Below are 57,671 nucleotides of genomic sequence, written 5' to 3' on the forward strand. Positions count from 1 at the left end.
AAATTAAATTGCAACAACCAATTTTCGAATTCGGTTTCTTGAGCCAACTCTTTGCCTTTGGCAATAAAATCATGCACTGGGAGTTGGTCTTGAGCGTGCAAAGCTAAATAATGTAAAAAATGGGCTTTGGCATCAATATCGGAGCTGTTTTTTAGGTATTTCAACAAATGAATAATAAAACGGACTTCGGTCGCATTTTGAATCATCAAGGTTTCAGACGACAAAAGAGGAACTCCTTGTTCTGTTAAATAATTAGCTACCGCAATTCCTTGTCCGCGTTTGCGAGTCAAGATGACAATATCTTTGTATTCAAAGCCTTTTTCGAGCACTGTATTGATGGTGTCCAAAGTAGCTTGTACATACATTTCGGTTTTGTCCAAAGCTTCACCTTCCGATTCGCCCGTTTCAGGAAGAAATGAAATATTGACATAGCCTCCCGTTTTAGTATTCACTTTTTGGTGACTGTGATTTTCATACAAATCTTTGTAATCAGGATGCTGAAATTCATTGGCCAATAACTTAAAGAAGCTATTATTGAATTCAATAATTTGGGAATGCGAACGGTAATTGTACTCCAGTTGGGTCAATTTCTTATCCGGATTATTGAACGGATTTTGATCTTTACTCAACTCAATAAATTGTTCGGCTTTTCCACCGCGCCAACGATAAATAGACTGTTTGGGGTCGCCCACAATCATCAAAGTACCTTTGTCTCCGTATTCATCTTGACCCGAAAGGGCATTATCAATAAGCGGAATCAAATTTTGCCATTGCATCTCCGAGGTATCTTGAAACTCGTCAATAAAAAAATGACGGTAGCGTTCGCCCAAACGCTCATAAATAAAAGGAGCAGGTTGGTTTTGAATTTCTCGATGAATTAAAGCATTGAATTCGGTAATGGATAAGATATTTTGTTCTTGTTGGATTTTAGCCAATTCATTGCTGACTGTATTCAACAACGACAAAGGCGTAATATTTTTTAAGAACGCTTTATAAAAATAAATCTTTTCAAATAAGGCGTACACTTTTGACAAAACGGCTAACAAATCAGGAATAATACTTTCAATTACTGCGCGGTCAGTTGCCGTTTTATTGATGGCAATATCATCCACTTCCTTGAACATTTTGTTCTTTGAGTTGAAACGTCCTTCTTGAATACTTATGATATGATTCGGAAAAGTGCCTCGCGAAAATGACTTTACATCAATGCCGTTTTGCGCAATTAAAGTTGCGGCTTCATTTCCTAAAACAATCGTTTCTTTTTCTAATTCGTCACAAACATCTGCGAGTTTTTTCTTGATTTCGAGAAATTCAGTAATGGATTTGTCTTGAAAATGAGTGATTTCATTTCGGTTGTTTTCATTCAGAACTAATTTTCCAGTTTCTAGAATTTCGCGCGAAATATCCCAAGATTTATCATCATCTGTTTTTTCCATGGTGAAATCGACCAACAAATTAGTCAGAATCTCATCTTCGCCAGCCTGAGCAATGATGGCATCTACAGCTTCAATCAATAAATTTTCGGTATCCAAAGACACTTCAAATGTCATGGGTAAATTTAAATCGTGTGCAAAAGCACGAATCACTTTGTGTGTAAATTTATCGATGGTCGAAATGTCAAAAGCCGCATAATTATGAATAATATGCTTGATGATTTGTTGCGACTTGGTTTTAATTTGGATAATGGAAAGTCCCGTATCCACCGACAAGTCTTGCATCAAATCTTGGTGTTTTGACGACGGATTTTCTGTAGCAAATGCTGATAAACTCCCCACAATACGGCTTTTCATTTCGTGTACCGCCTTGTTGGTAAACGTAATCGCTAAAATATTTCGATACGCATCATTTTTGGGCGAGGTCAAGATAATTTTTAAATATTCTTTGACCAAGGCGTAGGTTTTTCCAGAACCGGCTGAAGCGTCGTAAATCGAAAAGGAGTGTCTTTGCATCATTTGGGTTTATAATTCTATTCGGGTATTGAAAACGAAACTCCTAGCCCTGATTGAAGCGGCATCCTTTGCTGCCGGGGTTCGGCAGGAAAGATATAGCGTAAAGCAGGAATAGCTTCTCGAAATTTTGGTTCGATTTAAAATTTGTTCGAATAAAGTTTAAAAGTAGTATTTTTGCATCATGGAAACAAATAGACAGAAAAAAATAGGTGGGGTAATCCAAAAAGATTTGGTGGATATCCTGCAAGGTGAAGTGAGAAAAAATGGAATAACCAATTTGATTATTTCCGTATCCAAAGTCGCTGTGACTTCAGATTTATCTGTTGCAACGGTATATTTAAGCATTTTTCCTCAGGAGAAAGCGCAAGAAACTTTAGTAGCAATCAAGTCCAATTCTACTTTAATCAAACACGATTTGTCGCAACGTGTGCGTTTGCAATTGCGTAAAGTGCCTAATTTGGTTTTCTTTATTGACGATTCTTTGGATTATATTGAGAAGATTGACAAGGCCTTAGCCAACCGCGATAATCCGATTGAAAACAGAGATCTTTTAGAAAAACGCAGACAATCTTAAATTGAACTTCCCTCTTTATATAGCCAAACGATACAGCATCAGTACTAGCAAAAACAATGCTATTAACATCATTAATCGTATTGCTAGTATGGGAATTATTATTGGCGCACTGGCACTTTTTGTGGTGTTATCCGTTTTTAGTGGATTGAAAGAATTTAGTCTTTCGTTTACCAATGCGATGGACCCTGACTTGAAACTCAACTCGACTTTAGGGAAATCGCTTGTGATTACACCCGAACAAGAGCGCCAAATCAAACAAATTGACGGACTCGTTTCGTATTCCAAAATTATTGAAGAGCGGGTACTTTTTACCTTTGATGGCAAACAAGAAGTGACTTATTTAAAAGGTATTGACTCTTTGTTTACTAAAGTCAACCCCATAGAAAAAAATCTTTTTAACGGACAATGGCTCGCTCCGAATACTAACCAAGTAGTGGTGGGTTATGGCATTGCACAGAAATTCTCCATGGGGTTATTGGACTTCAACAGACCATTGCAGGTTTTTGTTCCAAAACCCGGGAAGGGTGCTATCGAAAATCCCGAACAAGCCTTCAATCAATCGGATTTATTGCCCATTGGAATTTATACCATCAACGAAGATTTGGATTCCAAATATGTTTTTGCTGATTTGGGTCTTGCCCAAGAATTGTTAGAATACCAACCCAATCAAGTGTCGGGATTGGAAATCAAAATTCAGAAAGGAATCAACGAAAAAGCCATTATCGAACACTTACAAACCATTTTCAAAAATACGATCACCGTTAAAAATAGAGCGCAACTGAACGAATCGCTTTATAAAATGCTGAATACCGAAAATATAGCAGTCTACTTAATTTTTACTTTGGTAATTGTAGTAGCACTTTTCAACTTAATTGGCGCGCTGATCATGATGATTCTAGACAAAAAGGGAAATTTGAAAACCTTGTTCAACTTGGGTGTCGAAATCAAAGATTTACGCAAAATATTCTTGCTTCAAGGTACTTTGTTAAGTGTTTTTGGTGGGGGAATCGGATTGATTTTAGGAATTGGAATTGTAGTGTTACAACAGCAGTTTCAATTGATTATGATTACACCTACACTGGCCTATCCAGTAGTGTTTACTGTAGAAAATGTTTTGATTGTGTTGGGAACAATTATCTCGCTTGGTTTTATCGCTTCGTTAATAGCGAGTAGTCGTGTGAGTAAGAAATTGTTAGAGTAAATCCGATTTTTTACAAAAATGTTAATCCGATTTTTTTGTTTAATCCAATTTCGAAAATTCTGATTAATGTTGAAAGTTGAATATTTCCTCTGCCATTTTCTATTCTAGAAATATAACTTTTTTTAGTTCCTGTTTTCTCGGCTAATTCTTCTTGAGTAATTTTAGCTTCTTTTCTTGCTTCTTTAAGCATTTCACTAATAATAAACATTTGAGATTTTTCTTCGTAACTATTTCTTGATTCAGTGCCAATTTTTCCGTGTTCAACCTCTATTAATTGGTTAAAGGTAGTGATGTTTTTATAGTCTTTCATGATCTTGATTTTTGTGTTGAAAATATTCTTTCATTAAAATTGTAGCTTTTTCCAATTCATTTTTCGGCGTCTTTTGAGTTTTTTTCTGAAAACCTTGAAAAAGAACCACTAACCTTCCTTTATCAAAACAGCAAAATATTCTAAAAATATTGGACTGATATTCAATTCTAATTTTATAAAGCCCATTAGTACCTGTAAGATGTTTTAAAAACTTTTCAGGCACTTTTTCAACTTGTTTAATTAATTCGAGAACATATTTTATTTTCTCTTTTACCTTTTCATCTTGATTTTGGTAAAATTCAATAAAATGATTTTCGTAAAATATAATCTCTCTATTCATTTAGCAAAGTTATCTCAAAAGTTAACAATAGACAAATAAAAAGACATAATAAATTACTATTCTTTTAATAATTTATTTACAAAAGAATTTGGTTATGAAGTTATTAGAGTAGAGTCTTACACAAACTCATAACCCACATACACCTCTTCGATTTCTTTCATCACACTAAACAAATCGTCTATCTCATCCGTTGTAACTAATTTTTGTTTGTAGTCTTTGAACGAATGAATGCCTTTAAAGTAATTCGTGTAATGACGGCGCATTTCTACAATTCCCAAACGTTCGCCTTTCCATTCCATCGACCAAATTAAGTGGTTTCTTGCCGCTTCTACTCGGTCAATAACCGTTGGTGTTGGCAAATGTTCGCCGGTTTTCAAGTAATGTTTGATTTCGTTAAAAATCCAAGGATACCCAATAGCAGCACGACCAATCATGATACCATCAATACCGTATTCATTTTTATAATGCAAGGCTTTTTCAGGCGAATCGATATCGCCGTTTCCAAAAATAGGCATTGTAATTCTAGGATTGTTTTTCACACGAGCAATGTGCGTCCAATCGGAATGACCCTTGTACATTTGCGCGCGTGTTCGTGCATGAATTGATAAAGCTTGTACCCCAATATCTTGTAAACGCTCGGCTACCTCATCGATATTGATAGAACTTTCATCCCAACCCAAACGGGTTTTTACCGTTACGGGTAAATTGGTACTATCAATTACCGCTTTGGTCAAACGCACCATTAAATCGACGTCTTTCAACACACCTGCTCCAGCGCCTTTGCTCACTACTTTTTTTACAGGACAACCAAAATTAATGTCAATCAAATCGGGATGGACGGTCGAAACAATTTTAGACGACAACGCCATCGCTTCTTCATCACCACCAAAAATTTGGATTCCAACAGGACGCTCGTAATCAAAAATATCCAATTTTTGACGGCTCTTGATGGCATCGCGAATTAACCCTTCTGAAGAAATAAATTCCGAATACATCATATCGGCTCCGTGTGTTTTACACAGTCTACGGAACGGCGGATCGCTCACGTCTTCCATCGGTGCGAGTAGTAAAGGAAAATCAGGTAATTCTATGTTGCCAATCTTGATCAAAGTGCTATTTTTTTGGCAAAGATAGAAAAATTAGATTTTACATTTTTTACTTCTAAACCATTAAGTTATTAAGGAACATTAAGCCTTAATTTTCTTTATAACTTAATGGTTTGAAAAAAATTAAATAGTAAAAGTTTTAACTAAAGAAAAGAGCAACTTGTATTAAGTGAACTTTTATTGATTCGTTACTAGTTTAATAAGAAGTAGTTTCCAAAGTTTTACCCTATATTTGCAGATTAATAGCGATACCTAATTGCTATTTATATTTTGAACTTGATATTGAAAGTGAATAATGAAACACATTAGAAATTTTTGCATAATTGCCCACATTGACCACGGAAAAAGTACGCTTGCTGACCGATTACTTGGCGCAACCCAAACCGTAACCGCTCGTGAAGAAAAAGCGCAATTGTTAGACAATATGGACTTGGAGCGCGAACGTGGAATTACCATTAAAAGTCATGCCATTCAGATGGAATATACCTACAAAGGCGAAGAGTACATCTTGAACTTGATTGACACTCCGGGACACGTAGATTTTTCGTATGAGGTTTCAAGAAGTATTGCTGCTTGCGAAGGCGCTTTGTTGATTGTAGATGCAGCGCAAAGTATTCAGGCGCAAACTATTTCTAATTTGTATTTGGCTTTGGAAAACGACTTGGAAATTATTCCAGTTTTGAATAAAGTAGATTTACCTAGCGCCAACCCAGAAGAGGTGAGCGACGATATTATTGATTTATTGGGTTGTAAACTAGAAGATATTATTCACGCTTCAGGAAAAACAGGTTTTGGTGTAGAAAATATTCTAGCTGCCATTATCGAAAAAATTCCGGCACCAAAAGGAAACAAAGACGAACCTTTACAGGCATTAATCTTTGACTCGGTGTACAATCCTTTCCGCGGAATTGAAGTTATTTTTCGTGTGATTAATGGCGAAATTAAAAAAGGGCAAAAAATCAAGTTCATGGCTACAGGCAGTGAATATTTTGCAGATGAAATTGGTACGCTAAAATTAAATCAAGTTCCGAAACAAGTAATTTCGGCAGGAGATGTTGGCTATTTAATTTCGGGGATTAAAGAAGCAAAAGAAGTAAAAGTGGGAGATACTTTGACAGACGCCAAAGACCCAACCAAAAATATGATTACTGGATTCGAGGATGTAAAACCAATGGTTTTTGCCGGAATTTATCCCGTTGACACCGAAGATTATGAAGACTTACGTGCTTCTATGGAAAAATTGCAGTTGAACGATGCTTCATTAGTTTTTGCAGCAGAAAGTTCAGCGGCTTTAGGATTTGGTTTCCGTTGTGGATTCTTAGGAATGTTGCACATGGAAATTATTCAAGAGCGTTTAGAACGTGAATTCGACATGACGGTTATTACTACAGTTCCTAACGTTTCGTATTTAGCTTACACCAAAAAAGATCCGGAAACCCCACTTATAGTGAATAACCCTTCTGATTTGCCTGAACCTTCCAAATTAGACCGAGTAGAAGAACCGTATATCAAAGCAACTATCATCACCAAAGCTGATTTCGTAGGAAACGTAATGAGTTTGTGTATTGAAAAACGAGGTTTAATCACCAACCAAACCTATTTAACTACTGAACGAGTAGAGTTGAATTTTGATATGCCATTGGCCGAAATTGTATTTGATTTTTACGATCGTTTGAAAACGGTTTCTAAAGGGTATGCGTCTTTCGATTATTCACCTATTGGAATGCGTACTTCTAAATTGGTAAAATTAGATGTGCTTTTGAATGCACAAACAGTAGATGCGCTTTCCGCATTGATTCATGAAGATAATGCGTATAATATTGGTAAAAAAATGACCGAAAAATTACGCGAGTTGATTCCGAGACAGCAGTTTGATATTCCAATTCAAGCAGCTATTGGAGCTAAAATCATCGCACGTGAAACCATCAAAGCCTTGCGTAAAGACGTTACGGCTAAATGTTACGGAGGAGATATTTCACGTAAACGTAAATTATTGGAAAAACAGAAAAAAGGTAAAAAACGTATGCGCCAAGTAGGAAACGTAGAGATTCCGCAAGAAGCATTTATGGCGGTATTGAAATTGAATGATTAACAATTTACGATTTACGAAGTACGATATACGAAGTTACAACCCAATAACGAAAGTTGTTGGGTTTTTTACTTTTGAAACGAATATTTTACTAAATTTGATTCATGGAAACTTTAAAAATACCTACTCCATTTAATCTGAACGAAATTCTTGAGGCAATAAAACTATTGTCTCCAAAAGATCGTTTAAAAGTAAATGATGTTATCTGGAATGAAGAAACTGAAATTCCAACTGAACATCAAAAATTGGTATTAAATCGCCTCTCAAAATCGAAAAAAAATCCCGAAAGACTTCTAAATTGGGATGATGTTTCTAAAGAATTATAGTTTTGAATTGGGTTTTAAAAATTGACATTGATGCTTTTAAAGATATTCAAGAAGCTATAGAATGGTATGAATTACAATTAAAAGGTTTAGGAAATCGCTACAAAATTCAAACTATAAAAAGCATTAATTCCTTAAAGAAAAACCCTTTTGTTTTTTCAATAAAATACAATGATATCCGTTGTAGAAAAATCGAAAAATTTCCTTTTTTAATCCATTATATTATTGATGAAAATAAAAAAATAATTACTGTATACGCTGTTTTTCACACTTCAAGAAATCCAGAAATTTGGAAGAAACGTTCAAAATAAAAATCATTTTATTTATCCTTCAGCCACTCAAACAAACGCTTCGCATCGTGTAATTGAAATAATTTAGTCCCTTCATTCATGGTTGCCGCAGAGCCACAAGCCACTCCCCAGCGAATGGCTTCTTTCAGGCTTTTATTTTGCGAAAGCGCCCAAACCATTCCACCCACCATACTATCGCCCGCACCTACTGTACTTCGCTTCACAACATTTGGAGCAGGCACAAAATCATAACTGTCTTTGGTAACCAAAACTGCTCCTTGCGGTCCTAGTGAAACCGCCACCAATTCAGCACCACCTTGAGCAATAATTTGTTTGGCTGCTTGATTAACCTCTTCCATTTCGAGTCGGTCTACCCCAATTAGTTTAGCCAATTCGCCTACATTGGGCTTAATCATATACACCCCTTCTTCCAACACATTTTTCAACGCATCTCCATAGGCATCGACCACTAATTTAATTTTTGATTGCTTGGCAATTTGAGCAATTTGTTTGTAAAAATCGGCAGGTAACCCTTCGTTCAAACTTCCACTAACCACTAAATAGTCACAATGCAATTGACGAACTATTTGAAGAATATTTTCTTTTTCTTCCAAAGTAATCGCTGCGCCTTTGAAACCAAATCGGTATTGCAAATTAGTATTGTCATCAACCGCAACAAAACTTTCGCGAGTCCAAGTCTGAATCGGAATTGTTTCAAATGCTATATTTTCTTCAGTCATCAAATTTTCAATCATTTCACCCGTAGCGCCACCCGAAGTAAAAATAGCTTTGGATTTTCCTTCTAAACGCGCAATAGCTTTAGACACATTAATTCCGCCGCCACCCGCATCAAATTGAGGATTTTCGCAACGTATTTTTTGTTCGGGAACCAACCCTCTGAAATGTGCACTTTTATCTAAGGCAGGATTTACTGTAAGCGTAACAATATTGAATTTTTCCATTTTTAACGGATTTTATATCTATAAAGATGCAAAAAAATTGGCAAATAGCCGTACAAAAACTTTGTATATTTGCCCCTTAAACTTTGCTACTCCACTATGATTGAAGATAAAAACCCACAACGCACCAGCATTTCGCAATTAGGCGAATTCGGATTGATTGATCACTTGACCAAAAATTTTACCATCGCACAACCTTCTACACTGAAAGGAATTGGAGACGATGCTGCAGTCTTGGATTTTAAAGACAAAAAAGTAGTGGTTTCAACCGATATGTTGGTGGAAGGAGTCCATTTTGATTTGGCCTATATGCCCTTGAAACATTTGGGTTACAAAGCAGTGGTTACAAATGTGTCCGATATCTGTGCTATGAATGCCAAAGCCACACAAATCACAGTTTCTATTGCGGTTTCCAATCGTTTTCCTTTGGAAGCCTTAGAAGAATTATTTGAAGGTATCACTTTGGCTGCTAATGAATATAAAGTGGATGTTATTGGTGGTGATACCACCTCATCACAAAAGGGATTAATTATTTCAATTACCGCGATTGGCGAAGCTGATGAAGCCGAATTAACGTATAGAAACGGAGCCAAATCAACCGATTTATTAGTAGTAACAGGTGACATTGGCGCAGCGTATATGGGATTGCAAGTCTTAGAAAGAGAGAAACAAGTGTTTTTGGTTAACCCCAATTCGCAACCTGATTTGGACGCTTATACCTATTTGATTGAGAGACAATTGAAACCAGAGGCCCGAAAAGACGTTCGTACTTTATTGCACGCTTTGGAAATCAAACCTACTTCCATGATTGATATTTCTGACGGATTGTCGTCTGAGATTATCCATTTGTGCAAACAATCAAAAGTAGGATGTAATTTATACGAAGACAAATTGCCTTTAGACCCTCAATTCATCAATGTGTGTGAAGAATTTGACATTGACAGCACTACGGTGGCAATTAATGGTGGCGAAGATTACGAATTATTGTTCACTATTGCAATGGAGGATTTTGACAAAATAAAAGGAAATCCTAACTTCTCTATTATTGGTCACATGACCCAAGAAAGTGAAGGTATTCATTTAGTGACCCGTGCCAATACTAAAATTCCATTAAAAGCCAGAGGCTGGAATGCTATAGCAGAATAATTCTATCTAGAATAGACGATAGCAAATACAAAATAACGAAGTAATTTCTGATAATTAAAAATATTTATATATTTTTAACCCATTATTATTCATCAAACCCAATCATACATGAGAAAAATTTTAATTATTCTTTGTCTATCTTCCTCTTTAATTGGTTTTACTCAGGACGAAAAAAAACCCATTTTTAAACAATACGAACTAAAAGGAAATGCAATTTTACTTCTTGTTGGTGCTTTAGACTTTACTTACGAAGAGTATATTAATCATGATACTAGTTATGGTATTAGTGCTTTTATAGCCTATGATAAAGATATTGACAGGAAATTCAGCGTAACTCCTTACTACCGTATTTATTTTGGAAAAAAAAGAGCAGCAGGTTTTTTTATAGAAGGATTTGGAATGGTAAATAATTACAAAACGATTGCTTATACACTTGAAAGTATGAGTTATGTTGCATTACGAGAAGCAAAAGTTACCGATTTAGCATTAGGATTTAGCTTAGGCGGTAAATGGGTAACTAAATCTGGGGTGTTATTTGAGATTAGCACTGGAATTGGTAGAAATCTATTTTACAAAGAAGACAATGTCAATCGAATGGAATTTGTTGGACGCGGCGGTATCGGTATCGGTTACCAATTTTAAAAATAAAAAAAGTCCCAAACTCAATTGAATTTGGAACTTTTTTATATGGTATTTCGACTATCCGAAATCGTGTTTTAGTCGTTCATTTTCATCAACCAATTTTTCATCGATACTTCGTTTTCGATAATAGCTTTCAAATCGGCAATTTTAACACGATCTTGTTTCATGCTATCTCTATGACGAATAGTCACCGTTTGGTCTTCGATAGTTTGATGATCCACAGTAATACAGAAAGGAGTTCCTAAGGCATCTTGTCTTCTATAACGTCTTCCTACTGCATCTTTTTCATCATAAGTCACATTGAAATCCCATTTCAAATCGGCAATAATTTGATGCGCAATTTCTGGCAATCCATCTTTTTTAACCAATGGCAAAATAGCTGCTTTGGTTGGTGCTAATACCGCTGGCAAACTCAATACTGTTCGTGTAGAACCGTCTTCTAAAGTTTCTTCTTTTAATGAAGTAGCAAAAACCGCCAAGAACATTCTGTCTAATCCCACCGAAGTTTCTACTACATACGGCACATAATTTTGGTTCAATTCAGCATCAAAATACTGTAATTTTCTACCTGAATAGTGTTCGTGTGCTTTCAAATCGAAATCGGTACGCGAGTGAATTCCTTCTAATTCTTTCAATCCAAAAGGAAAATCAAATTCGATATCGGCAGCTGCATTGGCGTAATGCGCTAATTTTTCGTGATCGTGAAAACGGTATCTTTCTTTTCCTAATCCTAAAGACAAATGCCATTTTAAACGGGTAGCTTTCCAATGTTCGTACCATTTCATTTCTTCGCCTGGACGTACAAAAAATTGCATTTCCATTTGTTCAAACTCACGCATACGGAAGATAAATTGTCTTGCTACAATTTCGTTTCTAAAGGCTTTTCCAGTTTGTGCAATTCCAAAAGGCACTTTCATTCTTCCTGATTTTTGAACGTTCAAGAAATTAACGAAAATTCCTTGTGCGGTTTCTGGACGTAAGTACAAATCCATAGCCGAATCTGCAGAAGCGCCTAGTTTAGTCCCAAACATCAAGTTGAATTGACGTACTTCAGTCCAGTTTCTTGATCCTGACTCTGGACAAGCAATTTCTAACTCCTCGATTAAAGCTTTTACATCCTCTAAATCTTCATTCCCTAAAGAACGAGCCATTCTTTCCAGAATTTCTCTTTCCTTCGCTTTGTATTCCATCACACGGGCATTGGTGGTCACAAACTCTTGTTCGTTAAACGCATCCCCAAAACGCACACGTGCTTTTTCGATTTCTTTGATGGCTTTTTGATTGAGCTTTTCAGCATAATCTTCAATCAAAACATCGGCTCTATATCTTCTTTTTGAATCTTTGTTATCAATCAATGGATCATTAAAAGCGTCAACATGACCTGATGCTTTCCAAGTGGTAGGGTGCATCAAAATGGCCGCGTCCAATCCAACGATATTTTCGTTCATCTGAACCATTGATTTCCACCAATATTCGCGAATATTTTTCTTTAATTCAACTCCGTTTTGTGCATAATCATATACTGCACTCAATCCATCGTATATTTCGCTTGACGGAAAAATAAATCCGTACTCTTTTGCATGCGAAACGACATTCTTAAATAAATCTTCTTGTTTTGCCATAGTACTGCAAAAATATAAAAAGTGTCCTTAAAAAAAAGAAAATAGTTAAAGTTTGAATCGCTGATTTTCTTATTTTTATGTTTCCTAACCCAAATCGTATGTTCAAAAGCCTCCTTTATTTATTTTTCCCGCCTATTTGCGCGGGTTGCAAAACTGTTTTGATTGCCAACGAAAACGTAATTTGCACAAAATGCCGACACGAAATTCCGCTTACCCAACACCATTTGAATTCTGAAAACGAAGCGTTTAAGAAATTTTATGGGCGAATCCCTGTCGAACACGTTTCTGCTTTATTGTATTTTCATAAAAAAGGGATCGTACAAGAATTGATTCATAGTTTAAAATACCGCGGACAAGAAGCCATTGGAACCGCTTTAGGCGAATGGTATGCTGAAGAATTAAAAAGCCACCAACAACTTCAAAATGTGGATTCTATTATTCCTGTTCCTTTACATCCCAAAAAGTTACGTGAAAGAGGATACAATCAAGTCAGTCAATTTGGAAATGCACTAGCTAAATCATTACAGATTCCAATCAATAATGAGATTTTATTTCGCCAAGTGTATTCCAAAACCCAATCTCAAAAAAATCGTTTGGGCAGAACCGAAGGAATTGATACTATTTTTGATGTTAAATTCACCGAAAGCGACCATAACAAACACTTCCTTTTGATTGATGATGTCATTACCACTGGAGCTACGTTAGAAGTTTGTGCCAAAGCTCTGTTGAAAATTCCTGGGGCGAAAATTAGTATTGTTTGCATGGCAATGGCAGATTCTTAGAAATAAAAAATTATATTTAAATTTATTAATTACCCAAATCCCAATGAAAACTAAAACCTTATTCGCTATCATATTATTCGCTGGAACCTCAGCGATTTTTGCCCAACAAACACAACCCAAAGTAGGAGGCGACAAAGATGCCCACGGCTGCATCGCCTCAGCAGGATATACTTATTCTGAACTGAAAAAAGAATGCATTCGCACGTTTGAACAAAAAATCCAACTGAAAGAAATTGCTACAAAAGGCAATTACACAGCCGCAATCCTTTTTAACAAAGACCAATCGAAAGCTGAAATTTTTTTAAAAGACGAAAAACAGGGTGTAATCTTGATTCGCATGTCAAAAAATATTTGGAAAAATACTACTTACACTTTAATACAAAACAAAGGATTTGTGCTATCTCAAAACAAAAAGTCAATTTATAAATTGTAGTTTTTAATGCCATTCCGTACACTCCAAAAGACCTTTTAATAAAATTATAACACAATTGCGTTTTCTATTTGAAGTTAAATGCCTAATTTTGAAGTCACTTTTTAATTTTCACTTAAAACAATTATATCATGGCTTTTGAATTAGCACCATTACCTTACGCTTACGATGCGTTAGAACCGCACATTGATGCACGCACTATGGAAATTCACCATACAAAACACCACAATGCGTATACTACTAACTTGAATGCAGCTATTGCAGGAACTGATTTAGAAGGAAAAACAATCGAAAATATTTTGATTAATTTAGACAAAACCAATGCAGCTGTTCGTAACAACGGTGGTGGTTTTTACAATCACAATTTGTTTTGGTCAGTAATGACTCCAAACGGTGGTGGTTTACCAACTGGCGAATTATTAGAGGCTATCGAAGCTTCTTTTGGAACTTTTGAAGAATTCAAAGCTAAATTTGCTAAAGCAGGCGCAACTCAATTTGGTTCAGGATGGGCTTGGTTGTGTGTACACAAAGGAGGCAAATTAGACATCTGTGGAACACCAAATCAAGATAATCCATTAATGCCAGAAGTAGGTTGTGGTGGAACACCAATCCTTGGAATGGATGTGTGGGAACACGCTTACTATTTACACTACCAAAACAGAAGACCTGATTATATCGAAGCTTTCTTTAATGTAATCAATTGGACGGAAGTAACAAGACGTTTTGTTTTAGACAAATAATCTTTCAAATAAAAATTAAAAATCCGCTGATAACCTCAGCGGATTTTTTTATGCCTTCCATTGCGAGGAGGAACGACGAGGCAATCTTATTTTGTAACTTTTTACCGCAGATTCGAGGATTGATCTTTTCCTAAAGATTTTTGGATTCGTATTCGAGTTCAAGAACAGCTTATTTTGAAAGGGTACAAAAATAAAAGAGGAGGAATTGCTTCCTCCTCTTTTGCCCCAAATCTACCATAAACTCAACCTACTAATGTAAATGGTAGTGTAAATGTATACCTGTAATTCCCGCAAATCAATTTATTTAGACAAACAACCTAAATACTCGATAAAAGTACTTTCTTATTTTTTTAATACGCCCTAGCGTCTTTTCCTTCGTAGAAATTCATAAAAGCACGATTTACTACTCGGTTACCTCCTGGTGTTGGATAATCTCCTGTAAAATACCAATCCCCTAAATTTTTAGGACAAGCAATATGCAAATCCTCTACGGTTTGGAAAATAATTTTTACTTCAGCATTAATTTCTGGAGAACTCAACATCTCTGCAATTTTATCTGAGATTTCTTCTGGAGTAAACGGTGCATAAATAGCCGTAACATAATTAACCACCTCAGCATCTATGAAATTTTCTTGTGCTTTACACTTGGCATACACTTCGTCAACAACATGGTATAAATTACGCTCTTTCAGTAATTCTAGAGCAGCTCTAAAGGCAACTAACCCTTCTAGTTTTGCCATATCAATTCCGTAACAATCTGGATAACGAATTTGTGGTGCCGAAGATACAATCACAATACGTTTTGGTTTCAAACGATCCATCATTTTGATTATACTCATTTTCAAAGTAGTCCCTCGAACAATACTATCGTCAATAATAACCAAATTATCCGTTGGTTTTATCACTCCATACGTCACATCATAGACGTGAGCCACTAAATCGTCACGACTGCTATCTTCGGTAATAAACGTTCTGAGTTTAGCATCTTTAATAGCTACTTTCTCTGTACGAATTTTGACTTTTAAAAGCTCTTGTAAGGTTTGCTCTGTTAAGGTATTTCTGTTCTTAAGAATATAATCATTTTTTCTTTGGTTCAAGAAATCCTGAGCCGCCTCAACCAATCCGTAAAAGGAAGTTTCGGCTGTATTCGGAATATACGAAAACACGGTATTATCTGTATCTTGATCAATGGCTTTTAAAACCGATGGCAAAATTAATTTTCCTAAATTTTTTCTTTCCTGATAAATCTCTGCATCACTTCCTCTTGAGAAATAAATACGTTCAAATGAACATGCTTTTTTGGTTATTGGTGTCAAGATTTGCTTCATCGCAATGCCTCCGCCTTTTTTAATAATTAAGGCACTTCCTGGATCAATTTCTTGAACACTTTCAAAAGGAACATTGAAAACAGTTTGAATAACTGGTCGTTCAGAAGCTACCACCACTACCTCATCATCTTGGTAATAATAAGCCGGTCTAATTCCTGCTGGATCTCTAAATACAAAGGCATCTCCATGTCCTAAAAGTCCTGCCATAGCATACCCTCCATCTAAATTTTTAGACGAACGAGTCAAAATTTTGGCTATATCTAAACGGTCTGCAATTACTGGAGAAGCTTCTCTTTTATTCAAGCCCATTTCTTTGCATTCTTGGTACAATTGCATTACTTCCTTATCCAAAAAATGGCCTATTTTTTCCATCACCGTAACGGTATCTGCCATTTCTTTGGGATGCTGACCCAATTCAATTAGATTTTGAAATAATTCTTTAACATTAGTCATGTTAAAATTTCCTGCCAAAATCAAGTTTCGATGCATCCAATTACTTTGACGTAAGAAAGGATGAACACTTTCGATACTATTTTTACCAAATGTTCCATAACGAACGTGACCTAAAAACAATTCACCCAAATACGGAATATTCTCTTTTTGTAAAGCTACATCATCAGCATATTCTGGATGATTCGTCATCTCTTCATTAATTCGCTCATTGATTTGAGCAAACACATCCTGAATGGGTTGTGAAGCATTAGAACGTACACGACTAATGTATCGCTGACCTGGTTCTACATCAAACTTAATACTAGCAAAACCAGCTCCGTCTTGTCCGCGGTTGTGCTGCTTTTCCATCATAAGGTACATTTTTTGTATCCCGTAAAAAGCCGTTCCGTATTTTTCTTTGTAGTATTCAAGCGGTTTCAAAAGCCTCACTAAGGCTATCCCACATTCGTGTTGTAAAGCGTCGCTCATTGTGTTATTATAATTGGAGTATTGTTACTGTTATTTTTTAAACAATTTAAATTGTTTTATTTTAACCATTAAGAAATTAAGTATCATTAAGTTCTGAATGGTTCATTATATTTTTATAAAAAATGCCCCGAAAATTTCGAGGCATAGGTTATTATAATTCGATATCAAATTGTGTCAATGATTTGAATTGTTGCAATCTAGACACCACTTCTTTTTTGTCTAACGCAAGCATTCTTTCTGTTCCAAATTTCTCCACGCAGAACGAAGCCAAATTGGAACCATAGATTACTGCGTTTTTCATATTTTCAAACGATACGTTTTCGCTTTGTGCAATAAATCCTGTGAACCCACCTGCAAAAGTATCTCCCGCTCCTGTTGGGTCAAAAACTTCTTCTAAAGGCAACGCCGGTGCAAAAAACACATTCTCATTGTGAAATAATAATGCGCCGTGTTCTCCTTTTTTGATTACCACATATTTAGGTCCCATCGTATGGATTTTAGCCGCTGCTTTCACTAATGAATATTCTCCCGAAAGTTGTCTCGCTTCCTCATCATTAATTGTGATTACGTCGATACGTTTCATCACGTCCAATAATTCTGGTAAGGCACAGTCCATCCAAAAGTTCATTGTGTCTAAAACAACTAACTTAGGTTTTACTTCCATTTGGTCCAAAACACTGCTTTGCACCAATGGATGTAGGTTACCCAACATCACCACATCAGCATCCTTGAAGTTTTGAGGTACTTTAGGTTGGAAATCAGCCAAAACATTTAGTTCTGTAGCCAAAGTGTCTCTTGAGTTCAAATCGTTGTGGTACAAACCACTCCAAAAGAAGGTTTTACCTCCTTTTACCACTTCAAGACCTGAAATGTCAATATTTCGAGCAGTCAATAAATCCAAATATTCTTGTGGAAAATCGTCTCCAACTACTGAAACAATAGCCGATTGCAAATTGAAAAAAGAAGCCGAAAGACCAATATAAGTTCCAGCACCACCTAAAATTTTATCTGTTTTACCAAACGGAGTTTCAATAGCGTCGAAAGCAACCGTTCCAACAATCAATAATTTGTTCATTATTTTAGTTTCGAAATTAAGGGGCAAAGATAGTTTATAAGTTTTAGAGTTGCAAAGGTTCAAAGAGGCAAAGTGAAGAGAATTTTACATCCTCTAAATTGTACTATTACAACAGCTTTTGGTCTTCTTTTTCGTAGAATTCATCCACCGAAAGTTGTTTTTGAGTTGAAGCCATAACTGCTAATGCATCGCAACGCTCGTTTTGAGGATGGTTATTATGGCCTTTGATCCATTTAAAATCGACTTGATGCTTTTTGTAAATCAATAAAAATCGTTTCCACAAATCGGGATTTTTTTTACCCACAAAACCTTTTTTTTCCCAACCAAAAACCCATTTTTTTTCTACTGAATCCACCACATATTTAGAATCAGAAACTACAAGAACTTTGGTGTTAGGATTTTTTAATTTTTCGAGACCGACAATTACTGCCAATAATTCCATTCTGTTATTAGTAGTATGTCGAAAACCTTCGTAGAATTCTTTTTTGTACGGTTGCCCCACCCATTCCATAACTACACCATAGCCTCCAGGTCCTGGATTGCCCTTGGCAGCACCATCGGTATAAATATGTACTTGATGTAACATTGTAAGGTTATGGGGTTATTGGTTTAGAAAGTTATAAGTGATAGGACTCAGATCGTTACTGACTATCCGTTAGTTATCAATTTTTCAATCACTACTGGAAAATGGTCTTGTTCCAATTCATGAATTTTAGCAGCAACTACTTCTGGAGTATCGCTAATTAAAACCGTTACTTCTTTTTGAAAAATAACATTTCCTTCATCGTAATTTTCATTGACATAATGAATGGTAATTCCTGTTTTAGACTCTTTATTTTCAACTACAGCACGGTGTACATGCATTCCATACATGCCTTTACCTCCGTATTTAGGCAATAAAGCAGGATGAATATTAATTATTTTATCAGGATAAGCGGCCACGATTGTTTCTGGGAATTTTAATAAAAACCCGGCGAGCACAATTAAATCGGGTTGAATTGTATTAATTTCTTGTAGTACTTTTCCTGTTTCTAAATCGTTTTTGGAAAAAACTTGAGATGGGACTTGGTACTTTTCAGCGCGCTGTATCACTTGAGCATCAGCTTTATTAGTAAATACTGCTTCTACCGAAGCTGTTTTCGTTGCCTTAAAATAGCGAATAATATTTTCCGCATTAGTACCCGAACCAGAAGCAAAAATTACAATTTTTATCATGTTTTCAACCTATTTAGTATGCAAAAAAAGGGATAAAAAACGGAAAAAAATAGCATTCTTAAACCTTTGTTAAAATAAATTTTATATTTTCGTTCGCACATTTATTAACTAAATAGTTGTTTTAAAATAAAGTTTTTTATTTTTGCCAACAAATTAAATTCTAAAATTAAAGATTATGTCAGACATTGCATCAAGAGTAAAAGCGATTATCGTAGACAAATTAGGTGTTGACGAAAACGAAGTTGTAACAGAAGCAAGCTTCACTAACGATTTAGGAGCTGACTCCTTAGACACTGTAGAGCTTATCATGGAATTCGAAAAAGAATTTGATATTCAAATTCCAGACGATCAAGCAGAAAACATTGCTACTGTAGGTCAAGCAATCTCTTACATCGAGGAAGCTAAAAAATAATACTAAAACACCCGATACTTTTTGTACTCGGGTGTTATTATTTTTCTTAAATTTAATACATGATTGAATTTCAATCAAAAACACATATATAATTCAGCACCCACAGCTCTTTTGTAATACTAATACAAAAAAGAAATCGTGGGTTTTGTTTGTTTAAAGATAAAAATACAGAAGCTATGGAATTACGTCGCGTAGTTGTTACAGGTTTAGGAGCATTAACTCCTATTGGAAATAACATTCAAGAATATTGGGACGGACTAATTAACGGCGTTAGTGGTGCTGCTCCTATCACTTATTTTGATGCTTCAAAATTCAAAACGCAATTTGCTTGTGAATTGAAGAACTTCAACGTTGAAGATTTTATTGATCGAAAAGAAGCTCGAAAAATGGATCGCTACGCGCAATATGCAGTAGTTTCTTCAACAGAAGCAATGAACGATGCTAATTTTGATTTAGAAAAATTAGACAAAGATCGTGCAGGAGTGATCTGGGGATCAGGAATTGGCGGACTAGAAACATTTCAAATTGAAGTGTTGAATTTTGCTGCTGGCGATGGAACTCCAAAATTCAATCCATTTTTTATCCCAAAAATGATTGGTGATATTGCTTGCGGACACATTTCTATAAAATACGGTTTTAGAGGCCCTAATTTTGGAACTGTTTCAGCATGTGCATCATCAACAAATGCAATTATTGACGCATTTAATTATATTCGTTTAGGCCATGCCGATGTAATGGTAACTGGTGGTTCTGAAGCTGCAGTAACTATTGCTGGTATGGGTGGATTTAACGCCATGCACGCCCTTTCTACTAGAAATGACGATCCGAAAACTGCTTCAAGACCAATGGACAAAGACCGTGACGGATTTGTACTTGGCGAAGGAGCTGGAGCCTTAATATTAGAAGAATATGAACATGCAGTAGCTCGTGGCGCTAAAATTTATTGTGAAATTGGCGGAGGCGGAATGTCAGCTGATGCGTATCATATTACAGCACCACATCCAGAAGGATTAGGTGCAAGAAATGTAATGTTGAACTGTTTGAGAGATGCGGGTTTAAAACCTACAGATGTTGACGGTGTAAATATGCACGGAACTTCAACTCCATTAGGTGATTTAGCCGAGTCTAAAGCCATCGAACAAGTTTTTGGCGATCACGCTTACACTATGAACTTGAATTCAACTAAATCAATGACAGGTCACCTTTTAGGTGCTGCTGGAGCAATTGAAACTATTTCGTCTATTCTTTCTTTGAAATACGGAATTATTCCTCCAACAATCAATCATTTCACAGACGATGAAAGTATCGATCCAAAATTAAACTTCACTTTTAACGTAGCTCAAAAAAGAGATGTTAAAGTATTGATGAGTAATACTTTTGGTTTTGGTGGACACAATGCCTGTGTATTGGTTAAAAAATTAGACATCTAAAATAGTACTATGCGTATTATTAGAAAAATATTTTCGAAATCCCGTTCTCTTGAAGACGGGATTTTTTTTGGCGCTATCGAAAAAATCTTAGGATTTGCACCTAAAAACATTGATTTTTATAAAAAAGCATTCACGCATCGTTCCTCTAATATTTTAGACGAAGTGGGCAATCCTATTAATTACGAGCGTTTAGAATTTTTGGGTGACGCCATGTTAAGCGCGGTGATTGCTGCACACCTTTTCAATGAAGCGCCAACTGGTGACGAAGGTTACTTAACTAAAATGCGTTCCAAAATTGTCAGTAGAGAGCATTTAAACGAACTAGGTAAAGACTTAAATCTAGTTCAATTTGTTGAAAGTAAAGTACCCGTTCAACACTTTGGAGACAACATACATGGAAACATATTTGAGTCCTTAGTAGGTGCAATTTATTTGGATAAAGGATACGAATTCTGCAAAAAATTCATTCAAAAAAGAGTTATTACTCCTTATGTTGACATTGCTCGACTAGAAGGTAAAGTAATTAGCTACAAAAGCTTAGTTATCGAATGGTGTCAAAAAGAAAAAAGACAATTTCATTATGATATTTTTGAAGATAATGGCATTGACGGGGAACGACTTTTTGGCGTTAAATTAAGTATTGACGAAAAAGTAATTGCCAAAGCCAGAGCTACTTCCAAAAAGAAAGCAGAAGAAAAAGCATCTCAACGTGCCTATTTTGCATTTCAAGAAAAAATAGATAAAAAATAATACGATTTTCTCCAATCTATAACGTTTTCGTTGATAATTTAACAAAATCAACGCAGGTTTCAGGCTACAAGCTAAATTAGAAATAGTATATTTACACCTTATTTTGTGATGAAATGGCTATTCATAAATTAGATCTTGACGATTTCGACGAAATAGATTATTATCTAATTGCCATTCATACTACATTGGAAGATTACCGATTGGCTTATTTTATCAATCAACACCTTCCAATCAATTTAAGTAAAAGTAAAGAGGAAATTCACATTAGCATTAAGGAAGGTGAAACCCAATTTTCAAGATTTTACTTTAATGACGAAGATAATTTCATTTCTTGGAATCTGATTCAGAACAAAAATGAGGTTATTGGACAAAAAGAAATAATAAACCAAGATTTATTTTCAAACAGTTCTCAGGAAGTGGCCACAAAAGTGTTTTTACTTCCCGAATTGAAAAAGGTGGATTATTTTTTAAAAATTGAAAGCGATGAAGATGACGTAAAAATCACTGACATTATAAGAAAACTAAAAACCATTAAAAGTCTATCTACCGTTTATGTAGTGGACACAGAAACCATAAAATCTAAAAACAATTTAATTTTTTAATAGAAATGCTTAAAACAAACAAGAAAACAAAAATTGTAGCCACACTTGGACCTGCATGCAGCACTAGAGAGATCATCAAAGACATGATTGAGGCAGGAGTTAATGTGTTTAGAATAAATTTTTCGCATGCCGATTATAATGATGTTAAAGAACGAATTAACGCTATCCGTAGTATCAACGAAGAATACGGTTATACAACAGGAATATTAGCCGACTTACAAGGGCCTAAACTTCGTGTAGGAGTTATGGAAGAAGGTGTAGTAGTAAACGATGGTGATTTAATCACTTTTACTACAGCCGAAGATATCATTGGAACAAAAGACAGAGTTTTCATGAAATACCAAAACTTTCCAAACGATGTAAATCCGGGGGAAAGAATTTTGTTAGATGATGGAAAATTGATTTTCGAAATTGTTTCAACTGACAAAAATACTGAGGTAGTTGCTAAAGTTATCCAAGGTGGTGAATTGAAATCTAAAAAAGGAGTTAACCTTCCAAATACTAAAATTTCACTTCCGGCATTGACTGAAAAAGATATTGCAGATGCTATTTTTGCTATTGGACAACAAGTAGATTGGATTGCACTTTCATTCGTAAAAACACCAAGAGACTTACAAGACCTTCAAGAATTAATCGCTGAGCATTCCGAATTTAAAATTCCAATTGTTGCCAAAATCGAAATGCCAGAAGCATTAGAGAATATGGACAAAATTGTAGCTTATTGCGACGCTTTAATGGTAGCTCGTGGAGATTTAGGGGTTGAACTTCCTGCTCATGAAGTACCATTGGTACAAAAAGAATTAATCGTAAGAGCTAAAACAGCTCGTATCCCAGTTATTGTAGCAACACAAATGATGGAAACGATGATTACTAGTTTAACTCCAACTCGTGCTGAAGTAAACGACGTAGCTAACTCGGTTATGGATGGTGCTGATGCAGTAATGCTTTCTGGAGAAACAGCAGCAGGAAATTATCCTGTTCAGGTTATTCAAAAAATGACTCAAATCATTGAAGCAGTAGAAGATTCTCCGCTAATCAAAGTGCCTCAAAACACGCCACAAGTTAGAACGAATCGTTTTATTACTAAAACAATCTGTCAACACGCAGCACAAATGGCTAATGTGATCAAAGCAAAAGCGATTTGTACATTAACTAATAGTGGATATACTGCTTTCCAAATTTCTTCTTGGAGACCATCAGCTCATATTTTAGTTTTTACATCAAACAAACGAATCTTAACTCAATTGAACTTGTTATGGGGAGTTAAATCTTTCTACTATGCTAAATCGGTTAGTACTGATGACACGGTAACCGATGTAAATGAAATGGCAAGACAAAAGGGATATGTTGAAAAAGGTGATTTCTTAATCAACTTAGCAGCGATGCCTATTACTGACAAAGGAATGGTAAATACTTTAAGAGTTTCTGAAATAGAATAATAGAATCTATTTATAGTTAAAAAAGCCCTCTTTCGGAGGGCTTTTTTTATTGTAAAATTTTATGAATAAATAAACATTTAGTTATCAAAATATATTTTACTTTTGAACAACTAAATCTAAAGTATTATGAGTTCAAATTCAAAAAACCCGTTTTTAAACAATAAAATTTTTACTTCTGCCAAAGAAGAAGTTCACGAAGCAACAATAATTGGTCACGAACAAACAATGACTATAGCCGGAACCATGAACAAAAGTTTAATTCTGTTTTTACTTTTGACCGCAGCTGCTATGATAACTTGGTGGATGGCAGCTAATGGACAAAGTCCAATGGTTCCAATGATTGGAGGCGCTATTATGGGACTTATTCTAGTAGTAATTGCAACTTTCAAACCGCAACTTTCTGGTTATTTAGCCCCTGGATACGCTATTTTTGAAGGCTTATTCATTGGGGGAATCTCAGCAATATTTGAAATTAAATATCCCGGAATCGTAACCCAAGCCGTTGGAGCTACATTGGTAACCTTTGCCATTTGTTTGGGATTATACAAATTCAAAATTGTTCAAGTTACTGAACGTTTCAAATCCATCGTAATAGCAGCGACATTAGCCATTGCTACTTATTACTTGATTTCTTGGTTGATTTCTTTATTTACCAATTTTGTGCCTGTACACTATGGAAATTCGATGATGAGTATTGGAATTAGTGTTTTCGTTATTGTAATTGCTGCCATGAACTTATTCCTTGACTTTGACCAAATTGAAGAAGGTGCCAATAGAAAAATGCCAAAATATATGGAATGGTATGGCGCTATGGGATTGATGATTACCTTGGTTTGGTTGTATATGGAATTCTTACGATTGCTTTCAAAACTAAACAGTAGAGATTAGTTATAAACCTACCCAATAACAACAAACCCATTAAGAAATTTCTTAATGGGTTTGTTGTTTAAAAAAAGGCTTCCAGCCTTCAGAAGGCTGGAAGCCTTTAATATATTAAAAAGCAAACTGTAATTGCACCACTACCGTTTTCTTTTGTTCTGTATTCAAATTACTCAACGAAATTCCGAGTAGCCGAACAGAATCTTTCATTCGCTCTTGGTACAACAACTCTTTTACATTTTCTAAAATCAAACCTTTATCAGCAATAAAATAAGGTACCGTTTACTCCTTGTTTGTTGTGTAAAATCGCTGTATTTGATTTTCAAGGTCACTGTTTTTCCTGCAATATTGTATTTTTTTAAACGACGTTCTAAGCTGACCGCAATTTTTTCAAGTTGTTCCAACATAAAAATTTCAGAAGACAAATTGGTATCAAAAGTATGCTCTGCCGCAACTGATTTTGTGATTCGATCAGGTTTCACTTCGCTATTGTGAATGCCACGCACGACATGATAATAAAACACACCCGATTTACCAAAATGGGTTGATAAAAATTCCAATGATTTACTCTTTAATTCTAATCCAGTAAAAATCCCTAGTTGATACATTTTCTCTGTGGTAACTTTACCCACACCATAGAATTTTCGAATAGGCAATACTTCTAAAAATGAGAGAACTTCCTCTGGATTGACCGTCTTTTGTCCGTTAGGTTTGTTGTAATCACTTGCAATTTTGGCCACAAATTTATTTACTGAAATTCCTGCCGAAGCAGTCAAACCTACCTCGTTCAAAATACGCAATCTAATTTCCTGCGCTAATAAGGTGGCGCTGGGGTTTCCTTTTTTATTATGAGTGACATCCAAATAGGCTTCGTCAAGCGAAAGTGGTTCTACCAAATCCGTATACTCATGAAAAATGGTATGAATCTTTTTTGAAATTTCTTTGTAACGCTCAAAACGAGGTTTGACAAAAATAAGTTCGGGACAATTTTTTTTAGCTAAAACGCCACTAATCGCACTTCGAACACCAAATTTTCTAGCTTCATAACTTGCCGCCGCTACCACTCCTCTGTTTTCAGAACCTCCAACAGCAATGGGTTTTCCTCTCAATTCTGGATTATCCATCTGCTCCACAGAAGCATAAAATGCATCCATGTCAATGTGAATAATCTTTCTATTAGAGTTATTTTCGAGCATAGCACAAATTTATACAAAAAGGATTAGTTGAAAACACCTAACTTTGAAAACAAGAAAATCAATTGGATCGATGGTAGAAATAGAACGCAAATTTTTAGTCACTTCAAACGCATTTAAAAGCGACGCTTTGCGCGAAAATCATATTGCACAAGGCTATTTAAATTCCACCCCTGAACGTACAGTACGTGTGCGTATAAAAGGCGAAAAAGGATTTCTAACTATTAAAGGAAAAACAAACGAAGCAGGAATGTCGCGTTTTGAATGGGAAAAAGAAATTCCAGTTGCTGAAGCAAAGGAATTATTGCTATTGTGTGAAAAAGGAGTAATTGAAAAAATCCGCTATGAGATACAAGTGGGGCTACATCTATTTGAAGTAGACGAATTCTACGGAGAGAACGAAGGTTTAATTATGGCTGAAGTAGAATTACAATCAGAAGCTGAAGTTTTTGAAAAACCAATTTGGCTGGGAGAGGAAGTGACTCAAGATCATCGTTATTATAATTCTTATTTAAGTCAACGTCCATTCAAAAGTTGGTAGAATTAATTATCTACTACTTCTATTTTAACCCGCATCATTCCACTTCTTTTATTTTGAGCAATTTCCATAAAAGCACGTTTGGTAAGGTCTATTTCTTTGGAACGCACAAAAGGCCCCCTATCTGTAATTTCTACAATTACTGAACTCCCATTAGCTTCATTGGTAACTCTAACTTTTGTTCCAAAAGGCAACTTTTTATGAGCTGCGGTATAGCCACTATTACTAAATTTTTTTCCACTAGTCGTTCTCTTTCCATTAAATTTATCAGCATAGTAAGAGGCAATTACTGATTTTTTATACAGTTTCCATTGTATTGGATCTATAAAAGCACTGTCTATTTGGATTTCCTGCGGTACTAATCCTAATTTATTTTTTTTAAGAGTATCTTTTGCTGTTATTACTTTTTGTTTAACTACAGCCGCTGTCTGGCTCCAAGCCAAACCAACTATAGCAACCAAAAACAATACTACTATCCTTTTTCTCATTTATTCTGTATTAAATTGATATCTAATTGCATTACACTAGATAAAAAAAGTCCTTTTCAGGACTTCATAATTTTAGAACCACAAATTCCAAGGAATCCTGCTTAAGATTAAAACCAATCCTAAACCATAAAAAATAGCAATGGATTTGAACTTAGCTTCATTTGTAGCTGCTTTTTTATGTTTAGACCAACCAATTGTGATCAAAACAATAGCAATGATATTAATTAATGGATGTTCTAAAGATGTTAATCGGTAGGCCTCGTTTTTCATTTGTCCAAAAACAGCTAACCCTAATGGAGACACAAAATACAAAACTAAACCCACAAGCAATTGAACATGAGCTCCTATTAAAGCAAACAAAGCAATTTTTCTGTCTTTAGTTGTAAACTCTTTTTGGGATGATTTCCCAATAAAGGAATTAACCACCGCTATTACTAAAACTAAAATGGCTAAATACGCCCAACCTGAATGAAATTTTTGAATGAATTCGTACATGTTTTTTATTTTATTGAATTTCAAATATAGTAAAAAAATGGTACAAAAAAAACGGCAACTCCTTTTTATGGGAGTTGCCGTTTGTATGTAGTAACTTTCTTTACTTAGAAGTTATAACGCAACGTGAAGTTCCATGTTCTTCCAAAACCAAAGAATACTTGGTTAGCATCAGCTACTCCTTTGTATGTTCTTCTCATCATATCATAAGTTGGTCCTGAAGTTCCAGAAATATAATCACTAGCGAAAATGTTAGTTCTTGACTCAGCAATATACACTTCATCTAAAAGGTTATTGATATTCAATCTAAAATTCAATGATTTTGATTTATCAGCACCTAATAATAATTTATAAGAAACTCCTGCATCAACTAAACCATAAGAAGGCAACTCTAAAGTTCCTTTATTTGTAGCTAAAGTTTGTTTAGTAGGATCTAAACTTGCATATAATTTATCAGATAATCTATAGTTAGCATCAATATTAACTCTAGGAGCTAGTTCATATGCAGCGCCAATACTAGCTGTCATTTGAGCAACATCTCCTACTCTTGTTCCATCAACATAATATGTTGTTGTTGTTCCACCAGAGATATTATTATTGTTTACATCAAATCTTCTACCTGTAATGTTACCTTCATATACCCATTTTCCTAATGAGAACATCCCGTTTAATTTTAATTTATCACCCACTTTTGCATTCATATCAACTTCAACTCCTGAGTGAACTTGAGTAATTCCAGCAAAATCATAGTATCCTCCTGGATTATCAGTTGCAGCGTCATTTGCTCTTTGGTATCTGTCTTTCCATGAAGTATGGTATAGATTCACATTAGCGTTAAACACTGCCGAACGGAAACCATATCCTGCCTCTAATCCTAATACTTTTTCATTAGTTAAGTTTTCGTTAACTAAAGATTGATTATTTGGATACACTGCATTAAAGAAAGGTTGTTTTGAATAATACCCTGCATTCACAAATACATTATGGTTGTCATTGATGTTGTAATTAGCACCCCCTTTAACGTTACCACCTAACAAGTTTTTATAGTCTGTAGATGACAAAGGGTTAGGAGTTAAATACAAGAAATAATCATCTCTTCTAAATCCTTGATTAGAAACAGCTCCTTGGAAAAACGCTGTTAATTTTTCAGCAGAATACTCTAACTGGGTGAACGCACCGTACCAATTCACTAAACCATCATTGTTGTAGTTTATTTTAGCTGTTTGATAATCTAAACTAAAGAATGGATTTAAATTTGGTCTTGCTGCATAGGTTGCAGTTAACACTCTATTTGGATTGTTTTTGTCGTTATTATCTAAATAATTTTTCGCACCTAACAAATCAACTATGTTTTGGTAGTGAATTCCTCTATATGTTCTAGCATCAAGACCAAAATCTAAAGTGAATCTTTCAGATAATTTGGTATTCAAGTTAATTACACCTCCATACCAGTTGTGTGAATTGATAGAAGAAATTTTTGTAATACCATTTGTAGTATTGTTTGAAGTAGTAGAACTATTTTGGAAAGCACCACTAGTAAGTGTTCTAGTTGAAATGCCTGTTGAACCTGGAATAACTACACTTGATCCAGAATTCCAAGCTTGAATTAAGTCAACATTGATAATCCCATTTGGCAATCTTAAATTATCTGAGTTGAATCTATTTCCTCTTATTGCTCCAGCACCATTAGATCCTCCACCACGACCCCAAGAACCGTACACTACTGTAGATAATTTAGTTTTGTCGTTGATTTTGTAATCCCAGTTAATAGATGCAATTGGTTTGTGGTAATAATTAGTTCTAAAGTTATATTCTTGACCATTTAAAATACCCCAATCATTGTTATATCTTCTGTTTGGCTCACCATTAGTACCATATTTAATAAACTGAGCAATTGTTGGAGCTGTAGATCTTTGATTGTGCCATTGAGGTGCACCAGTGATTGTAAATTCTAAATCGTGTTTTGCATTGATTTTATAACCAATTCCGATAAAGTAGTTTCCTCCTTCGAATTTAGTTCCATCAACATAATTATCTCCTGCAGTTTGACTTAACAATACCGAAGCAGATAAACCGTTTTTCATTACTCCAGTTGAGTAAGATGCTGATTTTTTCAAGTAATTATTGTTAGCAAAACCAACAGCTACATTACCACCTTCTTTCATATCAGCAGAACGAGTTACTACGTTAATAGTTCCTCCTACAGATGAAATAGCTAGTTTAGAAGAACCTAAACCTCTTTGTACTTGCATAGCCGAAGTTACATCTGACAAACCAGCCCAGTTACTCCAGTACACAGAGCTGTTTTCCATATCATTAACAGGAACCCCGTTAATCAAAACCGCAATATTTTTTTGATCAAATCCACGGATATTGATTCTTGAATCTCCAAAACCACCACCTGATTTAGTAGCATATACTGAAGGCGTATTTGCTAAAACCTCTGGAAATTCTTGAGAACCCAATTTTTCTTGAATCTCAGCAGCTTTAATTGTAGATACAGCTACTGGAGTTTTTCTGTCTTTAGCAACGTCTACTACTGAACTTCTTACTACAATTTCTTGTAATTGATTATCATCAGCAATTAAAGCAACAGTACCAACATTAGTTGCACCATTAAACTTAACTGTTTTTGATTTGTAACCAATAAAAGAAATAACTAATTCTCCTGAATTAGTTGTTGTATTGATAGAAAATTTTCCATCAAAATCTGTTGAAACAGCAATTTTTGTTCCTTTAATAACAATATTTGCTCCAGGTAAAGAACCTTTACCATCTGTAACAGTTCCAGTTACTTTCCCTTGTGCGAAAGCTGTAGAAACTATTAAAAACATTAATCCTGTAAGTAACCAGTTTTTCATTGTTTTCATTGTTGTTTTGTTAATTTATTTTTGGCAAAATTATAACATTTTTGTCTTAATACGTTAACACAACGTTAAAAAATTCACTTTTCCCGCGTCTTTTTTGAATTAATGATGATTTTACAAGGGGTTTCAATTAAAAAAACACAATTAAAACATTTTGAATTCCTTTTTTATTGATTTTGCAATAAATAAAAGTACCCTCCAAATAATTATCTTTAAAAAGACCAAAATTCAATAAAAAAAGCGCTTTGAAATAAATCAAAGCGCTTTTTTATCTACTATTTACAATCTAAGTTCTCAACTTATTTATTTTGTAAAAAATGATTCAATAAAAACGAAGTAGAACTATCGTGGTTTTTAACTGTTTTAGTATTGATTTCATCTAGAATAGAATTGGCCAATTGTTTTCCTAATTCCACTCCCCATTGATCAAAACTAAAAATATTCCAAATTACCCCTTGAACAAAAATTTTATGTTCGTACATCGCAATCAATGAACCCAATGATTTTGGAGTTAATTTTTGAATTAATAAAGTATTCGTTGGTTTGTTTCCTGTAAACACTTTAAATGGCAACAAAGTCGCTGCTTTTTCTTTTGACAGCCCTTGTTTGTCAAATTCAGCTTGTACTTGCGATTCTGTTTTACCATGTAACAACGCTTCTGTTTGGGCGAAAAAGTTAGACATCAATTTGTCATGGTGATTATCATCTCCATATAATGGTTTCACAAATCCAATAAAATCAGCAGGAATCACTTTTGTTCCTTGATGAATCAATTGAAAAAAGGCGTGTTGCGAATTCGTGCCTGGCTCTCCCCAAATGATAGTCCCAGTTTGATAGTTGACTGGTTTTCCATCACGTCCTACACTTTTACCATTACTTTCCATTGTTCCCTGTTGTAAATAAGGGGCTAATTTTTGTAAATATTGCGTGTACGGAATCAAGGCTTCACTTTCGGCACCAAAGAAATTATTGTACCAAACGCTCAATAGAGCTAATGTTACCGGGATATTTTGGTCAAAGTCAGTGGTTTTAAAATGCTCGTCCATTTCATTGGCTCCATTCAATAAGGCATCGTAATTTTCAAATCCAATAGCTAAACTAATAGAAAGACCTACCGCACTCCACAATGAAAAACGACCTCCAACCCAATCCCACATTGGGAAAACATTATCTGGATTAATTCCAAACTCTGTTACCTTATCTAAATTAGTAGAAACTGCAACGAAATGTTTGGCTACATCTTCTTGTTTTGCTGATTTTAAAAACCATTCCTTAATAGTTTCTGAGTTTGTTAAGGTTTCTTGTGTGGTAAATGTTTTAGAAACAATCACAAACAAAGTGGTTTCTGGATTGATTTTCTTGATAATTTCATTGACATGGTCTCCATCTACATTGGAAACAAAATGAACATTCAAATGATTTTTATAAAATTGCAAGGCTTCTACCGCCATGGCTGGTCCTAAATCAGAGCCACCAATACCAATATTAACAATATCGGTAAACGTTTTACCAGTATATCCAGTTCTTTTACCAGAAACTACTTCGTTAGTAAACGCTTTAATTTTATTTTTTACCGCATACACTTCTGGCATTACGTTTTGACCTTCTACGTTAATTACCGCAGATTCTTTAGCACGTAAAGCCGTATGAAGCACTGCTCTGTTTTCTGTCTGATTGATTAATTCTCCCTCAAAATAAGACGCAATAGCTTCTTTCAAACCCACTTGATTCGCTAATTCTAACAATAAAGTTACCGTTTCTTGATTGATTCTATTTTTAGAATAATCCAAAAGAAAATCATTCCATTTTAAATTGAATTTTTCTACGCGCGACGCATCTGCTTGAAATAATTCTTGCATAGTAGTCGATGCAATTGCATTATAATGTTGTTGCAATTTTGCCCAAGTAGGAGTTTGGGTAGGATTAACTGTTTGTAAAGCCATTTTTATAATTGGTTTGTTCTATTATTTTTTAATTTCGGGCAAAAATACTGAAATTAGTTTGAATACCACTTGTACCCAAAACATATCACAATTTTAAGAAAAAGAACTGTTTTTATAAGTTGGCTACACTATCCAACTCTCTTTTTAGGGGTTCGATTTGTTGTAAGTATCGCTTTTTAGAAGCACCTGCCATTGACTCTCCTGTAGGGAGTTTTAAGCGCAAGGCATCTACCTGAACCCCGTTTTTCCAAAAACGATAACAAACATGAGGCCCTGTGGCTAATCCTGTACTTCCCACTCTACCTATAATTTGTCCTTGAGTTACATGCTGACCTCGTCTAACCAAAATTTTCGACATATGAAGGTATTGTGTCGAATAAGTACTGTTGTGTTTTACTTTCACAAAGTTCCCGTTTCCTGTAGTAAAACCCGTTTGTTCTACCACACCTGCTGCAGTAGTTGTGATTGGCGTCCCATGAGGAGCCGCATAATCAGTTCCTTTATGAGCTTTCCAAATTCCTTGAACGGGATGCAATCTATTCGAGCTGTATCGCGAAGTAATTCTACTAAATTTAATTGGAGTTTTTAAGAAGAAATTCTTCAATGTTTTTCCTTCGTCGTCATAATATTCAATCTTTCCTGAAGAATTTGACGAGTAAGGAAACGCATATACTATCTTGCCTTTGTATTCAAAAAATGCAGCTTCCAAGCTATCTACGCCATCATAAATGGAATCGTTGATATACCTTTCGGTAAACGTTAAAGCAAAACGATCTCCTTTTTTTAATTTGAAAAAGTCAATCGACCACGCATATATTTTTGTGATTTTACTTGCCAAAGCTCCTTCTACTCTAGCACTTTCCAATGTTTCAGAAAGCGAGCTTTTTAAAACCCCACCAATCGTTCTTCGTTTGAGTGTAATAGGTTTAGTTTTTTTATAAGCTACGACCGAAGTATCTCGTAAATCAACTACGTAGTAATTCACCGCATCCGGTTGATAAATAAAAACCTGTAATTTGTTCTTTCTGTCTTTTGACCTAAGTAATACATAGGGTTTGTTGTATCGCATGATACGCACATCAAAAGTGTCTTTGACTTTTTCGATAATATCATACACTTCCTTATCTCCTATATTTTGTCTTTCAATGATGCTGCCAAAAGTATCTCCCTTTTTGATTGTATCATGAATAACATTAAAATCAGCATAGGTAAAACCAAACTCACTCTTTTTAGGAGCAGATTGAATTTCCTGTTCATCCAAACTTTCTTGATTTTTAGTACAAGAAAGAACAGATAGCAGAATAATTATGATTAAGAAAAAGGGCGGTATTCTTTTTAACATTAGGCAATCATATTATTTAGTTTCTCCCCAATTGGCTAATTCCTCAGCACTCCATAATTCAGGAAAAAATATTCTTCGTTGGTATTTAGGGTGCATGTATTTTTTCCAATCACTACCTCCAGTAGCTTCTCCATCTCCCAAACCACTTTGGTCTATATATTTAATAGCGACGTTCAAATGTTGCATTACCCAAGTAATATTTACCGTATAATCCAAATGACGCATCGCTTGGATTAATGTTGTATTTTGTTGATCTTCAAGCGGCAATTGTTGGAACTTTTGCCAAATATTTATCGTATTATATTCTTGCATATGACTCAAGAAAATATTTTTGTATTTTCTTTCGAACTCTTCCAAAAGAAACGATTTTTCTCCTGTCTTATAATCTTTCCCTGCGGCTTGCCAATACAAATGTTCAAACGCATATTCAAACGAAGTATCTCTATCAATAGAAGCTCTAAATCGATGGTCTATTAGATTAATTAAATCGGTAGAGCAAAACTCAATTAGACGGTACTGTGCACTTTGGAAACCACTGGCTGGGGTTAATGTAGTTCTAAATTTCATGTACTGCTCCACTTCCATCCCGTTTTCCATGATTTCAAACGAAGTGGTCAACATATCAAAATAACGACTAATGCGCATTAAACGTTCGGTAAAAAAATCAATTTTGATGTCCTGACAATAGGAAATTTGACGCATTTCCCACAAAATCATTTTAAAAATTAATTCATTGACTTGATGATACATGATAAATACCATTTCGTCAGGAAGCGTAGTTCTTTGCGTTTGAAGACTCAACAAAGCATCTGTTTGAATGTAATCCCAATAGGTTATTGGCTTAGACCAAAGCAACCCTTCGAGTTGAGTTTCGGTTTTTTGATTGATTGCGTCGTATTTTAAATCAATTTCTTTTAAAATAGCTGCTGAACTATTGGTACTAGTCATTACTGTTTTACTTTAAATGGATTTTTCAATCCTTTGAATGCATCTAAATCTGCTTTGATGGAACCTACGGCTAAACTAGCTTGAATTCGAAGAGGAATCTTATTATCATCATCTGAAATCCAAACCGTTACACTTTCTTGCTCTTTAAAAACCCTTCCTGATTGTACTAAGGGTCTAAAAATCATCGTAGCAATAGTGCCAAATTTAGTTTTAATATCGTCCCGACCAATGAATTTTAACTTAAACTTTGTAGTTTCATCGTCAAAAAACATATCAATAGCAACAGACTCGCCTGGCTTAATTTTATTAATATTGGGAGAATTTCGAAGATAATAAAAAGCAGAAAGGATATCTTGAGTGTTTTTTGGAATCACAAAAACTTTTTCCGTTCTGTGTTTGTAATCTTTTACCACAACCTTATTTAGGTTTGTATTGAAAAAACCTTCTTGGTTTTTAGTATATCCTCCTTCGTCAATTTTTCGAACAAACTGATATGGAACAAATGTTTCTTTATTGATGTAGCTTTCATATAAATCGTCCACTTTGAAAAAAAATCGAGAAAACCCTGTCGTATACCCTTTTCCTACTAAATGGAAAACTTTTTCATTATTAACACTCGCTTCCTTTACTTCTAGAGTAGCATAACCTGCATTAACAAACCCATAATGAATGCGGAATTTAAACCATTCTCCCACATCAAAAGTAGCCTCACTTTGGGTATCAAAACCAAGTGTTGTCAGTAGGAGCAAAAAAAATAGTGCTTTTTTCATAATATAGTTGGGGTACTTCATTTATGGTTTTTACCATTTCTGTACCAAAAGTATTAAAACAAAAAAACTCAGTCAAATATTGACTGAGTTTTTGTGCTATTAACTAACCAAAAAACTATAAATTATGAAATTTATATCAAAACCGAAAGGAAACCACCCCTTTCATTTTTGTTTTACAAATTTACAGCAAGTTCAATAGTTTTTTTTCATTAAAATAGACTTTAACAGAAGATTTGTCATTTATAAATCCGAAAACACTTATTTTTTTACATAATAAAAAAATAAGTGCCTTTTTTAATGATTATTTTAATTTATTTTAAACATATTCCATCAAAATTCTCAATAAAATTCAAAAAATTAAGAGTTTTAAAAGCTAAAAACGCCTGGTTGAAGCACTAAAACCAAAAACCAACACTAAACCAAGTATAGCCTTTAGCATTTTCTGGAGACCAAGAATATTTTGCCTCTATAGGCCCAATAGCTGTTTCTAATCCATAGCCAACAGCATAACCAGAGTGTTTTGGAAAAGCAATCCAATCACCGGATTGAAAAAGATTGTCACCCAAATTCGCAAAATTTGCAGAAAAGTTCAAATGATTCTTTCTATAAAATTCATAATCAATAGTTCCTGTCGCTTTTATATAACTATTAGCCGCTACACTCAAGAAATCGTAACCGTAAAATGGTCTAAAGTTATTGATGCTATTATACCCATATCCACCTAAAACAAAATTAAAAAATGGCACGCCATCATTTCCAATAGGCAAACCCCCATCTCCTTGAAATTTTAATATTAATTTATCCCAAATCGTTACAGCCTTCTCAAAATTAGCCTTAAAAATTGAAAAGGGTTTAAAATTGTTGTTATAGTCAGACGAAAACAAATAGGATTGAAAATCAGCCGTAAAATACCATCCTTTTTTTGGAAAATATTTATTATCAAACGAATCAAATTTGACATATCCAAATCCACTCCAATAACTACTTTTATCAATTATCGGATTGGCAATCGCTAATGTTTGTGAAGAAATACGCAAGTATTTTACTTCTACCCCTGCACCAACCAAAAAGCTCTGTGCCAAGCCTTTTTGCAAATAGGCCTGAGTGGATAAATCCATAAAATCAACATTGATTTCATTTATACCAAATGATCCCAAGTTTAAATCTGTAATATTCTGCGAAACATTCTTATTAAACTGATTGAATTGTGATTTAAAACCAAAACTAAAATTGAATCCATTATCAATGTAATAATCTAAATTGTATCTAAAATTATCCCCTAAAACCAAATCTAAAGAAGCAAGATCGTTTTTAAAAAGAGTGTTTTTATTAGTCAAATTAACCAAGACACCGCTTTTAAATAAATCATCATAATGCAATCCAAATTTCAAATATGTCTTTATTGGATTTTCTACCAATTTCAGATTAAGATTCTCTCCTTTTTCTTCGTTTTCAAAAGAATAACTAATCGCATTAAAATTTTCTGTAGCATTAATTGTATTTATTCCCGATTGTAAGTGAGAATACGTTATTTTTTGGCCAGGTTTAAACCGTAATTTACCCAAAACATAATCTTCAGTAAAATTATTCAATGGGTTCGTCTTAATTTGAACCAATTGTAAACTGTCTTTTACAACATCTAATTTGGGTTTTATATATGGATTCTGAGAATCCGCAAGAGCATAAATTTTTTCGTATACAGAGAACGCAGCTTCTTCTCCCTTTCTTATTATTTCTTTGCCTTTGTCAAAAGAAATAACACCGTAATCTTTGATATCAGGATTAATATAAACATCAGTATCTTGAATTTTGCTCTTCATTTTTTCAATTGACTGGAGATTAGTAATCTGAACCAATATTTTAGTTGCATTTTTAAGCTGATTTCGATCTAACAATTCATCCTGAACATCCACACCTATAACTACATCAGCACCTAAATTTCGGACTTCTTCAATCGGATAATTATTTGCTACACCACCATCAACCAGTAATTCTCCATCAATTTCAATGGGTGAAAATAACGATGGGAAAGCAGCACTTGCCAACATGGCTTGTGCCATATTTCCTTTATTAAGCAGCACCTGTTTTCCTGTCTCAATATTGGTTCCAATGCATAAAAATGGAGTGGGCAACTGATTAAAATCTTTCACATGTCTCACATTTCTAGTCAACCTGCTCAGCAAATTAAAATTGTACAACCCTTTAGACAATGCTTCGGGAATTCCGATGCGAAATTTATTAAACGGAAGCACTAAGGCATACGACTCGTCATTGCGTTTTTCGTAAAAACTCTTGGAAGACCTTGGAATAAAGTCATTTAATAATTCGTCAAAATTTGTAGTTTGGAAAATAGAATCTATTTGAGCCGCATTGTATCCCGAAGCATACAAACCTCCAACAACAGCGCCCATACTGGTACCTCCAATGTAATCAATTTTAACTCCAGCCTCTTCAATTACTTTCAAAACTCCAATATGAGCAAATCCTTTGGCTCCACCCCCGCTTAACACCAACCCAATTTTTGGTCGTTTTTGTTCTTGTGCAAAAGTATTTTGAAAACTAGATACGAATAGCACCGTAAATAGCAAGCCCCAGATGGAAGTGGAAAGCCCCGAAAGAACAAAGCCTATTTTTTCTTGAAAAAAAAGAGCGACCACAGAAGCTCCTTTTTTTTCCTTAGAAAAAAAGGGTTTTGATAGAGGACTTGGAACGGACAGCTGGGATAGGCTCATAAAAAATTATTTGGTAGTGTAAAAGTCGGTAATTTTTTTGGCTTTTGATAGCCCCACCACCTCAGAAATTTCTTTTTCGGTGGCCAATTTCAATCTTTTAACACTTTTAAAGTGCTGAATCAGAGTCGTCATAGTCTTTTCGCCAATACCTGGAATGGATTCTATAGACGAATTGAGGGCGGCTTTGCTGCGTTTGTCACGATGATGGGTAATTCCAAAACGGTGCGCCTCGTTACGCAATTGCTGAATGACTTTGAGTGTTTCTGATTTTTTGTCGAGGTAGAGCGGAATGGAATCGCCAGGATAAAAGAGTTCTTCCAAACGTTTTGCAATACCGATAACGGTGATTTTTCCGCGAAGACCCAGATCGTCAATGCTTTTCAACGCCGAAGACAATTGTCCTTTTCCTCCGTCAATAATAATCAACTGAGGCAAGAGTTGGTTTTCGTCCAAAAGGCGCTTGTATCGTCGGTATACTACTTCTTCCATTGATGCAAAATCATTCGGTCCTTCGACCGTTTTGATATTAAAATGACGGTAGTCTTTTTTGCTCGGTTTTCCATCTTTGAAAACTACACAGGCCGAAACAGGATTTGTTCCTTGTATATTAGAGTTGTCAAAACATTCAATATGGCGTGGTTCTACGGGCAAACGTAAGTCTTTTTGCATCTGCGCCATAATTCGGTTGACGTGTCGGTCAGGATCAACAATTTGCAATTGTTTCAACTGCTCGATACGGTAAAACTTGGCGTTGCGAATGGACAAATCTAAAATTTGCTTTTTATCGCCTAATTGAGGTACGGTGATTTTGATATTTTCACCCAGATCGACTTCAAAAGGCACAATAATTTCTTTAGACAATAACTGGAAACGTTCCCGAAGTTCGATTATGGCTAATTCTAGCAGTTCTTCGTCGGTTTCTTCCAATTTTTTTTTGATTTCCATCGTATGGGAACGAATAATTGAACCGTGAAAAATTTGCAAAAAGTTGACATAAGCCGCACTTTCGTCTGAAATAATTGAGAACACGTCAATGTTCGTGATTTTCGGATTGATAATCGTAGAACGCGACTGATAATTCTCAAGAATTTCTATTTTTTCTTTGATTTTTTGGGCTTCTTCAAAACGCATTTCTTGCGCCAATTCGGTCATCAAGCGTTTGAAGTCTTTCATGCTTTCTTTAAAATTCCCTTTGAGAATTTCGCGAATAGCATCGACTTGTTTTTGATATTCAGCAACGGTTTCATAGCCTTCGCAAGGGCCTTTGCAATTACCGATATGGTATTCCAAACACACTTTGAACTTACCACTTTCAATATTATTAGCACTTAAATCAAAATTGCAGGTGCGCAACGGATACAATTCTTTAATCAAGTCCAAAATAGTATGTACCGTCTTGAAACTAGTATAGGGTCCAAAATATTCCGAACCGTCTTTGACCATTCTTCGGGTAGAGAAAATACGTGAAAAAGGTTCTTTTTTAATGCACAACCACGGATAACTTTTATCGTCTCGCAACAACACATTATAACGCGGTTGCAGGGTTTTTATTAAATTGTTTTCCAGCAAAAGGGCATCGGTTTCGGTAGGCACCACAATGTGTTTGATGGTCACAATTTTCTTGACTAAGACATTCGTTTTGGCTGTATCGTGAATTTTATTGAAATACGACGAAACTCTTTTTTTTAGATTTTTGGCTTTGCCCACATACAAAATCTTCCCGTCCTTATCGTAGTATTGGTAAACACCCGGATTGTCCGGCAGGGTTTGTATTTGTAAAGCAATGCTTGGTGGCGTCATTTTGTATTGGCTCGAATTGTTTCCAAATTTACAAATAACATCTTTGCAAATCAAAATCAGGCGTTTTCTTTTACGGCGCGAAAATTAATAGTACTTTTAGATTCTGGAACCATTAAGAAATTACCGCTCATTAAGTGATTTCCTTAATTTAACTAATTCCTTAATGGCGAAAATATTTCATAATATGATTTCTTATTTTTGCCTATTATGACAAAAAACGAACTGCGCAATCAATACAAAGCGCTCCGCACCAATCTTTCAGAAGCCGAAATCGAAGAAAAAAGTTTGGCTATTGCCAATGGCGTGTTGGCACTTGACATCTGGGACAAAACCTATTTTCATGTTTTTTTACCCATTGAAGAGCAAAAAGAAGTCAATACCGAATTCTTACTGCATTTGCTATCGGGGAAAGACAAAGAAATTGTGATTTCGAAATCCGATTTTACCACGCGAAAAATGACGCATTTTCTATTAACTGACAATACCAAAATCAAGAAAAACGACTACCAAATTCCCGAACCTGTGGACGGAATCGAAGTGCCTTCGTCCAAAATTCAAGTGGTGTTTGTGCCGCTTTTGGCTTTCGACACCCTTGGAAATCGTGTTGGTTATGGCAAGGGTTTTTACGATCAATTTTTGTCTGAATGCCAACCCGAAACCATCAAAATTGGCCTTTCTTTTTTTGAAGCCGAAAACACTATAACAGACGTTTTTGAAAAGGATGTTCGGCTGGATTTTTGCATCACTCCAAAAAAGTGCTATCGCTTTTAATTTCAACTGAAAAATTGGCTTTTTTTTACTTTCTTTACAACTTCAATAATTTGTTTTTTTTATGAGATTCAACAAGAAGAAAATAGGAATTACTCTCGGAGTTCTTTTGGTTTTATTGGCTTCTACTTTGGCAACTTTTTATTATTTCAGAGACGAAATTTTAAAAGTAACTTTAGAGAAAGTAGCGGTGAAAATGGATCGTGATTACGATAGTAAGTTTACTATAAAAACGGCCTCTTTTGACGGAATTTCAGCCGTAAACCTAACCGATGTAGTTTTGGCTCCCAAACATGCCGACACTTTATTCAAAATTCAAAAGATGAAAACCAGTATCAGCTTTTGGCATTTGCTGATTGGTGATGTGCAATTGGGTACTTTAGAAATCAAAAATGGTTTGGTGCAACTCATAAAAAAAGGGAATGTTCGCAACTTTGATGCTTTCTTAAAAAAGAACAAAAATCAAGAAGTAACGGATGAAAAAAGAGACTACGCTGCTTTAGCAAAACGCATTATATTCCGATTGTTGAATTTAGTTCCAACGGATATGGATATCCAAAATTTAGTTTTTAAATTAGACGACAACGGAAAAAAAGCTACGATTGACATTAAAAAATTAGCCTTAGACGGTGGCGATTTAGAAAGTGTAATTCACGTTAAAACCAACACGTTTGCACAACGTTGGCGCATTGCGGGAGAAGCTGATCCAAGAGACCGCACTGCTGATATTCAGTTTTTCAATATGGATGGAGGACCAATAAAAGTTCCGTATTTTGATGAACGATTTCATTTGGTTTCTAGTTTTGATTCCATTCGTTTGAATATCGAAAATATTGAAAGTGATGGTGATGAATTTCATATTGATGGCTACTCGTCCATTGCCAATTTAAAAGTCAATCACTCCAAAATTGCGAGTAAAGATGTAGTCATTCGCAATGCTCGTTTTGATTACCGTTTCTTGCTAGGCGAAGATTTTATCTCCTTAGATAGCACCTCAACGGTTCAATTGAATCAGATTAAATTTCATCCCTATTTGGCTTACGAAACCGAAGAGGATACCATTTATAAAATGAATATTCGTATTCCAAAAATGCAAGCGCAGCATTTTATCACTTCGCTTCCTGATGGACTATTTACTAATTTCCAAGGCATGTTAGCTAGCGGTAGTTTTGATTATAAATTGGATTTTATGTTCAATAAAAACAAACCGGAAGATATTGTTTTTGACAGTAAATTGAACAAAGAAAATTTACGAATTTATCGTTTTGGACAAGCCAATTTAGGAAAACTCAATGGCGAATTTGAATACCGAGCCATTATTAACAATGTACGTCAGCGTCCTATTTTTGTAGGTAGTTCCAATCCCAACTATACTCCGATGGATCAGATTTCGCCTTACTTAAAAAAATGTGTTTTGACTACTGAAGATCCTTCTTTCTTTAGACATCGCGGATTTATTACAGAGGCATTCAAACAATCCATTATTAAAAATATCAAGACGCGAAAATTCTCCCGCGGAGGTAGTACTATCAGTATGCAATTGATTAAAAATGTGTTCTTAACTCGTGAGAAAACCTTGTCGCGTAAATTAGAAGAAATTCTATTGGTTTACATTTTGGAAAACAACCGAATTGTAAGCAAAGAACGCATGTTAGAAGTCTATTTCAATATTATTGAATGGGGTCCCAACGTATACGGAATTGGCGAAGCGAGCCGTTTTTACTTTCAGAAAAGTCCTGCCGATTTAACCTTTAACGAATGTTTGTACTTGGCTACTATTATTCCGAGTCCAAAGAAATTCATGTATCAGTTTGACGACCAAGGAAATCTGAAAGGTTTTGCTTTAAAAAACCAACGCTATTTGAGTAATTTAATGTTGCGCCGTGGCATTTTAAATGCTAGCGACAGCATTAATCCGTATGGCGTATCGCTTTCCGGAAATGCGCGTTCGTTCTTAACTATTCGCAAAGCGCAAGATACCACTGGTATAGCCGTAGATTCCATTCCGCCGAAAGAAGACTTTGATTTTGAGTTTCTAAAAACGGATGAGGAATAAGTAGATAGACGATTTACGATATGCGAAGGACGATATACGAATTTTCCATGTAACAATTGATTGATTTAAAAATGGATACATTTTAAATTCATTTGGAAAAATTAAACCGCAGATTCGCAGATTTTTCAATACAAAATCTGCGAATCTGCGGTAAATAATTTAATTACGATCGACCCTCGAAACTAAGGTGCAGGATCTGGAATTATCGCCTGGATACCATCAATCGCTTTCAACACTTCCTCTGAAAGTGTTACCTGAATGGTAGCAATATTTTCTTTCAACTGTTCCATTGTAGTAGCACCAATAATGGTACTGGTTACAAAGGGCTGTTGTTCAATAAAAGCCAATGCCAATTGTGTTAAAGTTAATCCGTGTTGTTGGGCAATTTCATTGTACAAACGAGTAGCTTCTGCTGATTGTGGGCTGCTGTAACGAGCCATTTGAGGAAATAAGGCCAATCTAGAAGTAGGATGTTGTTGCCCATTCAAAAACTTTCCTGACAAAAGTCCGAAAGCCATTGGAGAATAGGCTAACAAACCAACATTTTCGCGCAAACACACCTCAGCATTTCCCACTTCAAAAGAACGATTCAACAACGAATACGGATTTTGTACGGTTTTGATTTTAGGTAAATTGTGGTACTTGTGTTCTTCCAAGAAGCGCATCAAGCCCCAAGGCGTTTCATTAGACAATCCAATATGTTTGATTTTTCCTTGTTTGACAAAACCTTCCAAGCTAGTCAACACCTCGTGAATATTATCTTCCCAAGCGTCGTCTTGTGCTTTGAATCCGCGTTGTCCAAAGAAATTGGCTTTGCGTTCTGGCCAATGCAATTGATAAATATCTATATAATCCGTTTGTAAACGTTGCAAACTATGATCCAAGGCATACTGAATACTCGCTGGCGAAAAATCAACTTTTTCTCGCATATAGGTAAAGGCAGGATTCGGTCCTGCAATCTTTGTAGCCAAAACTACTTGGTCACGATTCCCTGTCTTTTTAAACCAAGTCCCTATAATGCGTTCAGTGCTTCCATAGGTTTCTTGACGTCCTGGCACCGAATACATCTCGGCTGTATCAAAAAAGTTAACCCCTTGCTCCAAGGCATAATCCATTTGGGCGTGACCCTCTGCTTCGGTGTTTTGTTCACCAAAAGTCATGGTGCCTAAACAAATTTTACTGACTTTAATTTCGGTATTGGGTATAGTGGAGTATTTCATGTTTGTATGTTGCTTTTTTTGAAAAACAAATATACAAAGGAATGGCAATTGCAATGGCAAAAAAACAAACTCAATTTCAAGATTAATACAATTGTGAAATTGATGTTTGAAAATGGTACACGGATTACACTGATGCTCCGCAACACGGATTCAAACGGATTTATAAATCAAAAAAAAGCGCAACTAATTTGCGCTTTTTAATATATAAAATCTGTGCAATTGGTGCAATCTGTGTTTTTAGATTGCTTCGTCGTACCTCCTCGCAATAACTCTACTACTTTGCTACTCTGAAACTCTAATTAATCTCATTCAACATTTCTGCAATGGCATCCAATCTTGGCGTTAAAATAATTTCGATACGACGGTTTTTAGCTTTTCCTTCAGCAGTAGTATTACTAGCTAATGGTGAGAATTCTCCTCTACCAGCAGCAGTCAAATTTTGTTTGTTGATTTTTTTGTTTTCACTCAAAATCCCTACAATTGAAGTGGCTCTTTTAGTTGATAAATCCCAGTTATCTGCAATAGGTCCCGAAGCGGTAAACGCATCATCATCGGTATGACCTTCAATTAAAACGGCAATATCTGGATTATCGCCTAGTACTTTTCCCAATTCAACTACGGCTTTTTTACCTTCTGAACTTACCGCCCAACTTCCTGAACTAAACAACAATTTGTTTTCCATTGAAACGTATACTTTTCCGTTTTTTTGTTCTACGGTCAAGCCTTTTCCTTCAAAACTATTTAGGGCTTTAGATAAGGTTTCTTTTAGCTTTTTCATGCTTGCTTCTTTAGCGGCAATCATGTCTTCTAGTTCTTTCAAACGTTGCGCATTTTTACCTAATTGCTCTTGTTCTAGAGCTAACGCCTTCGCTTTTTCGTCTAATTCGTCAAGCAATTCACGATTCTTTTTCATGTTTTTTTCCAAAGACTCATTGCTGTTTTTTTCTAGAGCCGCATACGAATCCTGAAGCGCTTTGTATTTATCTAAATTAGTTTCATGTTCTGCTTTCAATTTGGTGTAATCTGATTTTAGCTTATCCAAATCGGTTTTCAAAGCTGCACCGTCTAATTCCAGTTGGTTTTTGGCTTTCGCCAAAGCGGCATTTTCGTCTGCAAGTGTTCTGTTTTCTTTCTTTAAATCGGTGTATTTGCTTTCTAAATCGGTATAGATTTTTTTGGACACACAAGAAGTGCTTAACGCCAATACTAACAATGCGATGGAAACTTTTTTTATCATGATGTGAGGTTTTTATTTCATGTTTATTAAACTACTTTTTATCTTTTTTATGTGACCCTAGCCCTGATGGGAGCGACATCCTGTGACGACGGAGTTCGGCGGCACAGATATAGCGTACAGCAGGAAATAGCTCCCAACAAAACTACTCAATTTCTACCAAAATCGGACAATGATCCGAATGTTTGGCTTCGGGCAAAATTAAAGCGCGTTTGATTCGGTTTTTCAAAGGTTCGCTAACCAAACAATAATCGATGCGCCAGCCTTTGTTATTCAATCTTGCGGTGGGGAAGCGCATAGTCCACCAGGTATAATTATCGGGTTCTTTGTTCAAAAAACGGAAGCTATCAATGAAGCCGCTTTTCAAGAAATTGTCTAGCCAAGTACGCTCGGCAGGCAAAAATCCGGATACATTTTTATTGCGAATCGGGTCATGAATATCTATTGCCTCATGGCAAATGTTATAATCACCACAGATCACTAAATTTGGAACGTCCTTCTTTAAATCGTTAATATAGTTTTGAAAATCATCCATGTACATGAACTTATGATCCAAGCGCTCCGAATTGGTTCCAGAAGGTAGGTACAAACTCATCACCGAAACCTCATCAAAGTCCACCCGAAGGTTACGCCCTTCAAAATCCATGTGTTCGATTCCGGTGCCAAAAACAATGTTATTGGGTTTTATTTTGGATAAAATAGCCACGCCACTGTACCCCTTTTTGGTAGCTGGAAACCAGTAATGATAAGGATAACCCGCTAGTTCAATATCTAAGGTCGGTACTTGATCGGCTTGGGCTTTAATCTCTTGAAAACAAATAACATCTGGATTGGCCTGTTGCAACCATTCGAGCAGTCCTTTTGAAATGGCCGACCTGATTCCATTGACATTGTAAGAAATAATCTTCATTGAAAAGTAGTGTTTTATTAAAGCTTAATTGGGCAGAATACTGTCTTCAAATGTAATAAAAAAGTAGAAGTTTGAACTAGAAAAGATAGAAAATGGAGTTTTTTGTTATCTTTGTCAATCGCCTCAAATACAAAAAAAATGATATGGGTTTAGTAACTGCTAAAGAAGTTGCGAAAGCAATAAATACGGATAAATACGGATTCCTAGGTACATTTTCGGGCTGGGTACTGATGAAAGTGCTTAAGATTTCTGAATTAAATAATGTCTATGACAGAAATAAACATTTGAGCGAAGTAGCGTTCTTAAATGGTGTTCTTGACGACTTACAAATCAAATTTGAAATTCCTGAAGAAGACCTAAAGAGGCTTCCTAAAGAAGGACCCTATATTACCATCTCTAACCATCCATTAGGTGGAATTGATGGCGTGTTGTTATTGAAATTAATGCTCGAGAGAGAGCCTAATTTCAAAATTATTGCCAACTTCCTTTTACACCGTATTGAACCTTTAAAAAAATACATCATGCCCGTAAATCCTTTTGAAAATCATAAGGATGCTAAATCGAGCGTAGTAGGAATCAAAGAAACATTACGTCATTTAAGCGACGGAAAACCGTTAGGTATGTTTCCGGCTGGAGAGGTTTCAACCTACAAAGATGGGAAATTAATGGTAGACAAACCTTGGGAAGAAGGTGCTATCAAAGTAATTCGCAAAGCACAAGTCCCTGTGGTGCCTATTTATTTTCACGCTAAAAATAGTGGTTTATTCTATTTACTTTCAAAAATCAGCGGCACCTTGCGTACAGCCAAATTACCTTCGGAAGTATTCAGTCAAAAAAACCGTATCATTAAAGTGCGTATTGGCAAACCGATATCGGTAGCAGAGCAAAACGAATACCAATCATTAGAAGACTATTCAGAATTCTTAAGAAAGAAAACCTATATGTTAGCCAATCCTTTTGAAAAAGGAAGTAAACTATTGCCAACACCCAACTTAAAATTACCCAAAAGTCCTAAAGAAATAGTGACTCCGGCAAATCAAGATAAAATCATTGCCGAAGTAGATGCACTACGAAATTCAGACTGTCGCTTACTACAAAGTAAAAATTACGAAGTGTTTTTTACTAAAGCATCTGAAATTCCAAATGTGTTACACGAACTCGGTCGCCTACGCGAAATTACGTTTAGAGAAGTAGGAGAAGGAACTAATGAATCAATTGATTTGGATCAATTTGACCAATATTATCACCATATGTTTTTATGGGATGATGATGCTAAAAAAGTAGCAGGAGCTTACCGTATGGGATTAGGTTCTGAAATTTATCCTAAATATGGAATGGAGGGATTTTATCTGAATGACCTATTTCGTTTTGAACCTGAATTGCATGATATGATGAGTAAATCCATTGAAATGGGTCGCGCTTTTATCATCAAAGAATACCAACAAAAACCCATGCCTTTATTCCTACTTTGGAAAGGAATTATCCATACTACTTTACGTTATCCAGAACATAAATTTTTGTTAGGAGGAGTTAGTATCAGTAATCAATTCTCTGATTTCTCAAAATCATTGATGATTGAATTCATGAAATCAAACTATTACGATCCCTATATTGCCCAGTACATTCACCCTAAAAAAGCATTCAAAGTCAAATTAAAAGATGCTGATAAAGATTTTATCTTTAACGAAACTGAAGCTGATTTGAATAAATTTGACAAAATCATAGACGAATTAGAACCTGGCAGTTTACGCTTACCTGTTTTGATTAAAAAATACATTAAACAAAACGCACGAGTGGTCGCTTTTAACGTAGACCCATTATTTAATAACGCTATTGATGGCTTGATGTACATTCGTGTCGAAGACATTCCAGATAGTACTATGAAACCTGTTATGGAAGAATTTCAAGCAGAGTTAGAACGAAAATTAAGCGAGAAAGAAGAGTAAACCAATTTCAAAATCAATAGCAATAGCAAAAATCAAATTATGGATTTGATTAATTCTATTGAATTGTGAACCTTAGCGACCTTGTGCCTTTGCGGCAAAAAAATCAGCTATAAAGAGCTTTTATTTTATCAACAATAACTTGTGCCAATCGTTCGTGACTTTCAAAAGTCCAACCTGCGATATGAGGAGTCAAAATAACATTTTTAGCATTCAGCAAATACTGAAAAGCTTCGGGTGTAGTTGCCTCTTGGAATAAAGTTTCGAAGGACAATTTTTCATATTCTAAAACATCCAATCCAGCGCCTAACACTTTCCCTGATTGTAAAGCCGCAACCAAATCCGCTGTGACAATGTTTTTTCCGCGCGACGTATTGATAATCCAAAGTGGTTTTGCAAATCCATTAATAAATGCCGCATCAACCATTTTATCTGTTTCGGGAGTCCAAGGAATATGTAAACTTAATACGTCTACTTTTTCTTGAAATTCGGCAAACTCAACTTGTCTGGCATTTTCATCACCCACATTTTCTTGAATATCATAACACAAAACATCCACCTCAAAACCGCGTAGTTTTTTGGCGAAAGCCTTGCCCATATTTCCGTAACCGATAATTCCCACCGTTTTACCGTCTAATTCGTGTCCGCGATTGCTTTCACGGTTCCAATGTCCCGCTCGAATCTCAGCATCGGCTTGGTTGAGATTATTAAAAAGCGATAAAATCATTCCTAAACTGTGCTCTGCAACTGCATTTCGATTGCCTTCGGGTGCGGCAATGAGTGCGATGCCTTTCGACTGCGCATACTCGCAATCAATACTTTCTAGTCCGGCGCCTACTCGAGCTATGAACTGCAAATTAGTCGCTTTGTCTAAAAAGGCTTTGTCAATTTTAAATCGGCTACGAATAACAATCCCTTGGTAGTTGTGAATTTTAGCTTCGATTTCCGCTTTGGAAGAGGTAAAATCTTCGTGATTCACGAAACCCGCTTGTTCTAATTGATTCCAAAGCAAGGGATGATTGCTATCGATATGAAGAATGTGTACCGCCATAAAAGGATTGTGTTTTGCAAACCCAAATTAACAAAAAAATTAGGTGTGAAATGTGTAAATTGCAGGCAATCTCATTAAAATGCAAAACTATGAACGCCAGCCGATTGTTTCGAGAATTTTTTGAAAGTGAAAAAGCAGGCGGTTTACTATTACTTTTGGTGACGCTGATCTCTTTAACTCTAGCCAATTCTCCTATCCAAACGGACTACATTGGGTTTTGGGAAACCGAGATAGGACATCATTCCCTTACCCATTGGATTAACGATGGACTCATGACACTTTTCTTTTTGTTAATTGGTTTGGAATTGGAACGCGAATTGTACGGTGGGGAATTATCCAACATCAAAAATGCTGCTTTACCGATTTTTGGTGCTTTTGGCGGAATGATACTTCCTGCAGGTATTTTTTTAGTGTTCAATTTAGGTACACTAACACAAAACGGCGCCGGAATTCCAATGGCTACCGATATTGCATTTGCTATTGGGATCTTATCCCTTTTGGGCAATCGAGTACCAACATCTTTAAAAATCTTCTTGACCGCTTTGGCTGTCATTGACGACTTGGGAGCAATTCTCGTCATCGCGATATTTTATACGGAAACGATATCCTTTCTATATTTAGGTTTGGCATTGGGTGTAATGGGTTTGCTATTTCTTTTAAATAGAAAAAATGTACACAACCTGATTCCGTATCTAATTGGTGGGGGTTTAATGTGGTATTGCATGCTGAATTCAGGCGTTCATGCTACGATAACGGGTGTGCTTTTAGCCTTTGTCATTCCGTATGGGAATGGCGGAAAAACCACTTCTTCTTACCGATTGCAACACGTTTTGCACCGCCCGGTAGCCTTTTTCATTTTACCTTTATTTGCTATCGCTAATACTTGTATTGCTGTTGATTCGGATTGGCACGAAGGACTCATTCATACCAACTCAATCGGAATTATGGCGGGATTGATTTTAGGAAAACCCATTGGAATTACTCTTTTTGCTTTTTTATGTGTCAAATTAGGTGTTGGATCGCTTCCTAAAGAGTTGCAATGGAAACACATTCTTGGTGCCGGAATGCTAGGCGGAATTGGGTTTACTATGTCTATTTTCATTACGCTTTTGGCCTTCAAAAACGATGGCGAAGCTGTAATTACCTATTCTAAAATAGCCATCTTGGTTGCTTCGTTTGTTTCTGGGACTCTGGGTTTTTTGTGGTTGAAAATGAGTTTGAAGAAATAGTTTTTTTGGACACGGATGCAACGGATTCGCTTTGCGAAAACACAGATGACTGCTGATTCCTAAACATTTTCACATTAAATAAATTGTTCCATTGTTCCATTATTTTCTTATATTTGAAAAGCCCCTGTAACTGCAATAGACCCCAAGTCGTTTTCCTTTTACAGATTTTTATAATGAAATGTAACGCTTATGCAATTAGGATAACGCTTTCGTTATTTTGAATGCGTAATTTTTATTTATTTCATAACTTTTATTAAAAATTTGTTTCTTATTTAGGAAACTTTTACCTTTGATATGAAAATAATAGAACCCAAATTTAAAGTAGAATTTTTAGAAGACGTAAAGCTCTTTTTGGACGAAGTTGACGAAAAAGCGAGAGCTAAAATCATTTATAATATTTGGAAAGCACGAAGCACTAATGACAAAGAACTTTTCAAAAAATTACAAGGTGAAATTTGGGAGTTTAGAACTATGTACAACAAAACATATTACCGCCTATTTGCATTTTGGGATACAACAGACAAAAGCAATACCGTCGTAATTTCAACTCACGGTTTAATTAAGAAAACTGACAAAATTCCAAAAAACGAAATTGAGCGCGCTAAAAATTTAAGAGAAACGTATTTTAAAAACAAAAGCAACAAACCATGAAAACCTATAGTTTAGAAGAGTTAACCAATGCCTACATAGGTAAAATTGGCACAAAAAAACGAGACGAATTTGAAAATGAATTGCGCCTTGACTTAGTGGGTCAAGCCATTAAACAAGCAAGACAAGAACGCAACTTAACACAAGAACAGCTGGGCGAATTAGTGGGTGTAAAAAAAGCGCAGATTTCAAAAATTGAAAACAGCACCACCGATGCACGATTTGAAACCATCCTAAAAGTGTTTAAAGCATTAAACGCTAAAGTGAGTTTTAATGTCGAGTTGTTGAATGAGCATTTGATAATTGAATAACCCCTCATTTTCAAATTTTCAAATTAATCCATTTTTACATTAAATTAGCTACATTTGAAAAGCGTATCAAAAAAATTGAACTAAAAACAGGCAAAACTTTCGTCAATATTGCCCATTTGGAATAAAAGTAGTTTGAAAGTTTCGCATATAAACGAGTTATGCACTATTTAAAAACCCGAAATAAATGAGAACATTTGCTTTTATCTTTTCCTTAATTTTATTTACAAGTTGCAATTCTCAAAGTAGAAAAGTTGATGAAGCAATTTTAAAAGTTAAAAACCTGATAGCGCGGATTTGCAATCCGTGCCTGCTAAAACAACGAACCAAAAAAGGCCGCTATTTACAGCAGCCTTTCTCTTTATTTAAAAAGTATATTTACCCCTTAATCTGTTTCAACGAAGTTTTAATCCCTCTAATCAAAGACGAACTAAAACCGTGCAATTCCATTTCGTTCAAACCAGCAATGGTACAGCCTTGAGGCGTAGTTACTCGGTCAATCAATTGTTCTGGATGGGTTTTTTCTTCTAGTAGCATTTCGGCAGCGCCTTTTACAGTTTGGGCAGAAATAGCCAAAGCCGTTTGCCAGTCAAATCCAATTTCAATACCCGCTTGCATTGAGGCACGAATGTAACGCAAGGCAAATGCCGTTCCGCTTGCTGCCAAAACGGTAGCCGCATCCATTAATTTTTCGTCAATAATAGGCGCTGTTCCTAAACCTTCAAAAAGTGTAACTACTTTCTGAGCCGCTTCTTTATTGCTTTCTTGAAACGCAATACAAGTCGCCGAAGCACCAAATTGCGAAGCAATATTCGGCATGATGCGCACCGCTTGGTGGGTGGCGCCAATTTTATTTTGCAAGTTTTCAATTGACAATCCACTCACTGCCGAAGCAATGGTTTTATTGGCAATTGCAGGCAATATTTCGGCCAAAACAGAATCTACTTGGTACGGTTTAATAGTCAAAATAATAATATCTGCTTCTTGAATATTGTGTTTGTTGTCGGTAGAAACGGTAACCCCTAGTTGTTCTAAGTGCAAAATACTCTTTGTATTTCTTCTTGTTACGGTTACTTGATTGCCTTCGGTGAATTTAGCAATCCCGATGGCAATTGAGGCTCCTAAGTTGCCCCCGCCAATAATGTGTACGTTCATGTTGTGTAGTTATAGTGGTTGTGTTGTGTGTTCTTTTAAACTCCCAAAATCAATTTAGCAATGGTAAAATACAAGATAATTCCAAATACATCATTGGTAGTAGTGATAAAGGGTCCCGTCGCAATAGCCGGGTCAATTTTCTTTTTATGTAAAAATAAAGGCACTAAAGTTCCCAAAGTAGCTGCAAATAAAATCACCACAATAATCGAAATGGAAATGGCTAATCCTACTTGGAATTGCCCGTACATAATGGTATGATAGGCCAAAACTAATAAGGAAATAATGGTTCCGGAAATCATAGCAACAGTAATTTCTTTGCTAAAATATTCTCGACTAAATCCTTTTAAAGTACCATTTGCTAAACCTTGAACAATAATTGCCGATGCTTGTACCCCAATATTCCCTGCCGTAGCCGAAAGCAAAGGCATAAAAATAATCAAAGTGTAAAATTCTTGCGAAGTCGCTTCATTGCCTTTCAACACATACGAAGCTACTAATTCAATTAGCATTCCCATAATCAGCCAAGGCAAACGCGCTTTGGTATGTTCGTAAACGCTATCGTCGGCTTCTACGTCTTGGGTGATACCCGCCGCCATTTGGTAATCCTTGTCGGCTTCTTCCTTGATGACATCCACAATATCGTCAATGGTAATTCGGCCGACCAAACGACCCAATTCGTCCACCACCGGAATGGCCTCTAAATCGTATTTTTGCATGATACGCGCCACCTCAACGTCTTCGGTATCTACATTCACCGAATTTAGCTTTCGGATATAGACATCATTGATAGGTGTTCGCGAAGAAGTAGTCAATAAATCTTTAAGCGACAAACGTCCTTTCAAACGGTCTTCATCGTCTACCACATAAATCGAATGCACTCTTGAAATATTTTCGGCTTGAATGCGCATTTCTTTCACGCAAGTCAACACATTCCAGTTTTCGTTCACTTTTACCAACTCCTTGTGCATGATTCCCCCCGCAGTATCCTCTGGATAACGAAGCAAATCAACAATATCTTTGGCGTGTTCAACGTCTTGTAATTCCGAAATTACTTCTGCCTTAATTTCTTGCGATAACTCGGCAATAATATCCGCAGCATCGTTCGTTTCTAACTCATCAAGCTCTTCTGCAATTTCTTTTGGAGAAAGTCCTTTTAAGATATTTTCACGTAAATCGTCCTCTAATTCTAAAAGAATTTCGGCCGTTTTATCACTATCTAAAACTTTAAAAATATAGGTTGCCTCTTCAAAATCAAGCTCGTCTAGCACTTCGGCAATATCAGCATGGTGCATGTCATTCAACAAAACTTCCAGCTGTTGGTCGTTCTTCGATTGAATGAGTTGCTCTAATTCTTGTATTAGTTCTTTGCTGATTTTAAATTCCATCGGCTTCGATTTTTTGAGTGAGTGCTATAAAGTCTTCAACACTAAGTTGTTCTGGTCGAAGATCAAAAATGGTGTCTTCTCTTAAATTATCGGACAAATTTAAGGTTTTTAAACTGTTACGCAAGGTTTTTCTACGTTGTTGAAAGGCCGTTTTTACTACCGTGAAGAATAATTTTTCGCCACAAGGCAAACTGTAGTCTTCTTTTCGTCGCAAACGCATCACCCCCGATTTTACTTTCGGTGGCGGATTGAACACGTGTTCATCTACCGTAAACAAGTATTCGGCATCGTAAAAAGCCTGTGCCAAAACGGACAAAATACCGTAGGTTTTGCTTCCTTTTTTCTCGCAAATGCGCTCTGCCACTTCTTTTTGGAACATTCCAGAAAACTCGGGAATTTGATGGCGAAATTCCAAGGTTCTAAACACAATTTGAGTCGAAATATTGTATGGAAAATTCCCAATGATGGCAAATTGCTTGCCTTCAAAAATCTCGTTGATATTGTATTTCAGAAAGTCCTTCGAAATGATTTTATCTTTCAACTTGGGGTAATTGGCATCCAAATACACCACTGATTCTGTATCGATTTCAATCACGTAAGTGTTAGTGGATTTGTCCAATAAATATTTGGTCAAAACTCCCATTCCTGGTCCTATTTCCAATACATCATTGTAGCCTTCTAAACTCAACGTATCGGCAATCGCTTTGGCAATGCTTTCGTCTTTTAAGAAATGTTGTCCGAGATGTTTTTTAGCTTTTACTTTTTCCATTGAGTCATTGCGAGGCACGAGGCAATCTCGCTATTTTTTTAATTGTGTTCAGAAATCAATTCTAATTCCGTTCTAAAAGCCAGCATTTTTTCGCCAAACAACTGGTAACTTTCTTGACGGAATTGCGGTGCATCTTCTGCATAGTATTTTTCCAAAGTCGCTTTACTATCCGTCGTAAATTGAACAGAATACGTAGTTCCTCCCATTTCTTCTTCAATCAACACCTTCACAATTTTAGCCGAAGAAAATTTTCCTGTTGCTAAAATAGCCGGAATTCGTGTTTGTTGCATCCACTGTAACCATTGGTCTTGAACGCTTTCGTGTATGTTAACTGTTACGTTGTAAAGTATCATATTAGCCCCCTAACCCCCAAAGGGGGAAATCCTACTAGGGGTTAAGTAGGGTTAAATAAATTGTTTTTTGAACTTTCTTTTAATCTGAATCTATTGGCTCCTAATTCCCCCTTCGGGGGTTAGGGGGCTCCTTATAAATTGCTATCTCCTCTTAATTCTCTATATTTTCGCCTTGCCTCCACAAAATAAATACTGTCTTGGTGGTTGAAAATTATTTTTTCATACAATGGCTTTGCTTTTTCGGGCAATTGCAATTGATTTTTATACATTTCTGCCGAAAAATACAATGCTTCATCTACATAAATTCCGTCTGAATGCTGCTCTATTATATTTTGATATTGAGGCAAAGCCAATGAAAAATCGCCTGTTTTCTCGTATAGTTTTCCCAATCGCAATAAGGTAACTGCCTCAATCTCTTGCCCTTTGTATTGTTTCAAAATCACTTGAAAACCCTGAATCGCTTCTTGATTTCGATTTTGATATCCAAGGTAATCCGCTTTGGCGAAAGCCTTCAATGCCACTTGTGTCGAATCGGCAACGGTATTGTCATTAATGAGCAAAAAATACTCCAAAGCGTCATTCGCAATCAATTGTGTACTCGCCGATTTCAACTCTTTGAATTGTTTCAACGCCCATTCTAAATCAGTTTTGAAATAACTCGTTTTAGCCGCTTTCAAACTTGCTTCGTGCGCTACCGCATCGTTCTTTAAATCGTTTTCAATTTGCGAATAATACAATAACGCCTGATTGAATTTGGCTTCGTACAGCAAAATATCCGCCAACTCCATTTTGGCCTGCGCCGTTTCGTATTCGTTCAAGGGCAATTCCAATGCAGTTCGAACAATTGCCTTTCCTGCTTCGGGCTTTTTTAAATTGAACGTCAAAAAATGCGCGCGCATCAGCTGCAAAGATAAGGTAAAAGGACTGATTCCGTATTTCGTGACCAAAGCTGATAATTCGGTTTCGATACCGGCCCAGTCTTTTTCGGGAGTCGTGTCGATTTTGAGTTGCATCAAATAGCGATTGGCTTGTACTAGTAATTCGATTTCGGTGGTGTTTTCCAACACAAACCCTAAGATAGTTTTGGCTGTTGCATCGTCCTTTTCTTCAATGGCGAGTTGTGCCAAATTGACTATCGTAGTCAGCGATTCAGGATTACGTTTGTAAATGGCTTTTTCCTGGATAAAGGCTTTGCCGAATTCTTTTTGCTGAACATACAACCAACTCAAAAATTGGTTCCAATATACCTCTTGATTCTTTTGAGTCCGTGTAATTAATGCTTTACGCAAATTAGCCGAAAAGCCTGCATCGCCTTCATCTGTTATAAAACGCGAAAACTGATTTTGAATCAAAATGGTACTCTGTTGATGGACAAAAGCCTCGTCTAAGAAAGTACTAATCATCATATCCGTATTGCCCAACTGCCCATACAACAAGCCTATTTGGTAATTGAAATTAAAAGTAGGTTGCAGTTGCACTGCCGTTTGATAGGCTTTTAACGCATAGTCCAGCAAGACTTTTTTCTCAAAGGAATTCGCTATGCCATACACTTCGTTAGGATTGGATTTGATTTTAGCCAAGGCTTGTTCAAAATACTTTTGGGCTTTGTCTTCCTGTTGTTGGATTTTGAAATTATAGCCTAGTTCTACCAAAAGCGAACTTTGTTTGTACTTGTCCAATCGAGTTTGAATAGCTTTTTCGGCGACATCAAATTGTTTTAATTGTTGGTAACAATCAATGGTTCTGATAAAGTATTGGTAATTTTGAGGAACGGACTGTAAAAGTTCTTCGTAACTGATTTTGGCTTTTTCAAAATCGCCTTTGTCGTAATAATATTGGGCTAATTGCTCGTTTTGAGAGAAACCAATCAATGAAAAAAACAGGCTGATATGTAGGAGTAGTTTTTTCATTGAATCTCTTGAATAAAATTCTTTATTAAAAACGTCAATTCGAGTGTTTTTTGTATATCCAGATAATAATCTGGATATACAAAAAATGTATCGAGAATAGTTTTTAATGAAATTTTACTTGTTCTCGATACGATTTTCTGACGAAAATCACTCGAACTGACGTAAAATATCATTAAAAAAGCAATTAGTCTATAATATCAAACCCGCAATACGGACGCAATACTTCTGGAATTACAATTCCTTCTGGTGTTTGGTAGTTTTCTATAATGCCTGCCAAAACTCTTGGCAAGGCCAATGAACTTCCGTTCAAGGTGTGTGCCAATTGGTTTTTTCCGTCTTTGTCTTTGAAACGCAATTTCAAACGGTTCGCTTGGAACGTCTCAAAATTAGATACAGAAGAAATTTCCAACCATCGGTCTTGTGCCGTAGAAAACACTTCAAAATCATAGGTCAATGCCGAAGTGAATCCCATATCGCCACCACACAAACGTAAGATTCTGTATGGTAATTTGAGTTCTTGTAAAATATTTTTCACGTGTTCTACCATACCGTCTAACGCTTCGTAGGATTTGTCTGGATGCTCTACGCGAACAATTTCTACTTTGTCAAATTGGTGCAAACGGTTCAAGCCACGCACGTGCGCTCCATACGAACCCGCCTCACGACGGAAACATGGCGTGTAAGCCGTACACAAAATAGGCAATTCACTTTCGTTCAAAATTACATCGCGGAACAAGTTAGTTACCGGTACCTCAGCTGTTGGAATCAAATACAAATCGTCAATGGTCGAGTGATACATTTGCCCTTCTTTGTCTGGCAATTGTCCTGTCCCGTAGCCTGATGCTTCGTTTACCAAATGCGGCACTTGCATTTCTTTGTAACCTGCTGCTGTATTTTTATCTAAGAAATAATTGATTAAAGCACGTTGCAAACGCGCTCCTTTTCCTTTGTACACCGGAAAACCTGCCCCTGTGATTTTCACCCCCAACTCAAAGTCGATGATATCGTATTTTTTTACTAATTCCCAATGCGGTTGAGCGCCTTCGTGCAGAACAGGAATAGTCC

The 57,671-nt window shown here is 35.8% G+C and carries 52 protein-coding genes and 1 pseudogene (2 of these 53 only partly in view); 23 read left to right on the forward strand and 30 right to left on the reverse strand.

Annotated elements, in window-relative coordinates:
* Window positions 1–1,949: the 5' portion of a UvrD-helicase domain-containing protein gene (locus Q0L65_RS07580; RefSeq protein WP_296685207.1), read on the reverse strand. Its footprint begins 1,201 nt before the window's first position; the window shows 1,949 of its 3,150 coding nt (coding positions 1–1,949); it begins with the start codon at window positions 1,947–1,949; its stop codon lies off the left edge, out of view.
* A gap of 181 nt (window positions 1,950–2,130) precedes the next feature.
* Here Q0L65_RS07580 and rbfA point away from each other — a divergent pair, with 181 nt between their 5' ends.
* A complete protein-coding gene (rbfA, locus tag Q0L65_RS07585; protein WP_296684960.1) occupies window positions 2,131–2,523 on the forward strand; it encodes a 30S ribosome-binding factor RbfA in 393 nt (130 codons plus the stop codon).
* A 1-nt stretch (window position 2,524) separates the two neighbouring features.
* Window positions 2,525–3,724 carry an FtsX-like permease family protein gene (locus Q0L65_RS07590; RefSeq protein ID WP_296684961.1) on the forward strand — a complete coding sequence of 400 codons (1,200 nt, stop codon included), beginning with the start codon at window positions 2,525–2,527 and terminating at the stop codon, window positions 3,722–3,724.
* A 10-nt stretch (window positions 3,725–3,734) separates the two neighbouring features.
* Here the strand turns inward: Q0L65_RS07590 and Q0L65_RS07595 are convergent, their stop codons facing one another.
* The 3 genes from Q0L65_RS07595 to dusB all read right to left on the reverse strand — a co-directional run bounded on the left by Q0L65_RS07595 (window position 3,735) and on the right by dusB (window position 5,483).
* Window positions 3,735–4,034: a helix-turn-helix transcriptional regulator gene (locus Q0L65_RS07595; RefSeq protein WP_296684963.1), complete on the reverse strand. Its 300-nt coding sequence runs from the start codon at window positions 4,032–4,034 to the stop codon at window positions 3,735–3,737.
* Window positions 4,021–4,374 carry a type II toxin-antitoxin system RelE/ParE family toxin gene (locus tag Q0L65_RS07600; protein WP_296684964.1) on the reverse strand — a complete coding sequence of 118 codons (354 nt, stop codon included), beginning with the start codon at window positions 4,372–4,374 and terminating at the stop codon, window positions 4,021–4,023. The genes Q0L65_RS07595 and Q0L65_RS07600 overlap by 14 nt, the downstream gene beginning before the upstream one ends.
* A gap of 116 nt (window positions 4,375–4,490) precedes the next feature.
* Window positions 4,491–5,483 (reverse strand): tRNA dihydrouridine synthase DusB, encoded by a 993-nt coding sequence (gene dusB, locus Q0L65_RS07605; protein WP_296684966.1) that lies wholly within the window; start codon window positions 5,481–5,483, stop codon window positions 4,491–4,493.
* 292 nt (window positions 5,484–5,775) lie between these two features.
* Between dusB and lepA the strand changes: the two genes are divergently transcribed.
* From lepA to Q0L65_RS07620, 3 genes are all read left to right on the forward strand, one after another.
* Window positions 5,776–7,572 carry a translation elongation factor 4 gene (lepA, locus tag Q0L65_RS07610; protein ID WP_296684967.1) on the forward strand — a complete coding sequence of 599 codons (1,797 nt, stop codon included), beginning with the start codon at window positions 5,776–5,778 and terminating at the stop codon, window positions 7,570–7,572.
* Between the two features lie 101 nt (window positions 7,573–7,673).
* The gene (locus Q0L65_RS07615; RefSeq protein WP_296684969.1) at window positions 7,674–7,895 is read left to right on the forward strand and encodes a hypothetical protein; all 222 of its coding nucleotides are present in this window, start codon (window positions 7,674–7,676) and stop codon (window positions 7,893–7,895) included.
* 2 nt (window positions 7,896–7,897) lie between these two features.
* Window positions 7,898–8,203 carry a type II toxin-antitoxin system RelE/ParE family toxin gene (locus tag Q0L65_RS07620; RefSeq protein ID WP_296684971.1) on the forward strand — a complete coding sequence of 102 codons (306 nt, stop codon included), beginning with the start codon at window positions 7,898–7,900 and terminating at the stop codon, window positions 8,201–8,203.
* 8 nt (window positions 8,204–8,211) lie between these two features.
* Here the strand turns inward: Q0L65_RS07620 and Q0L65_RS07625 are convergent, their stop codons facing one another.
* On the reverse strand, window positions 8,212–9,144 hold the full coding sequence (locus Q0L65_RS07625) for a 1-phosphofructokinase family hexose kinase (protein ID WP_296684972.1): 933 nt from the start codon (window positions 9,142–9,144) through the stop codon (window positions 8,212–8,214).
* Between the two features lie 96 nt (window positions 9,145–9,240).
* Here Q0L65_RS07625 and thiL point away from each other — a divergent pair, with 96 nt between their 5' ends.
* Together thiL and Q0L65_RS07635 are read left to right on the forward strand one after the other, a co-directional pair.
* Window positions 9,241–10,287 (forward strand): thiamine-phosphate kinase, encoded by a 1,047-nt coding sequence (thiL, locus tag Q0L65_RS07630; protein ID WP_296684974.1) that lies wholly within the window; start codon window positions 9,241–9,243, stop codon window positions 10,285–10,287.
* A gap of 108 nt (window positions 10,288–10,395) precedes the next feature.
* Window positions 10,396–10,929 carry a DUF3575 domain-containing protein gene (locus tag Q0L65_RS07635; RefSeq protein ID WP_296684975.1) on the forward strand — a complete coding sequence of 178 codons (534 nt, stop codon included), beginning with the start codon at window positions 10,396–10,398 and terminating at the stop codon, window positions 10,927–10,929.
* Window positions 10,930–11,003: 74 nt separating this feature from the next.
* On the opposite strand, the gene Q0L65_RS07640 is transcribed toward Q0L65_RS07635, so the two are convergent.
* Window positions 11,004–12,551 (reverse strand): glycine--tRNA ligase, encoded by a 1,548-nt coding sequence (locus Q0L65_RS07640; RefSeq protein WP_296684977.1) that lies wholly within the window; start codon window positions 12,549–12,551, stop codon window positions 11,004–11,006.
* Between the two features lie 98 nt (window positions 12,552–12,649).
* Here Q0L65_RS07640 and Q0L65_RS07645 point away from each other — a divergent pair, with 98 nt between their 5' ends.
* The 3 genes from Q0L65_RS07645 to Q0L65_RS07655 all read left to right on the forward strand — a co-directional run bounded on the left by Q0L65_RS07645 (window position 12,650) and on the right by Q0L65_RS07655 (window position 14,503).
* Entirely contained in the window at window positions 12,650–13,333 is a 684-nt protein-coding gene (locus tag Q0L65_RS07645) for a ComF family protein (protein WP_296684978.1), read from the forward strand.
* 43 nt (window positions 13,334–13,376) lie between these two features.
* A complete protein-coding gene (locus tag Q0L65_RS07650; protein WP_296684980.1) occupies window positions 13,377–13,766 on the forward strand; it encodes a hypothetical protein in 390 nt (129 codons plus the stop codon).
* Window positions 13,767–13,894: 128 nt separating this feature from the next.
* Window positions 13,895–14,503 carry a superoxide dismutase gene (locus tag Q0L65_RS07655; protein WP_296684981.1) on the forward strand — a complete coding sequence of 203 codons (609 nt, stop codon included), beginning with the start codon at window positions 13,895–13,897 and terminating at the stop codon, window positions 14,501–14,503.
* 350 nt (window positions 14,504–14,853) lie between these two features.
* Here Q0L65_RS07655 and Q0L65_RS07660 read toward each other — a convergent pair whose 3' ends face one another.
* The 4 genes from Q0L65_RS07660 to purN all read right to left on the reverse strand — a co-directional run bounded on the left by Q0L65_RS07660 (window position 14,854) and on the right by purN (window position 19,042).
* Window positions 14,854–16,752 carry an amidophosphoribosyltransferase gene (locus Q0L65_RS07660; protein WP_296684983.1) on the reverse strand — a complete coding sequence of 633 codons (1,899 nt, stop codon included), beginning with the start codon at window positions 16,750–16,752 and terminating at the stop codon, window positions 14,854–14,856.
* Window positions 16,753–16,903: 151 nt separating this feature from the next.
* Window positions 16,904–17,827: a PfkB family carbohydrate kinase gene (locus Q0L65_RS07665; RefSeq protein ID WP_296684984.1), complete on the reverse strand. Its 924-nt coding sequence runs from the start codon at window positions 17,825–17,827 to the stop codon at window positions 16,904–16,906.
* A 106-nt stretch (window positions 17,828–17,933) separates the two neighbouring features.
* Window positions 17,934–18,413: a ribonuclease HI gene (rnhA, locus tag Q0L65_RS07670; protein ID WP_296684986.1), complete on the reverse strand. Its 480-nt coding sequence runs from the start codon at window positions 18,411–18,413 to the stop codon at window positions 17,934–17,936.
* Between the two features lie 62 nt (window positions 18,414–18,475).
* Window positions 18,476–19,042, reverse strand: a complete 567-nt coding sequence (purN, locus tag Q0L65_RS07675; RefSeq protein WP_296684987.1) for a phosphoribosylglycinamide formyltransferase — start codon at window positions 19,040–19,042, stop codon at window positions 18,476–18,478.
* Between the two features lie 175 nt (window positions 19,043–19,217).
* On the opposite strand from purN, the gene Q0L65_RS07680 reads away from it, so the two are divergent.
* The 6 genes from Q0L65_RS07680 (at window position 19,218) to Q0L65_RS07705 (ending at window position 24,563) form a co-directional block, all read left to right on the forward strand.
* Window positions 19,218–19,454, forward strand: coding sequence for an acyl carrier protein (locus Q0L65_RS07680; RefSeq protein WP_007137004.1), 237 nt, complete (start codon window positions 19,218–19,220; stop codon window positions 19,452–19,454).
* A 176-nt stretch (window positions 19,455–19,630) separates the two neighbouring features.
* The gene (fabF, locus tag Q0L65_RS07685; RefSeq protein ID WP_296684989.1) at window positions 19,631–20,884 is read left to right on the forward strand and encodes a beta-ketoacyl-ACP synthase II; all 1,254 of its coding nucleotides are present in this window, start codon (window positions 19,631–19,633) and stop codon (window positions 20,882–20,884) included.
* Between the two features lie 9 nt (window positions 20,885–20,893).
* Complete coding sequence (gene rnc, locus Q0L65_RS07690; protein ID WP_296684991.1) at window positions 20,894–21,634, forward strand: ribonuclease III; 741 nt, start codon at window positions 20,894–20,896, stop codon at window positions 21,632–21,634.
* A gap of 113 nt (window positions 21,635–21,747) precedes the next feature.
* Window positions 21,748–22,236 (forward strand): IPExxxVDY family protein, encoded by a 489-nt coding sequence (locus tag Q0L65_RS07695; RefSeq protein WP_296684992.1) that lies wholly within the window; start codon window positions 21,748–21,750, stop codon window positions 22,234–22,236.
* Window positions 22,237–22,241: 5 nt separating this feature from the next.
* Window positions 22,242–23,675, forward strand: coding sequence for a pyruvate kinase (gene pyk / locus Q0L65_RS07700; protein ID WP_296684994.1), 1,434 nt, complete (start codon window positions 22,242–22,244; stop codon window positions 23,673–23,675).
* Window positions 23,676–23,801: 126 nt separating this feature from the next.
* A complete protein-coding gene (locus tag Q0L65_RS07705; RefSeq protein ID WP_296684996.1) occupies window positions 23,802–24,563 on the forward strand; it encodes a Bax inhibitor-1/YccA family protein in 762 nt (253 codons plus the stop codon).
* Window positions 24,564–24,668: 105 nt separating this feature from the next.
* Here Q0L65_RS07705 and dinB read toward each other — a convergent pair.
* Window positions 24,669–25,750: pseudogene (gene dinB, locus Q0L65_RS07710) on the reverse strand (DNA polymerase IV).
* Between the two features lie 70 nt (window positions 25,751–25,820).
* Between dinB and Q0L65_RS07715 the strand changes: the two are divergent.
* Window positions 25,821–26,288 (forward strand): CYTH domain-containing protein, encoded by a 468-nt coding sequence (locus Q0L65_RS07715; RefSeq protein WP_296685209.1) that lies wholly within the window; start codon window positions 25,821–25,823, stop codon window positions 26,286–26,288.
* Window positions 26,289–26,290: 2 nt separating this feature from the next.
* Here Q0L65_RS07715 and Q0L65_RS07720 read toward each other — a convergent pair whose 3' ends face one another.
* From Q0L65_RS07720 to uvrC, 9 genes are all read right to left on the reverse strand, one after another.
* Window positions 26,291–26,773 carry a septal ring lytic transglycosylase RlpA family protein gene (locus tag Q0L65_RS07720; protein WP_296684997.1) on the reverse strand — a complete coding sequence of 161 codons (483 nt, stop codon included), beginning with the start codon at window positions 26,771–26,773 and terminating at the stop codon, window positions 26,291–26,293.
* 72 nt (window positions 26,774–26,845) lie between these two features.
* A complete protein-coding gene (locus Q0L65_RS07725; protein ID WP_296684999.1) occupies window positions 26,846–27,268 on the reverse strand; it encodes a hypothetical protein in 423 nt (140 codons plus the stop codon).
* A 104-nt stretch (window positions 27,269–27,372) separates the two neighbouring features.
* Window positions 27,373–30,135: a TonB-dependent receptor gene (locus Q0L65_RS07730; protein ID WP_296685000.1), complete on the reverse strand. Its 2,763-nt coding sequence runs from the start codon at window positions 30,133–30,135 to the stop codon at window positions 27,373–27,375.
* Window positions 30,136–30,431: 296 nt separating this feature from the next.
* Window positions 30,432–32,075: a glucose-6-phosphate isomerase gene (pgi, locus tag Q0L65_RS07735; RefSeq protein WP_296685002.1), complete on the reverse strand. Its 1,644-nt coding sequence runs from the start codon at window positions 32,073–32,075 to the stop codon at window positions 30,432–30,434.
* Between the two features lie 112 nt (window positions 32,076–32,187).
* A complete protein-coding gene (locus Q0L65_RS07740) occupies window positions 32,188–33,417 on the reverse strand; it encodes a peptidoglycan DD-metalloendopeptidase family protein (protein ID WP_296685003.1) in 1,230 nt (409 codons plus the stop codon).
* Between the two features lie 12 nt (window positions 33,418–33,429).
* Entirely contained in the window at window positions 33,430–34,365 is a 936-nt protein-coding gene (locus Q0L65_RS07745) for a tryptophan 2,3-dioxygenase family protein (RefSeq protein WP_296685005.1), read from the reverse strand.
* A complete protein-coding gene (locus tag Q0L65_RS07750; RefSeq protein WP_296685006.1) occupies window positions 34,365–35,135 on the reverse strand; it encodes a DUF3108 domain-containing protein in 771 nt (256 codons plus the stop codon). Before Q0L65_RS07750 ends, Q0L65_RS07745 begins: the two co-directional genes overlap by 1 nt.
* 395 nt (window positions 35,136–35,530) lie before the next feature.
* Window positions 35,531–37,867 (reverse strand): patatin-like phospholipase family protein, encoded by a 2,337-nt coding sequence (locus Q0L65_RS07755; protein WP_296685008.1) that lies wholly within the window; start codon window positions 37,865–37,867, stop codon window positions 35,531–35,533.
* Window positions 37,868–37,873: 6 nt separating this feature from the next.
* Window positions 37,874–39,667, reverse strand: coding sequence for an excinuclease ABC subunit UvrC (uvrC, locus tag Q0L65_RS07760; RefSeq protein ID WP_296685009.1), 1,794 nt, complete (start codon window positions 39,665–39,667; stop codon window positions 37,874–37,876).
* 207 nt (window positions 39,668–39,874) lie between these two features.
* On the opposite strand from uvrC, the gene Q0L65_RS07765 reads away from it, so the two are divergent.
* Window positions 39,875–40,438, forward strand: coding sequence for a 5-formyltetrahydrofolate cyclo-ligase (locus Q0L65_RS07765; protein ID WP_296685011.1), 564 nt, complete (start codon window positions 39,875–39,877; stop codon window positions 40,436–40,438).
* A 61-nt stretch (window positions 40,439–40,499) separates the two neighbouring features.
* A complete protein-coding gene (locus Q0L65_RS07770) occupies window positions 40,500–42,491 on the forward strand; it encodes a transglycosylase domain-containing protein (protein WP_296685013.1) in 1,992 nt (663 codons plus the stop codon).
* 182 nt (window positions 42,492–42,673) lie between these two features.
* On the opposite strand, the gene Q0L65_RS07775 is transcribed toward Q0L65_RS07770, so the two are convergent.
* The 3 genes from Q0L65_RS07775 to Q0L65_RS07785 all read right to left on the reverse strand — a co-directional run bounded on the left by Q0L65_RS07775 (window position 42,674) and on the right by Q0L65_RS07785 (window position 45,855).
* The gene (locus tag Q0L65_RS07775) at window positions 42,674–43,711 is read right to left on the reverse strand and encodes an NADP(H)-dependent aldo-keto reductase (RefSeq protein ID WP_296685014.1); all 1,038 of its coding nucleotides are present in this window, start codon (window positions 43,709–43,711) and stop codon (window positions 42,674–42,676) included.
* Between the two features lie 295 nt (window positions 43,712–44,006).
* Window positions 44,007–44,948: an OmpA family protein gene (locus tag Q0L65_RS07780; RefSeq protein ID WP_296685016.1), complete on the reverse strand. Its 942-nt coding sequence runs from the start codon at window positions 44,946–44,948 to the stop codon at window positions 44,007–44,009.
* A 142-nt stretch (window positions 44,949–45,090) separates the two neighbouring features.
* Window positions 45,091–45,855, reverse strand: a complete 765-nt coding sequence (locus Q0L65_RS07785; RefSeq protein WP_296685018.1) for an exodeoxyribonuclease III — start codon at window positions 45,853–45,855, stop codon at window positions 45,091–45,093.
* A 143-nt stretch (window positions 45,856–45,998) separates the two neighbouring features.
* On the opposite strand from Q0L65_RS07785, the gene Q0L65_RS07790 reads away from it, so the two are divergent.
* A complete protein-coding gene (locus tag Q0L65_RS07790; RefSeq protein ID WP_296685019.1) occupies window positions 45,999–47,801 on the forward strand; it encodes a GNAT family N-acyltransferase in 1,803 nt (600 codons plus the stop codon).
* 103 nt (window positions 47,802–47,904) lie between these two features.
* Here Q0L65_RS07790 and Q0L65_RS07795 read toward each other — a convergent pair whose 3' ends face one another.
* The gene (locus tag Q0L65_RS07795; protein ID WP_296685021.1) at window positions 47,905–48,849 is read right to left on the reverse strand and encodes a 2-hydroxyacid dehydrogenase; all 945 of its coding nucleotides are present in this window, start codon (window positions 48,847–48,849) and stop codon (window positions 47,905–47,907) included.
* A gap of 89 nt (window positions 48,850–48,938) precedes the next feature.
* Here Q0L65_RS07795 and nhaA point away from each other — a divergent pair, with 89 nt between their 5' ends.
* The 3 genes from nhaA (at window position 48,939) to Q0L65_RS07810 (ending at window position 51,037) form a co-directional block, all read left to right on the forward strand.
* Window positions 48,939–50,078: a Na+/H+ antiporter NhaA gene (gene nhaA / locus Q0L65_RS07800; RefSeq protein ID WP_296685022.1), complete on the forward strand. Its 1,140-nt coding sequence runs from the start codon at window positions 48,939–48,941 to the stop codon at window positions 50,076–50,078.
* A gap of 294 nt (window positions 50,079–50,372) precedes the next feature.
* The gene (locus Q0L65_RS07805; protein WP_296685024.1) at window positions 50,373–50,729 is read left to right on the forward strand and encodes a type II toxin-antitoxin system RelE/ParE family toxin; all 357 of its coding nucleotides are present in this window, start codon (window positions 50,373–50,375) and stop codon (window positions 50,727–50,729) included.
* Window positions 50,726–51,037: a helix-turn-helix transcriptional regulator gene (locus tag Q0L65_RS07810; RefSeq protein ID WP_296685025.1), complete on the forward strand. Its 312-nt coding sequence runs from the start codon at window positions 50,726–50,728 to the stop codon at window positions 51,035–51,037. Before Q0L65_RS07805 ends, Q0L65_RS07810 begins: the two co-directional genes overlap by 4 nt.
* A 375-nt stretch (window positions 51,038–51,412) precedes the next feature.
* Here Q0L65_RS07810 and proC read toward each other — a convergent pair whose 3' ends face one another.
* From proC to serS, 6 genes are all read right to left on the reverse strand, one after another.
* Window positions 51,413–52,189 (reverse strand): pyrroline-5-carboxylate reductase, encoded by a 777-nt coding sequence (proC, locus tag Q0L65_RS07815; RefSeq protein ID WP_296685027.1) that lies wholly within the window; start codon window positions 52,187–52,189, stop codon window positions 51,413–51,415.
* 35 nt (window positions 52,190–52,224) lie between these two features.
* On the reverse strand, window positions 52,225–53,574 hold the full coding sequence (gene mgtE, locus Q0L65_RS07820; RefSeq protein ID WP_296685029.1) for a magnesium transporter: 1,350 nt from the start codon (window positions 53,572–53,574) through the stop codon (window positions 52,225–52,227).
* Complete coding sequence (gene rsmA / locus Q0L65_RS07825; RefSeq protein WP_296685031.1) at window positions 53,564–54,343, reverse strand: 16S rRNA (adenine(1518)-N(6)/adenine(1519)-N(6))-dimethyltransferase RsmA; 780 nt, start codon at window positions 54,341–54,343, stop codon at window positions 53,564–53,566. The genes mgtE and rsmA overlap by 11 nt, the downstream gene beginning before the upstream one ends.
* Window positions 54,344–54,381: 38 nt before the next feature.
* On the reverse strand, window positions 54,382–54,696 hold the full coding sequence (locus Q0L65_RS07830) for a DUF4286 family protein (RefSeq protein WP_296685032.1): 315 nt from the start codon (window positions 54,694–54,696) through the stop codon (window positions 54,382–54,384).
* 131 nt (window positions 54,697–54,827) lie between these two features.
* Window positions 54,828–56,606 carry a tetratricopeptide repeat protein gene (locus tag Q0L65_RS07835; protein ID WP_296685034.1) on the reverse strand — a complete coding sequence of 593 codons (1,779 nt, stop codon included), beginning with the start codon at window positions 56,604–56,606 and terminating at the stop codon, window positions 54,828–54,830.
* A 184-nt stretch (window positions 56,607–56,790) separates the two neighbouring features.
* Window positions 56,791–57,671, reverse strand: partial view of a serine--tRNA ligase gene (gene serS / locus Q0L65_RS07840; RefSeq protein ID WP_296685035.1) — the 3' portion only. Its footprint extends 391 nt past the window's final position; only the last 881 of its 1,272 coding nucleotides appear in the window; its start codon lies beyond the right edge, outside the window — the gene reads right to left on this strand; the stop codon is at window positions 56,791–56,793.

This window comes from Flavobacterium sp. (assembly GCF_024642105.1).
Lineage (GTDB): Bacteria > Bacteroidota > Bacteroidia > Flavobacteriales > Flavobacteriaceae > Flavobacterium.

What these genes read in the sequence shown, in the direction of transcription:
- rbfA (WP_296684960.1), top strand. Translation starts at nt 2,131, where the DNA reads ATGGAAACAAATAGACAGAAAAAAATAGGTGGGGTAATCCAAAAAGAT.
- Q0L65_RS07595 (WP_296684963.1), bottom strand. Translation starts at nt 4,034, where the DNA reads ATGAAAGACTATAAAAACATCACTACCTTTAACCAATTAATAGAGGTT.
- Q0L65_RS07600 (WP_296684964.1), bottom strand. Translation starts at nt 4,374, where the DNA reads ATGAATAGAGAGATTATATTTTACGAAAATCATTTTATTGAATTTTAC.
- lepA (WP_296684967.1), top strand. Translation starts at nt 5,776, where the DNA reads ATGAAACACATTAGAAATTTTTGCATAATTGCCCACATTGACCACGGA.
- Q0L65_RS07615 (WP_296684969.1), top strand. Translation starts at nt 7,674, where the DNA reads ATGGAAACTTTAAAAATACCTACTCCATTTAATCTGAACGAAATTCTT.
- Q0L65_RS07625 (WP_296684972.1), bottom strand. Translation starts at nt 9,144, where the DNA reads ATGGAAAAATTCAATATTGTTACGCTTACAGTAAATCCTGCCTTAGAT.
- thiL (WP_296684974.1), top strand. Translation starts at nt 9,241, where the DNA reads ATGATTGAAGATAAAAACCCACAACGCACCAGCATTTCGCAATTAGGC.
- Q0L65_RS07635 (WP_296684975.1), top strand. Translation starts at nt 10,396, where the DNA reads ATGAGAAAAATTTTAATTATTCTTTGTCTATCTTCCTCTTTAATTGGT.
- Q0L65_RS07640 (WP_296684977.1), bottom strand. Translation starts at nt 12,551, where the DNA reads ATGGCAAAACAAGAAGATTTATTTAAGAATGTCGTTTCGCATGCAAAA.
- Q0L65_RS07645 (WP_296684978.1), top strand. Translation starts at nt 12,650, where the DNA reads ATGTTCAAAAGCCTCCTTTATTTATTTTTCCCGCCTATTTGCGCGGGT.
- Q0L65_RS07650 (WP_296684980.1), top strand. Translation starts at nt 13,377, where the DNA reads ATGAAAACTAAAACCTTATTCGCTATCATATTATTCGCTGGAACCTCA.
- Q0L65_RS07655 (WP_296684981.1), top strand. Translation starts at nt 13,895, where the DNA reads ATGGCTTTTGAATTAGCACCATTACCTTACGCTTACGATGCGTTAGAA.
- Q0L65_RS07660 (WP_296684983.1), bottom strand. Translation starts at nt 16,752, where the DNA reads ATGAGCGACGCTTTACAACACGAATGTGGGATAGCCTTAGTGAGGCTT.
- Q0L65_RS07665 (WP_296684984.1), bottom strand. Translation starts at nt 17,827, where the DNA reads ATGAACAAATTATTGATTGTTGGAACGGTTGCTTTCGACGCTATTGAA.
- rnhA (WP_296684986.1), bottom strand. Translation starts at nt 18,413, where the DNA reads ATGTTACATCAAGTACATATTTATACCGATGGTGCTGCCAAGGGCAAT.
- purN (WP_296684987.1), bottom strand. Translation starts at nt 19,042, where the DNA reads ATGATAAAAATTGTAATTTTTGCTTCTGGTTCGGGTACTAATGCGGAA.
- Q0L65_RS07680 (WP_007137004.1), top strand. Translation starts at nt 19,218, where the DNA reads ATGTCAGACATTGCATCAAGAGTAAAAGCGATTATCGTAGACAAATTA.
- fabF (WP_296684989.1), top strand. Translation starts at nt 19,631, where the DNA reads ATGGAATTACGTCGCGTAGTTGTTACAGGTTTAGGAGCATTAACTCCT.
- rnc (WP_296684991.1), top strand. Translation starts at nt 20,894, where the DNA reads ATGCGTATTATTAGAAAAATATTTTCGAAATCCCGTTCTCTTGAAGAC.
- Q0L65_RS07695 (WP_296684992.1), top strand. Translation starts at nt 21,748, where the DNA reads ATGGCTATTCATAAATTAGATCTTGACGATTTCGACGAAATAGATTAT.
- pyk (WP_296684994.1), top strand. Translation starts at nt 22,242, where the DNA reads ATGCTTAAAACAAACAAGAAAACAAAAATTGTAGCCACACTTGGACCT.
- Q0L65_RS07705 (WP_296684996.1), top strand. Translation starts at nt 23,802, where the DNA reads ATGAGTTCAAATTCAAAAAACCCGTTTTTAAACAATAAAATTTTTACT.
- Q0L65_RS07715 (WP_296685209.1), top strand. Translation starts at nt 25,821, where the DNA reads ATGGTAGAAATAGAACGCAAATTTTTAGTCACTTCAAACGCATTTAAA.
- Q0L65_RS07720 (WP_296684997.1), bottom strand. Translation starts at nt 26,773, where the DNA reads ATGAGAAAAAGGATAGTAGTATTGTTTTTGGTTGCTATAGTTGGTTTG.
- Q0L65_RS07725 (WP_296684999.1), bottom strand. Translation starts at nt 27,268, where the DNA reads ATGTACGAATTCATTCAAAAATTTCATTCAGGTTGGGCGTATTTAGCC.
- Q0L65_RS07730 (WP_296685000.1), bottom strand. Translation starts at nt 30,135, where the DNA reads ATGAAAACAATGAAAAACTGGTTACTTACAGGATTAATGTTTTTAATA.
- pgi (WP_296685002.1), bottom strand. Translation starts at nt 32,075, where the DNA reads ATGGCTTTACAAACAGTTAATCCTACCCAAACTCCTACTTGGGCAAAA.
- Q0L65_RS07740 (WP_296685003.1), bottom strand. Translation starts at nt 33,417, where the DNA reads ATGTTAAAAAGAATACCGCCCTTTTTCTTAATCATAATTATTCTGCTA.
- Q0L65_RS07745 (WP_296685005.1), bottom strand. Translation starts at nt 34,365, where the DNA reads ATGACTAGTACCAATAGTTCAGCAGCTATTTTAAAAGAAATTGATTTA.
- Q0L65_RS07750 (WP_296685006.1), bottom strand. Translation starts at nt 35,135, where the DNA reads ATGAAAAAAGCACTATTTTTTTTGCTCCTACTGACAACACTTGGTTTT.
- Q0L65_RS07755 (WP_296685008.1), bottom strand. Translation starts at nt 37,867, where the DNA reads ATGAGCCTATCCCAGCTGTCCGTTCCAAGTCCTCTATCAAAACCCTTT.
- uvrC (WP_296685009.1), bottom strand. Translation starts at nt 39,667, where the DNA reads ATGACGCCACCAAGCATTGCTTTACAAATACAAACCCTGCCGGACAAT.
- Q0L65_RS07765 (WP_296685011.1), top strand. Translation starts at nt 39,875, where the DNA reads ATGACAAAAAACGAACTGCGCAATCAATACAAAGCGCTCCGCACCAAT.
- Q0L65_RS07770 (WP_296685013.1), top strand. Translation starts at nt 40,500, where the DNA reads ATGAGATTCAACAAGAAGAAAATAGGAATTACTCTCGGAGTTCTTTTG.
- Q0L65_RS07775 (WP_296685014.1), bottom strand. Translation starts at nt 43,711, where the DNA reads ATGAAATACTCCACTATACCCAATACCGAAATTAAAGTCAGTAAAATT.
- Q0L65_RS07780 (WP_296685016.1), bottom strand. Translation starts at nt 44,948, where the DNA reads ATGATAAAAAAAGTTTCCATCGCATTGTTAGTATTGGCGTTAAGCACT.
- Q0L65_RS07785 (WP_296685018.1), bottom strand. Translation starts at nt 45,855, where the DNA reads ATGAAGATTATTTCTTACAATGTCAATGGAATCAGGTCGGCCATTTCA.
- Q0L65_RS07790 (WP_296685019.1), top strand. Translation starts at nt 45,999, where the DNA reads ATGGGTTTAGTAACTGCTAAAGAAGTTGCGAAAGCAATAAATACGGAT.
- Q0L65_RS07795 (WP_296685021.1), bottom strand. Translation starts at nt 48,849, where the DNA reads ATGGCGGTACACATTCTTCATATCGATAGCAATCATCCCTTGCTTTGG.
- nhaA (WP_296685022.1), top strand. Translation starts at nt 48,939, where the DNA reads ATGAACGCCAGCCGATTGTTTCGAGAATTTTTTGAAAGTGAAAAAGCA.
- Q0L65_RS07805 (WP_296685024.1), top strand. Translation starts at nt 50,373, where the DNA reads ATGAAAATAATAGAACCCAAATTTAAAGTAGAATTTTTAGAAGACGTA.
- Q0L65_RS07810 (WP_296685025.1), top strand. Translation starts at nt 50,726, where the DNA reads ATGAAAACCTATAGTTTAGAAGAGTTAACCAATGCCTACATAGGTAAA.
- proC (WP_296685027.1), bottom strand. Translation starts at nt 52,189, where the DNA reads ATGAACGTACACATTATTGGCGGGGGCAACTTAGGAGCCTCAATTGCC.
- mgtE (WP_296685029.1), bottom strand. Translation starts at nt 53,574, where the DNA reads ATGGAATTTAAAATCAGCAAAGAACTAATACAAGAATTAGAGCAACTC.
- rsmA (WP_296685031.1), bottom strand. Translation starts at nt 54,343, where the DNA reads ATGGAAAAAGTAAAAGCTAAAAAACATCTCGGACAACATTTCTTAAAA.
- Q0L65_RS07830 (WP_296685032.1), bottom strand. Translation starts at nt 54,696, where the DNA reads ATGATACTTTACAACGTAACAGTTAACATACACGAAAGCGTTCAAGAC.
- Q0L65_RS07835 (WP_296685034.1), bottom strand. Translation starts at nt 56,606, where the DNA reads ATGAAAAAACTACTCCTACATATCAGCCTGTTTTTTTCATTGATTGGT.